The organism is Variovorax sp. KK3 (assembly GCF_001984055.1).
In the GTDB taxonomy this organism is placed as follows: domain Bacteria; phylum Pseudomonadota; class Gammaproteobacteria; order Burkholderiales; family Burkholderiaceae_C; genus Variovorax.
In genome coordinates, this window is record NZ_LYVO01000057.1 from 1 (window position 1) to 46,459 (window position 46,459).

Genomic DNA, 46,459 nt, shown 5'->3' on the forward strand with positions numbered 1-46,459 from the left:
CCGCCGGGGATCGAAAACGTTCCCCCGCTGCCACCTTTGGCCAGCAGGTTCTGCATCGTCAGCCCGTTGACCGTGGTCGTTCCCGCGCCGATGAACAGCCCTCTGAATGCCCCTGCACCGTCGAGCGCGTAGCCGTTTCCGTTGATGATCAGGTTGCGCTCGATCACCGCCAGATGTGCGTTCAATGTGATGTTGTTGGTGAGATTGATGACCGACTCGCTGCCAGCCATGCATGCCGCCAGCCCGGCACCGTCGCTTGCACTGCACGCGGCCATGGCGAGGGGCGAGCCCGCAGCAAGAAGAGCGACGGTCAGTGCCGCCTCCCTGATGCCGCCGCCGCACTTTCCTCGCGGACGTGCGTTCTCGGGCGCTGCCACCCATGCGCCCAAGGCGGCATTCCAAAGACTGCGATGTGTTTTGTTCATCAAGAGACGGGGGTTGGTTTCAAGGCCCGTGGGTGCAGAGGCGCTTTGCAGCAGCCCGGTGCCCAGGTCGGTGGTGCGCCGCCTTTTCTTGTAGGCTCAGTCAGTTGGCGGCGGCCGAATGCTAGGAAGATTCGGTCGCCTTGTTCGTCGAAAGCCAGAAAAAGCGACAAACTGCACAGTCAGCGTCGACCACCGCACGCATGCGAGGGATAGGCCGACCCGTTGGGCGATCCCTGTGCGATGCCGAAAGGCGAGTAAGCCGCGTGCTCGCGGGCGCTCGCAAGCGCCAGCAAGAGCCGGTCAGAAGCCGGTCAGAAGCCTGAGATCGGTCGCGCGTCGCTCGACAGAGAACTCAGAAACGGTATGCCGCCCCCAGCCCCGCAGTCCAGTTGCGCCCCAAGGCCGGTTCGAAGTAACGGGCGTTGCCCTCGTTGACGATGACCGAGCCCACGTAGCGGCGATCGAACAGGTTGTCGACACGCACGAAGGCGTTGAAGTCCCACCGGTCCCAACGCTTGACGTAACCGGCATAGAGCGAGGCCACCGCGTAACCCGGCGCGCGCGCGTTGTTGCGGTCGTTGGCCGCAATCTGGCTGAGGGCACGCAGCTCCGCCCCCGCGCGCCAGCCCTCCGGCGGCACCCAGCCGTACGAGGCATAGAACGCGTGCTCGGCGATGCCTGGAATGCGGCTGCCCGCAGGCACGGTGTTGCCCGCGCTGCAGGGCGAAGGCGAGCAGAAGGCATCGCGGTACCGCGCGTCCAGCCAGGTGTAGGCGAGCTGTGTGCGCCAATGGCCGGGCGTCTCGTGCTGCCAGGCGAGTTCGAAGCCGTCGCGCTTCGTGCGCCCGGCGTTCTGGAAGGTGGCGCGGCCGCCGACGTTGGTGTTGGTGACGATCTCGTCGCGCGTGCGGGTCTGGAACAGGGCTGCGGTCAGCAGGCCGCCGCCGAGCCGCGCCTTGGCGCCGACCTCGACACTCGTATTGACCGAAGGCTGCAGGCCGAAGTTGAGCCCGCCTGTGCCGTCGGCGCGGTAGGACAGCTCATTGAGGGTCGGCGTCTCGAAGCCACGGCCAGCGGAGGCGTAGAGTGCCAGGTCCTGGGTCGCCTGGAAGCGCAGGGAGGCCACGGGCAGGGTCTTGCGGTAGCGCGCGCTGCCGCTGTCGTCGCGGTTCGTGCCGACGATGTAGCGGTCGCGCGACGAGAAGCGCACGTCGCTCCGGCGCAGGCCGGCCTCCAGTGTCCAACGCTCGGCGAAACGCCAGCTGGCTTGGAGATAGGGGTCGAGGTTGCGCACCTCGTTGCGCTCGTCGCGGCGCAGTCGGCCCTGCACGCCCAGGGCGCGCGGCGCAGCGGCCGTGCCGTAGAAGTTCTCGTAGCCGCGCCGCTTCTCGCGCAGGCTGTCGTAGGCCAGGCCGGCGACAAGGTCGAAAGGCCGATCGGCCAGCGTCAGCTTCGAACTCCACCGCAGATCCATGCCGCCGTAGTCACGTGCCAGGTCGATCACGCCGCCGGACTGCAGGGGGTTGGCCTGCGCAGCGGTCGGGATGGCCTGGTATTGCACGGTGCTGCGCTGGCCGCCATACACCATCAGGCGCAAGGCGTTGCGCGCATCGATGTTGCGCTCGTAAGTCAGGCCCACCTGCTGCTGGTCTACGGTCTTGCGGGTGTCGAACTGGGACGCAAGGTCGGCGCCGCGCGGATTCAGGGCGTACTGCTCGGCCGACAACCCCAGCGGATCCTGCGCGAACAAGTGGACGCTGTTGAAGACCAACGTCAGCTTGCTGCCGTCGTCCAGCTTGAAACCCAGGCGACCGTTCTGAATCTCCCGGTCGGCCCCGCTGTGCTCGCGCCATCCGTCGGTATGGAAACGGCTGGCGCTCAGCGTGTAGTCGACGGCGCCACTGGAACCCATGAGCTTGCTGCTCGCGCGCCATGTGCCGAAACTGCCGCCGGCGCCCGATACGCTGAGCGTGGGCGGCCCCTCGCCCTGCTCCGTGAACACCTGGACCACGCCGCCCGACGAATTGCCATAGAGCGCGGAAAAAGGTCCACGCAGGATCTCGACGCGATCAGCCGAGCCGATGTCGATGTTGGAGGTCTGGCCCTGCCCGTCGGGCAGCGTGGCCGGGATTCCGTCGACGTACAGCCGCACGCCGCGCACGCCGAAGGTCGAGCGCGCGCCGAAGCCGCGGATCGAGAGTTGCAGGTCCTGCGCGTAGTTCTGCCGGTTCTGCACCTGCAGCCCCGGCACCGCACCCAGGCTTTCCGACAGGTTGACCTGCAGGCGCGCATCGCGCATCTCGCTGCCCTCCACCCTGTCGACCGAGCCAGGAACGTCGAAGGGCCGCGCCTCGCCACGGGGCGTGGTCACGGTGACCTCCCGCAGCGTGGAAGGGGCCGGCGCCTCTTGCGCTTGGAGGGAGCAGCAGGCGGCGGCAGCGAGTGCGCCGGCCATGGCGGAAGCAGGTTTCATCGCGGCGATTCTGCAGCCTGTGCCGCCAGGCCGCGGCGGGGCAAGACCCTATGGTGCAGAGGCGACACCAGACCTAGCCGGCACTGAACACCATCTCACACGCGCTCTAGAAGACATGTGCCGCGACACCAGCACAAGGGCTCGCAGTTGGTGACCGCCAAGCTAGAACTTCTGCGCAACCGCTTTGAGTGAATCGCCAAACTCTTTCACGATGGAGGAGTATGTCTGGATGGTCAGGCTCATGTTCGTGACGCGCATTTGCAAGCGCATCATGTCGGCGGCGTCCAGATCGCCCGTACCAACAGCAGCCAGCTGCGCCTCCAACTGTTCGTTGGACGCGGAAACCATCTCACTTCCGTCCTCGACAAGTCCATTCAGTGTGAGAGCCATAGCGGTACTCCTAGATGTTCAAAGGGTCTGGATGACTGACAAGACGCATGTGCCTGTCGACAGCGCTCGAAACGCGATGACGGGCGGTAGGCAATGGCTCAAGGCGGTCTGGCGTTCGCGCGCCCCAGCACCTCGATAGCGGCTTCGACCGCCTGCTGCGCACCGGCCAGCTGACGTTGGCGCAGCGGGGATGCAAGATTTCGGCGCTGCACGACGAGTCGCGCCTGGATCGACCTCAGTCTTTCCAAGAGCGTGGCACGCACGCTGCCATCTCTGTCTTCCAGCAATTGCCGTTCGAGCTCCATGAGCGGGGTGACGGTGTTCATGACTACCTCGGGATGACGTAACGTTGTTTGCCTTGAAAGACGATTTCGCTATCGCTGACCGACACCAGCGTCATGTCCGCGATGCGACCTCCAGGGGTCACCATTTCGCCCTTGCCCGTCACGACGTATGGCAACGGGCCTCCGACGACGACTTTGATGTCGATCGGGAGCTTGGGCGTGGCACGACCGATCAGGGAGCGCATGGGCAGCACATCGGCATGCTCCTTGCGAAACGCCGCCTCCAGCTGCAACCAGCGCGCCATCTGCGCGTCATCGAGCGTTCCACTCAGCACGACTTCAGGCTGCTCTTCGAGAATCGTGACGCTTTCGGCCAGGCCGGCCTGTGCAAGCTTGGCCTGCAGTTGCGCCGTCAGCGCTGGCGGCAGAAGCACTGCCGAATCGACACTTCGCACGCCGGCCACGTTCTTGACGAGGCTTGCACCCAGCCCTTCGACAAAAGATGCCTCGCGCGCGACTCCGACAAGGCGTACGGCGCCATCGCGCACAGATTCGACGCGCAGGCGTGCCGGCTGCCCTTCGACCTGTGACGCCACCCATTCGCGGGACGCCGACAGAAGTTCGTCGTCCGCATGAATAGCGAACTGAGGCGCCGTGTCGAGACGCTTCATCGCTTCCAGCACCGCTCGCTTCTCCTCGGCGTTCGCAAGATAGCCGCTCACCTGCCAGGCGCCATCGGTGAGCTGCGCCGCACTCAACCGGCCGGCGAGGTGGAGGTCGTCGAGCACTGTCGCGGGTGTCGGAGATGCGGGAACAGTCACCTGCTGGGATGACTCCCGGCGCGAAGCCGCCACGGGCTCATCGAAAGCGCCGCCCAGACCGACCAACAGACCGAGGGCGACAACGCCCAGTCCTGCGAAAAGCGCGACCCATGCCGCGCGCTTGGGATCGACAGGCATTCTGTCGAACCACTCGGCCGTCGGCGGGGTCAATGGTGGGGCACGATCGATGTCGTCTTCACCTTCTTGCTTGGAGGCTGCCAGCTTGCCCAACTCGGCGAGCGCCTTCGCATCCGGCCATGGGGATTCGCGCGCATCGACGGCGATCCACGCTCCTCCCACCTCGACCGGCTGAGCCAGCGAAAGCTCGCTGCCCTCGGTCAACTCGAGGCCTGCCCCGTCACGCAAAATGCCGTCGCGAGGGGAAACCTGCACACTGTCCTCATTGACGCTCAGCAAGGCGTGCTGGGACTGCATGTGCGCGCCACTGAGGATGATGGTGCACTCATCGGACGACCCGAGCAGATAGTCGCCCGGCGACAACGCAAGACGGCTGCCCGCCTGAGGCCCTGCAAGGACCCGCAACTCAAGCTGATGCTGTTCGATGTTCATGCGGAAAGCGTGTGCAGTTCGGTGCCGATCCACTACATCTCGATGCGCGCCAACGGCTGGATGTTGATCTCGGTGGTCAACTCCTGGTACGACAGCACCGCCAGTTCGTAGATGTCCTGTTCGACCATCTTTCGCATGTACCGTCGGATGTCCATCGACGTCAAAAGCACCGGCCGATGCAAGCTCGTCGACAGGTCACCGACCGTCTTCTTGACGCCGTCCACGAGCTTTTTCGACAGCTGAGGGTCCAGGGCCAGGTATGAGCCTGCGGAGGTCTGGCGAATGGCGCCGCGCACGGCGTCTTCAACTGCCGGCGCCAGAAGGTAGGCAGGCAAGGCATTCTGGCCACTCGAAAACTTGTGGCTGATGTGCCGTTTCAGTGCCATGCGAACGTATTCCGTCAGCAGCACCGAATCCTTCTCCTTCTGCCCCCATTCGATCAGCGCTTCGCACACCGTGCGCATGTTGCGAATCGAAATCTCCTCCGACACCAGCCGCTGGAATATCTCGGCGATTTTGTGAATGGGCATGACGCGCTGCACCTCCTTGGCGAGGTCGGGGAAACGCGCTTCCATGTCGGCCATCAGGGCGCGAGCCTCCTGGATGCCGACGAACTCGGCCGCATACTTCTTGAGCACCTGCGCGATGTGATAGCTCAACAGTTGTGTCGGCTCCAGAAAAGGCACGCCCGCACGCGTCAAAGGATCCTTCAGTTGCGCCGACGACCACACGGTCGGCAGGTTCGGCAGGAACTTCTTGTCGGTCTCGAAAGGAATCGACAGCGCAGTAAGGTTCTGCGTCGTTTCTCGCACCATGAGATGGTCGGGCCGCAGCCGTCCTTGAGACACCGGAATTTCTGCGATCAGGATGGTGTAGTTTTCCGCCGGCAGACGCTCGGAAAAGCGCAACTGGATGCTCGGGAAGACCACGCCCAAGTCGAAGTACAGCGCACGCCGAATCTTGATCAGTTCTTCATTGAGCAGATCGGCCGAGAACGCTCGCTCGAGCTGGGTATGCACTTCCAGGATCAACGGCACGGTCGGGTTGAAGCCGTCCTTGCCGGTGTCGGACGCGGGCCGCCCGCCGGCGGAGGAGCCGGTAGCCGCATCCATTGCTTGCACGGTGGTCACCTTACCCGTCTTGGCATCGACCACTTTTCGCTCGCCTCGCATGAGTGCGTAGCCCACGCCGCTCAGCGTCAGTGCCAGCGCGATAAAGGTTGCAGCAGGCATGCCGGGAATGATCCCGAAGCCCAGCATGACGGCTGCTCCGATCAGCAGAGCACGAGGCTGACTGAGCAGCTGCTTGGCGACGTCTTTGCCGACGTTCGACGGACCACCATCGTCGCTGGTCACGCGCGTGACGATGATGCCGGCGCAGATCGAGATGAACAGCGCCGGGATCTGCGCGATCAGTCCATCGCCGATCGTAAGAATGGAATACACCCGTACCGCGTCTCCAGCGGTCATGCCCTTCTGAACGGTGCCGATGATGATCCCGCCCAGGAGGTTGACCGCGACGATGATCAGTCCGGCAATGGCGTCTCCCTTGACGAACTTCATGGCGCCGTCCATCGACCCGTACAGCTGGCTTTCTTTCTCGACCAGCCCGCGACGGCGACGTGCCTCGTCCATGTCGATCACGCCTGCACGCATGTCTCCGTCGATCGACATCTGCTTGCCTGGCATCGCGTCCAGCGAGAAGCGGGCACCGACCTCCGCAACGCGTTCTGCACCTTTCGTGATCACCACGAACTGCACGATGGTCAGGATCAGGAAGACGACAAGGCCGACCACCAGGTTGCCACCCACCACGAAATTTCCGAAGGTGTGGATGATGTGCCCTGCATCGCCATTGAGGAGAATGAGCCGGGTCGTTGCGATCGAAATCGACAGACGAAAAAGCGTCGTGATCAGCAAGACGGATGGAAAAGAAGAGAACGCGAGAGGATTCGGCAAGTACATTGCCACCATGAGCAGCGTTGCCGAAATGCACATGTTCACCGCGATCAGCGCATCCACCAGCCAGATCGGCAGCGGAAGAATCATCACGAAGATGATGCAAACGATGAGGGCCGCAAGAACCAGGTCGATGCGATTGACAACGACCATCAAAAGGCGCTGCGCGCGCTGCAGGACGGCTTCCACGCTCAACCTTCTTTGGTGATGTTCGCGCGCGAACGAGCGGCCACGTAGAAGCGCATGGATCGGGCCGCCTCGGGCAAGCGACCGCACATGACCAGTGCCTGGCTGCGCAGGAGATGTGTGAGTGCCGACGCGTCTCCTGCATCCAGGAGACGATCGAGCAGGACAAGAGCCTGTTCGGGCCTTGCGCTGCGCAGCAGCGAATGCGAGAGCGACTTCGTCACGGTTGCATCGCCCGGCAGAAGTGCGTGCAATGCAGCCCACAACTCGGCCGCACGCGATGCGAATCCGTAGCGCTGATAGGCGTACGCGAGCAGGCGCAGCATGTCGACGTGCTCGCCACGCAGCGGCAGGATGTCGAGTGATGGAGCGGCGGTCATGTCGGTCACCCCTGCCTCAATGCGAACCTGTACATGCTTTCCTGCCCGCGAAGACTCACCTCGTTGTCCACTACGCGCGCTGCGCGCCCTAGCACTCTCGCTGCGGGAGGATGCCTTTCCGCCGCGATCGGGAGATACATCAACAACTCATCCAGCACTTGCCGAAAGTACGCGGGCGTGAGCATCAGCGCGGAGCCGATAGGCGGACGCAGTTCACCGTCGATGAAATCATCGAGGTTCGGCATCGCCAGCAAGGCATCGAGTTGGGAATGAAACGCCACCTCGGGTGGTGCGACCTCTTCGGCCGGCCGCAAAGTGCTCGGCACGTCACGATCGTGAAGGACGCGATCGATTCCCTTGTCGATCCGCAGCGGCGGAGCAGGAAGGACCTTGTTCATTGAAGGCTCGACTTAGCCGCGGCCATCGAGATCGGCATGCATGCGCTCCAGATCGACCAAGGCGCTCTCGAGCGCGTCGGGCGTGAAGTCACGCTGAGGCATTCGCAATGCAATCACCAACGCATCTGACAGCACGGCGACCTGGGCAGGCCATAAACGGATGCGCGCAGCATCGGCAAGCCGCAGCGCCCGGCGCAGCTTGCGCTCGGCCGAATAGCTCAGCAGTGCACTGCGATAGACAAGCACCAGCGGCGCTTCGGCGACATCCATCGCGATCAAGCCGATGACGCCACCGTCTTCGGTGGCGAGGCGCAGGCTTCCTTGGTCGTCCAACGCCAATTCGGGCAATCCGATGGATTGCCCGAAGACTCGAACGGTGTCGGCCACCCAACTCACTGGTGCACCGTCTCAGGAGGTATCAAGCGTGCAGCGCCGTCTTGCTCCGCGCCGTTCTTCAAATTGACCGCCTCTTCCGCATCGATGGCTGCGTCGAGCACTTCCCGTGCCGCAGCGATGAGCGCGAGGCGATCGTCGTCGCTGCTGTACACATGCATCGGCAAAGCGCGCATGAGGTTCAGCAGTCCTTGCAGACAGATGATCTGGGCGGCTCCCTCAGTGGCGCGCAATCGCTTGAGGAGCGATTCCACCTGCATTCGAGAAGGATATTCGCTGGCGATCATTTCCAGGACGAGGCGCAGCAATGCCGTCGTGTCGAATGGACCATCGTTCATGACAGCGAAGGCGCTTGGCCATGAACCCGCATCTGGCGATTCAGGGAGTCATGCAGTTTCTGCACGGCCTCCAGAACCGTGTTGAAGGCGGTGAAATTGCTGAACCGCCAGTTGAGAACCCGCAAATGCTCCTTGCTGCAGGAACTGACCGGCGCGCGGTAATCCGCGCCCAGGGCTTCGCCGAGTGTGCTCAATACGAAGCGCATCGAACCAATGGGAAACTTCTCTATCAGGCTCAGCAACTGCTTCGCGAAGCCAGGACTTTTGAAGCTCGACAGCGGGCTGCTCGGATCAGAACTGACGGGTTGTTGGATCAAGCCATCGTAGTAGTCCAGTATCTTGGCAGCGGTCGGCGCCCCCGCCACATCCGCGGCACGAAGAACGGAGTCACGGGTATTGAGCAGAGAGAAGACAGTGCCGTGATCGGCCGTCTTCAGATCCTGAACCGTGTCGTCGATCTGCTGGCGCAGACGGCGCATCGCTTCCTCGTTGCCACGTGGCGGGATGCCTTGAGCGCGACGCAAACGATCGGCCAATAGTTGCTTGCCGCCCCCTGCGCCAAAGCACGACCTCAACTCCGCGTAAAGTGCATCGGGATCTCTGGGCAACGGCTGGTGGTCGACGCCAAACCTCTCGGGGGGCTCCGGCGCAGCACCATGCGTGACGTCTATCAGCAACCGCGCAAGCTGGTCGCCGTCGGCTTCACTGAGCTCCTGATAAAGCTCCTCCATGCTCTTGGGCTGACCGCCTTCGCCTTGATCGCCGTAGTTCAGTGGCGTAAGAAGCGCCAAGGCATCTTCATCACCTTCGACGTAGGCCCCAACCGCGTAGGTTGCGAGCAGGCCTTGCCGCATACGCGCGGGCGAGTGTGCACGCGCCGATGGCAGCCGGCCGCCGCGAGCCAAGCCAAGTGCAGTAGCGCGGGCTTCTCTTCCGCCGACCACGTTCATCAATGGAGCAATCTGCGCGGTCGGCATCCATGGAACACGCCGCTCTGCAACGACCGAGACGCTTGATGAAGACCTGAACGCAGCACCCGGCGCAGCATGAGGAAGCCCGATGTGGCCCGACTGCACAGAGACCGAAATCGTGCCGGCGGGCATGGTGGCCGCGTGAGCCGGAACCAACGTCAACGGACTCCCCTTGCGCGTTCCATGCATCACCTCACCATGCCCGGACCCACCCGGCAGCACGGCGCGCGCGTGAGGCGAGATGACGGGGTGTTGAGGAGTGAATCCGTGCGCAGAGTTCATGGCAAGTTGAGACCTCTTGATCCGCTCCTGAGTAACCGGCTCCGCGAGAACGTTCCATGGACCGCAGCGGAGCCCGCCAATGGAACCGTTGGTTTGGCTTTGTTACTGAGAACACAATTCAACCAGCCGGCTCGCCCGCAACGCCACCATGAGCGCCGATCCACAACGTGCACACGCCCAGCGCGTGGTCGAGGAATCCAGACGCCTGATCAGCGAGATCGAGAAAACGTTGAAAGAAGGCGAGCGCATCCTCGCTGAGCGCGGCCTGCACAAGGCGGATGTAGAGCGGTACATCGCCATGCTTCCCCCTGCCGAACGGGAGCGCATTCACCAACACGTGGACGGCGAGCTGGCGAAACTGGCCGAGTCGCACAAGGTCGCGATGGCACACGCCAGCTACAAAAGTTTTGATGCCGACGCCCCTAAGGCGACACGCCTGTTTCGCAGACTCGTCTGAGCCCTCAGGAGCTTCAAGTGCCAGTCGCCCCCACCTCGTCCCCCATGCCGGCGATCAGCGGCATCTTCGATCAGTTCACCTTGGAAGCAGACGTGCAGGCTTTGCAGACACGGTTGATGGACGGGTACAGCAACGCGATCTCGTTGCAAGCCCAGTCCGCGCGCAGCCTGGCATCGCGGCTGCGCGACCTCGACACCCTTTCCAAGGTGCTGGCGCAGCGCCTTGCTGCGAACGGCAACTCTCCCCAGGTGGCGCTGGGAAAGGACAGCGCCGATGCAGCACAAGCACTGAGAGTAATGATCGACGCCGGGCTTGCAACGCCAGATGCACAACTAAAGTACCTGTACATCGTGCAAACGCGGCAGCTCAAGGCCGACGGGTCGACGACCGAATCCATGAGTGTGAGCTGGTCCGCCACCAAGCTCAGCGACGTATCCGACGAGGAAAAGGCCGCGACACTCCCTGCGTCTGTTTGGTCGAAAGCAGCGAGCCAAAGTCCGGATGCCTCCGCGCTCTTCGATGGCGGCACCGGTGCTTCCGCACCCTGCACGCGCGTCAGTCAGACGATCCCTGGCACGCCTGGCGATCAGGTGACCGAAACAACATTCGAGACCTATTGCCTGGAAGCGAACGCGAATCTCGTCGTCTCGAAATCGGACATCGGGCAATGGTGCTCGAGCCTGGACGCTCAAGCGCATCGCTGCTTGCAAGACTTGCGGACCATTTTGGACGAGGTGCGGGACGACCTGCAGGCCTTTGAAAGAAAGGCAAGCACTCAAGCCGATGCAAGCAAGGAAGGACGTCGAGCGGATGATCGACAGGTGGACCTGAAGCGACTGCAGCAGTTCAGCGACGACCTGCTGCGACTGCGACGTCGCACCGAGGACCTGGAAAGCATTCTCAAAAGCAGTTCCGCCACCACCGCGACAAATGAACGGCAACGCGTCGAATCGAACCTGGAGGACGCACCATGACTTACACACTGCCGCTTCAACCTGTCGACAGTTCTTCCGGCAAGCTTCTGAGCGACCTGAATCCAGACGACCCTACTTTCTCGAACGCGAAAGGGATGATGCTGACGCTGGGACGCGCGGCCATTGCGGCGGGTCAAACCGCAGACACCGTCAACGCGTACTTGGAAACGACGAGGATCAGCGCGGACCAGATAAATACGCTGCTGGGCCTCGAGAAGATCTGGGACATCCGCCAGCAGATCATGCAGAACAACTGGCCGACAGACCCCGCGGCCCAGGCGAAGTTGATCCAGGACCTTAGCGCGGACGCCGCCCTTCCACCGTTGCCGCTTCCGGCAGATCCGGAGAAAGCCGGCGATTCGCCTGGCTTGCTGACCGTGGACACGGCCGTGATCGAACGTGCGGCCGCCAGCGCGCAACAGATCCTTGACGACCTGCGCGCAGCACAGGCGGCCTCCGATGCCGACCCGACAAAGCTGAAGATGGCACCCATGCCTGCGCTGGACACCGCTGGCGACGACCGGTTGAGCGTCGCCGTCGACACCTGGATGCGCGCTTTGGGCTTCGACGTCAGAACAGACGCATGGACGACGGCAAACCTGCCCTCGTTGACGGACCCCTCCAAGCGCGAAGTCATAGCCAAAGACACCTTAATTGCGGGGACGGTGCAATGGCCTCCGGGAGAACAGAAGCGTCTGCTGACGACACCCAAAGCGGATTTCTACCTTGTCGCGGAGTCTGATGGAACGGTGACCTCTCTCAACTTCACCGGACTCAGCGACACGAGCAAGCCGATGCAGGCATTGGCGGACGAAGGTTATGACCTGAGCTTTATGCCTGCAAGTTGGCTCACGAGGCTTTATACGCAGACGGGTTACACGTACAAGATGCTTGAGAACGGTACGACGAAGTACCTTGTTCCCAACAGCGCGGCGCCCGACCTGCCCCCAGGTTACACCGAGCCGCCAGAGGCGGTGCTGCTTGCATTCGGCAGAACAGCTGCCTCTTACTGGAGCGACGGGTCCACCGTCTACAGCATTCCGCGGAGCGACGGGGTGACGTTCACCAACCCATGGAGAACACCACCCGAAGGTATCAAGCTCAGCACCGGCGGGAGCTTGAGCGCGGCACTCATTCCTCTCGTCGCCCAAACCGAGGATCGCGCGGTCACCTCGGAGGACGTCGCCAAGTTCACCAGCCAGGCGCTCGATACATCCATGTCGAGGACAAAGGGTGCGATGTCTCAATGGACTGCCTTAGCCCAATCTCAGCAGGTGATGCTGTCCGAAGCCATCAGCGACTACAGCAACGTCATGACCTTCATGACCAACTTGATTCAACGAATCGAACAAACGCTCAGCAGAGTGGCTCAAGCAATCTGACTACAGGAGGCAAAAATGGGTAACGTGAATGTGGCAGTTTCGATTGAAGAGTGGAGGAAATCCAAGCCGGACAACCCAATGCACGCCGTGGCCGCGATGTCGGTCGGCTTGGCCATGCAGATTGGAGATGTCATGAACCAGCAGAAGGACGAGCTCCAACGCAAGGCAGACAGGATCGAGGCCATCAACCAGTTGTGCGATGAGCTGAGAAGCAAGATGCCAAAAGAGACCGCTCTGGAAACGACGGTCAACTTCGGTCCGGACAAAGACCGGATCATTGCGGAAGTATTGTTGTATTGCCCCGAGCTGACGGAAATGATGGACAAAGCCCGCAACGGTACCCTCAAGCGCGGCGACCTTGAAAACACGGTGACATCCCTCGGTGGAGCCACGAACAATCTAACCAGCGACTCTCAAGCTGCACAGGCCGAATCCAGCACGTACAACAACCGCTATGTCGGCGCAATGGAGCAGGCGTCGAACGCCGTGCGTAAACAAGATCAGCTTGGCCAGAATATTGCCAGCGGCATGCGTGGCTGAGACACATGGCCCGTCGCTCCACTTCCTTGGCGGACTTCCGCCTGGACACATTGCCTCTCACCCCACTTGAACGGGCTTCTCTAATAACCGTCATGCGCGCTGGCGGCACGATTGCGAGCCTTCGCGGAATCTCGGCGGATCAGCTCGAAGAGTACTACGCCATGGGCTATCTCAGTGCGACCAATGGTCGACTCGAAGACGCGGAGCGCATCTTCAATTTTGTTGTCATGCACAACCATCTCGATGCGCGTACTCACAAGGCATTGGGGATGGTCCGACACCTGCTGGGCGCGCACGCCCTCGCAGCGAACTCATATGTCGCCGCTTCGGTATTGGACGTGATGGATCCGGAGCCTGTCGTTCATCTGGCCGAATGCATGCTCGCAATGGATCAGGTCGAGAGCGCGGCACCAACGATCGACCATGCAACACAAAGGCTCGCCAGGAGCCCCAATCAGCAACTGCAGCAGCGCATCGAACTCTTGAAGGAGTCGATTGCGAAAAAACGCGCTGCAAACAAAACCGAAACGCACCAAGGAGAAGCCTGAAATGAATGCCGTAGTCAATCCACGACCGGACCCGAATGCTCGCCTCGATCATGTTGCAGAGCCCCAGAACCCACGACAGCCGTCGCCGGAGCGTTGGCCAGACGGCATGGTCTATTTACTGCCGCACGACACGGGGGAAGGGAGTCAAGGCCATCCAAGACTTCGAGGGTTTACGCTCCCGAGGCCCAGCAGCTTCTTCAGCATTGAAGAATGGACCAGCAAGGTGGGCGGCGCCATTGCTCGCATCGAGATCGGCTCGCTTGAAAGCAACAAGCTCACGATCGAGCAACGCAGGGATGCGTACAACGCGCAGGCCTCCGAGCAGCGGAAATGCACCGATAAGCAGCGAGCGCAGGAAGCGCAGATTGCCAAGCAACAGTCTGAGGCGGACATGGTGGGGTGGTTGAAGACGATTGGACTCTTTTTTGCGGCAGGCGCGGCTTACGTATTCTCGGGCCCATTCGGGGGGGCCATCGGGATCGCCTTGACTGTTCTTGCGGTTGCAACGTGCGCCGCTATGTGCGCGGTCAGCTTCTCTGACAATGTCGCCAAATGCATCGACCCGAAGATCGACATCTCGATCAACGCTCTTATCGACTTCTCCATTCGGAACGATGCCATGTACGCATCGCTGAGCGACGATAAAAAGAAGCAAACCTCCGCCGACTTGAGCATGTTTGCTATGGCGATCTCATCAGCATTCATGGCGGCCGGGCCCATGTTCAGCGCGTTCGGCCCGATGGTCCTGTCGGCGCTCAGAGCAGTTGGGTTGCTCGCGAACGGCGCTCGCAGTGCAGCGGGCGCGCTGATGTCAACCGCAGCGAGGGAGGCGGCAAGGAACTTGACGTTAGCGCAAGGCATTTTCGGCACAGGCGCCACAGTGGTGAGTTCCACCGAAGCAATCACCCAGGCCAACCTAGACCTTCAAGTTCAGGACGCCCAGTTCATTGCCGATGGATTCAAGAACCACAGCGAGTACCTCGCCAAGGTTCTCAATACCATGACGGAAAGCATCAAATCAGCCGTGAGTGCCATGACGGACATGACCGTGGCCATGGATGACATGCGCGCAAAGCTGTCGTCGATTTTGGAAGCCAATGGACAACTCCAGCAAGTCTATGCGTGACCGCCATACCGCTTCCGACCATCCGTTCCTGATCATCACTCCACATCATTGAGGCACCCATGTCACTTACCGCACTCGAGCGAAACAGTATTCAAGCCGAGATCAGCTCACTGAATGCCGAAAAGGATCCAGCCAACTTTGCCGCGACCAAGACCGCCTTGTTCGGTGAAATCCAGAGCGAAATTCAGACTGCCGACAACTCGGCAGACCACGTGTGGCTGCAGTTCATGTTGGCCAGGGTCGACGCCTCGACGTTGGATGACGACGAAGTTGATCCACCGCCTCCGCCAAGCAAGGAAACCATGCAAAGCCTCAGCTCGGCGTTTGCATCCTCGGCGCCGGACTTCTACGAGCTGATGGCCGAACTCACCAAGATGCTCCAAGACAATGCAACGCTGCAACGTCAGTTGAAGTTGGCGGCACAAACCTGGATGCTCGACTTGGCCGGAGCTCAAGAAGCCACCGCCAACAAATCGGCCCAATCGCAGGACGATGCCACCAAGACCCAAAGCGGAGTCACGATTGCGATTGCCCTCGTCGGTCTTTTATTTTCTGGGTGGGGTATGGGCACGGCGGCAAAGACGGCCAGCCGGTTCGGTCCGAAGCAGGCCAAACAAGAAGTAGAGTTGAATGCGTTGCATGCGAAGAAAAACGGTGGGCAACGCGAAATCCAGGAAGCGACCGAGAACATTGCCAACCTCAGATCCCAGATCAAGACCCCCCCCGCCGACACTAATCGCAGCAATCTCAAAGACCAGCTTAAGAGCGAGATTTTAAAGCGGAGAAACGCACGGGAGCATGTCGATCACCAAGACGCCCTGATCAGGGCCGGAGAGCGCAAGGTGAAGGACGTAGAGGCCAAGTTGCGGAAGAAGACAGACCTCGTCAGTGGATTGAATACCGCAGGAATGAATGTCTCGCAAGTAGCAAACTCTGTCGGCCCCCTCTCTGCAGCCGAGAAAACTCAACAGGCCGCAGAAGAGACTGCCCTGACCAAATGGATAGAGACTTATGCGCAGATCGCAAGCTCCTCGGCGGAGACGTATAACGGATTCGTTGCCGATACGACGGGCGCTATCCACGACACGATCGATCAGTTTTCGCGATACGCGGGCGCGCAGGCGCAGTTGTCGCAGCAAACCGTCTGAGTTGTCGCAATGACGGCAATTGCACCGCTCGAAGCCACGGAGACGCTCGGCGATCGGATCAAGCGTGCCGTCGCAGACTGCGCAGCCACTCGCCGATTCACTGACGAAGAAGTCGAATCCATTCATGGCGTGGGACAGGCGCTGTTGCGAGGCGGGCAAGCCGATAAGGCGATGAGCATGCTCTTCGTCTGCGCGATGTACCGGCCCCATAGTTCGAAGTACCACGTGTCGCTGGGCAAGTGTCAACGCGCGCTGAACAGGGAGGAAGCAGCGCTGCAGTCATTCATGGCCGCGATCGCGCTCGACCCGATGAACTTCAAGGCCGTGCTCCAGTTCGGTGAGAGCTTGCTGAGAATGCGCCGCGTCGATGAAGCACGCCGCATCTTCACTAGACTCATCGAATGTACGGAGGACATCGAAGAGGCCGCTCCGTCAGCTGCACGCGCGAAGTCACTACTCGGCATCATGGAAATTTCATGATGTCCCCCAGCGCTCGCACCGACGAATCGTCCGAAGTACTGAGCCGCGCAGAACTCCGTCTTCTGGCGGAGATCGGCTTCATGGCCTGTACTACTCGTCATGCGCGGCAGGCCCATGCTATTTTTGAAGGGCTGAATCTACTGCGTCCTGGCCATGCGTCTGTCGTGATCGGCCTGGCCATGGTGAGCATGTGCAAAGGGCAGTTCGAAGATGCCGTGCGCGTGTTGCGTGAGGACGGTTTGCACAAGCATCCGCATGACGAAGACGTTCAGCTGATGCTGGGCATCGCCTTGCTGGAAGCGAAGCGCACGACAGAAGGGCAAAAAGTGCTGCAAGCCTTGGCGACGGCCCCTGGGCCGTCGACACCCCCACGGCGTGTTGCTACTGCCCTGGCGCAGCCGCAGGGCCAGACGCCACTGCAGACACTCCAACCGCAAAGCATCGCGACCGGCGGAATAGCTTCGCACGCCTTCCGACCGAATCGGATCTAGGACATCACCGCTCGCTGATTCGCGACGTCGATCGTTGCTTCGTCGGGACAGCCACAATAGCCGGCACGCCCTTTGGGTTCTTGGCTTCAACAAGACCGAGTACATCTTGCAGGCGAGCAGGTGCAGGTGCAGGCAGCGCACAAGCAACACCAAGTGCACATGCGATGCACAAAAGAAAAGAGAGTTAGCTCGCCTCAGCGAACTAACTCTCTAAATGATGGTGCGGCTGGCAGGAATTGAACCCACGACCCCTTGGTTCGTAGCCAAGTACTCTATCCAACTGAGCTACAGCCGCACAGCTTGCGAGTATAGCATGGCTTCAATCGCCATCCTCGCCCCGCAGCTGGAAGTGGTGGTAGGCCGTCCTGGGCTTGAACCAGGGACCAACGGATTATGAGTCCGCTGCTCTAACCAGCTGAGCTAACGGCCCACGCCGCTTGGATTCTAGTGGGCCGGGACGCTACTTTCGGTGGCTCAGCGCGTTGGAAACCAGCCTGGACGTGATATCCACGATTTGAATCATGCGGTCGTAATGCATGCGCGTCGGCCCGATGACGCCGAGCGTCCCGACCACCTCTCCGTCGACCTCGTAATTGGCGCTGACGATCGAAAGATCTTCGAATGGCACGACCTGGCTCTCACCGCCGATAAAGATGCGGACACCCTCGGCCTGGCTCGACACATCGAGCAGACGCAGCAACTGCGCCTTCTGCTCGAAGAGTTCGAAGGCACGGCGCAGGTGGCTCATGTCGCTGGAAAAGTCGGACACAGAGAGCAGGTTGCGCTCGCCGGCGATAACCACCTCGTCCTGAGCCTCGGTCAACACTTCGGAACTGACCTGCACAGCAGCCTGCATGAGCGCCGCGATCTCGCCGCGCAACTGCTCCATCTCAGACTGAAGTCGATCGCGCACCTGCTCGATCGACAGGCCCGCGAAATGCGTATTGATGTAGTTGGAGGCCTCGACCAGTTGAGACTGCGAATAGTCGACTTCCGGAAAGATGACCCGGTTCTGCACATCACCGTCCGGCGAGACGATGATCACCAACAGGCGCCGGTCAGAGAGACGCAGAAACTCGATCTGTCGAAAAGCCGAAGCACGACGTGGGGCCATCACGACCCCGACGAATTGCGAGAGGTTCGAAAGCAGGTTCGCCGCATTGGCGATGACCTTCTGAGGTTGATCCGCCGCAAGGCTGGGTGCAGTGAAGTTCTCGCGCTGCGCCGTCAGCATGGTGTCGACGAACAACCGGTAGCCACGCGCGGTGGGAACGCGACCTGCCGAGGTGTGTGGGCTGGCAATCAACCCAAGCGACTCGAGGTCGGACATCACATTCCGAATGGTCGCCGGCGACAGTTCCAGCCCTGAAGCGCGAGACAACGTGCGCGATCCCACCGGCTGCCCTTCGGCGATGTAGCGCTCGACCAATGTCTTGAGCAGCAACTTGGCGCGTTCGTCCAGCATTGAAAGATTTTAGTGTTGTAATTTGCGAATGACATCCAGCTTCCGGCGCGTGGCTTTGATCGGCAAGTACCAAGCCACGGGTGCGCGCGTGCAGGTCGGTGTGCCGGACGAGGTCATGGACGACATCGGCGCCTTCCTCGAATCGCAGGGCTGCGAGGTCTGTCTGGAGCAGTCCTCTGCCAGCGCGGCTCACCCCCGCTACGCAATCTTGTCCGTGGAAGAGATCGGCCGGCAATGTGACCTGGGGCTGGTCGTTGGTGGCGACGGCACGATGCTCGGCATCGGGCGACAGTTGGCGTGCTACGGCTTGCCGCTCATCGGAATCAACCGTGGCCGGCTCGGCTTCATCACCGACATCTCTCTCAATGACTACCGGACGGCGCTGACGGCCATGCTCGCCGGCGAGTTCGAAGAAGATCATCGCAGCCTGATGGAGGCCAAGGTCATGCGCAACGGCGCATCGGTCTTCAACGCATTGGCCATGAACGATGTGGTGGTCAACCGCGGCGCGACGTCGGGCATGGTCGAGCTACGCGTTTCCGTGGGTCATCATTTCGTTGCCAACCACCGTGCCGACGGCATCATCGTCGCGTCGCCTACCGGCTCAACCGCCTACGCGCTCTCGGCCGGCGGCCCGCTGATGCACCCCGCGGTGCCGGGCTGGGTCATGGTTCCGATCGCGCCGCATTCGCTGTCCAACCGACCGATCCTGCTCCCCGACGCCGACGAAATCTCGATCGAGCTCGTGAGCGGCCGAGACGCCAGCGCCAATTTCGACATGCAGTCGCTGGCCTCGCTGGCCATCGGCGACCAGGTGGTGGTCCGGCGATCCGAATTTCGCGTGCGCTTCCTCCATCCTCGTGGTTGGAGCTATTTCGACACGCTGCGAAAAAAACTGCACTGGAACGAAGGAGGTTCCTGATCCATGAGCCCGCACGCCCGACCTGTCCACCGCCCGCCCCAGGTGCGCTCGGAGCCACCGGCTCACTCCGGCGGGCATTGACATGGCATTGCGTCGCATCGCCTTGCGCGATTTCGTGATCGTGCGCGCGCTCGAACTCGACTTGGCTTCGGGCTTCACTGTGCTGACCGGTGAAACGGGCGCCGGCAAGTCGATTCTGATCGATGCCCTCCAACTCGCGCTGGGCAGCCGAGCGGACACCGGCGCCGTGCGCGAAGGCGCAGACCGCCTGGACGTCAGTGCCGAATTCGATGCCGATCCGGATCTGGCCGCCTGGCTGGACGATGGCGGCTTCGAGGCCGGCGATGCGCTGCTGCTGCGCCGCACGGTCGACCTGCAGGGACGCAGCCGCGGCTGGATCAACGGCAGCCCCGCCACCGCTGCGCAATTGCGCGAGCTGGGCGACCGGCTGCTGGACATCCATGGGCAGCATGCGTGGCAAAGCCTGACGCGTCCAGAGGCCGTTCGCGGACTGCTCGATGCATACGCCGGCACGGACGACGATGCACTCGGAGAGACCTGGCAGGCGTGGCGCCAAGCCATCGCCACGCTCGAAAGGGCTCGCTCGGCGCAAGACTCGTTGCAGCGAGAGCGCGAGCGCCTCCAATGGCAAGTCGGCGAGGTCATCAAGTTGGCCCCGGGCGCGGATGAATGGGAAGAACTGTCGGCCTCCCATACGCGAATCTCCAATGCCCAGGCATTGATCGATGCCGCGGAAGGCGCGTCCAGTGCGCTGGAGGACGACGAGGGCGGCGCGCTCGCGGCGCTGAGCCGCGCCGTCGCACTGTTGCAGAACTGCGAACACATCGAGCCTGCTTTCAAGGATCTCGGCGAGGTGCTGGCCTCGAGCGTGGCTCAGGCCTCCGACGCCGCACATTCGCTGCATGGCTACCTGCGCCAGGCCGACACCGACCCGCAGCGGCTTGCCGAACTCGACGAGCGCATGGGCCTCTGGATGTCGCTCGCGCGCCGCTACAAACGACAGCCTGCCGAGTTGCCTTCGTTGCTCGCCGGATGGCAGTCGGAATTGCAGGCACTGGACGCACAAAGCGACCTCGAGGCACTGGAGCGCAGCGAGCAGGCAGCCCGACAGGCCTACCTGAAGGAAGCGCGGGCGCTGGGCAAGGCTCGCAAGCAAGCCGCTCCGCGGCTGGCCCAGGCCGTGACCCAAGCGATGCAAGGGCTTGGCATGCAGGGAGGCCGCTTCGAGGTCACCCTGGAAGCCATGCCCGAGCCGGCCCGGCACGGATTGGAAGAAGTTGCCTTCCTGGTCGCAGGCCATCCCGGCAGCACGCCACGGCCGATCGGCAAGGTGGCTTCGGGCGGCGAGCTGTCGCGCATCGCACTGGCGATCGCCGTCACCACCAGCCAGCTGGGCACCGCGCAGACGCTGATCTTCGACGAAGTGGACGCAGGGGTCGGGGGCGCCGTGGCGGAGACGGTCGGGCGCCTGATGAATCAATTGGGGCGCGACCGCCAAGTGCTGGCCGTCACCCATCTGCCGCAGGTGGCGGCCTGCGCCGATCACCACTTGCTGGTCGCCAAGCATCAGACAGGCGCGAAAAATCGCGACGACATCCGCACCGAAAGCAAAGTGTCAGCGCTCGACGACGACAGCCGCGCAAGGGAAATCGCCCGCATGCTGGGCGGCGAGCGCGTCTCGCAGACGTCGCTGGCGCATGCGCGCGAGATGCTGGGCAAGAAGTCGGTGGAGGTGGTGCGATGAGCCTCGAACTCGTGCTGATCACCGGTATGTCCGGCTCCGGCAAGTCGGTCGCATTGCATGCACTCGAAGACGCGGGCTACTACTGCGTCGACAACTTGCCGCCCGAACTCTTGACACCCTTCATCGCGCTGCAACGGGAGCGGCAGGCAGAGCGGGTGGCCATCGCCATGGACGTTCGCAGCGGCGTATCACTGCCGCTGGTGCCGCAGCAGCTCGAATTGTTGCGCCGTGAAGGCGTGTCCCTGCGCTCGCTGTTTCTGGACTCGACCACCGACGCGCTCGTCCGCCGCTATTCGGAGACGAGGCGCCGCCATCCGCTGTCCCGCCATGATGGCCGCACCGACGCGCCCGAACAGCAGCGTGTTCTTGTGCAAGCTATCGAACTCGAACGCGAGCTGCTCGCCGAACTTCGCGACGGCGCCGACGTGATCGACACCAGCCTGATCAGGCCGGCGCAGTTGCAGAGTTACATCAAGGCATTGATCGCTGCGCCCGAGAGTTCGCTCACGCTGGTTTTCGAATCCTTCGCCTTCAAGCGCGGCGTGCCGCTCGATGCGGACTACGTGTTCGATGTGCGCATGCTGCCCAACCCGCACTACGTGCCCACTCTGCGACCTCTGACGGGCCGGGATGCGCCGGTGATCGAATGGCTGCGACAGCACGACGACGTCGCCCGCATGTATGGCGACATCGAGCAGTTCTTGCAGCGCTGGCTCGACGCGTTGGCGCGCGACCATCGCAGCTATGTCACGGTGGCGATCGGCTGCACCGGCGGGCAGCACCGTTCGGTGTTCCTGGTGGAGCAGCTTGCACGCGGCTTCGGCGCGCACTGGACTGCCCTCAAGCGCCACCGCGAACTCGACGCGCTGGGCTGATCAGCTTTCAACCGACAGCAGTTTGCGAACCGGGGCCGGCAGCCCGAGCGAAATCCAATCGGCTGCACGGTACCAGCCGCCCGTTTCGGTCGGCGACTGACAGCCTTCACACTCGACGGACACCGGATGCAGGTGCAGATCCTTATGGGTCAGCACGTGGACGAAAGCATGACCGTCGTGCGCCGTCAGGCGCGCTTCCGGCGCCAACTGGTCCAGCAGCAAGCTCCGGCTCTCGTAGACCGGCAGGCAATAGAGTCCGGCCCAGATGCCGCGCGAGGGACGCTTCTCGAGCCAGATTCGGCCCTCTCGGTCACGCGCCTTCAGCATCCAAAGCGACTGCGCGGTGCGCCGCAGCTTGCGTGACTTGACGGGATAACGCTCCGGTTCGCCTTTACGCCGCGCCTCGCACAGGTCGCTAACCGGGCAGATGATGCAACTGGGCTTGCGGGGAAGACAGACAGTAGCGCCGAGGTCCATCACACCTTGGGTGTAGGCCACCATGTCGGCGCTTTGCGCCTCGGCCGGCAGTAGTTCCGTGGCCAAGGCCCACAGCGCCTTCTCTTGCGACGCGACGGCCAGATCGCCATCGAAGCCCAGCACCCGCGTCAGCACGCGCTTGACGTTGCCATCGAGGATGGCGACACGCTGCTCGAAACAGAAAGCCGCGATGGCCGCGGCTGTGGAGCGCCCGATGCCTGGCAGCGTTTGCAGTTCTTCGGCGGTGTTGGGAAAGGCGCCGCCGAAACGCGCAACCACCTCTTGCGCGCATCGATGCATGTTGCGAGCCCTGCTGTAGTAGCCCAGACCGCTCCACAAGCCGAACACTTCATCCTCGCTGCCGGCCGCCAGCGCCCGGACCGTCGGGAAGCGCGCCAAGAAACGGGAGAAGTAGCCCAGCACGGTCGAAACCTGGGTCTGCTGGAGCATCACCTCCGACAGCCAGACGCGATAGGGGTCACGGGTGTTCTGCCAAGGCAATTCGCTGCGCCCATGGCTGCGCTGCCACGCGACGACGCGCATCGCAAAGTCGAGCGGCAACGGCCGCTCCAACGTCGCCGCCGCGTCAGGCCGCACTGAGTTCGTTACGCGCCGCGGCCGCGTTGGGCGCTTCATTGCTCGTGAGCAGCGCGGTGAATTCGCGAAGGCGCACGTGCAGTTCGGCCAAGCCGCTTTCTTGCGCGGCAAGCTCGGCAAGACGCTCGTCGAGGTTGCCCGCGGCGCTCTGAATGCGCTCGACCGCCTCGATCCGCTTGGTGAAGTTGCGACGGCGCTCCTTGAGTTGCGCATCGAGCTGCGCACCCGCGCCTTTGCTCCAGCGCTCGACCTCGGTCATCGCGGCTTCGTTGACCACGCGCAGTCGGCTGGCGAGCGCGCGCACGAGCTTGTCGCAGAAATCCGGCTGGGCGAGCTTGAGCATGTTGCCGATGCCCAAGTAGTGGATGTGACTGCGTTCGATCTGGCTCAGCTGCTCCTGAAAACCGGCCAGGTCGGGCTCGGCCGGCGCCTGCAGCGCGAAACCATGCTCGGCGTTGAGCTGCCGGAAGGTCGCATGCAGCATCGACTGAATTTCGCCCGTGGTCGCCTGCACTTCGCGCAGGTTGTTGCGCAGGGCGTCGAACGTTTCGCCGTACATCTTGCGCACGTTGAACTTGATGCCCGGCCGCTTGAGCGACGCCGACAGGCGCGCCATGTCGGCTTTCAGGGCCGTGCTGCCCAAGACCGCATACACCTCGCGCAGCAGCTTGCCCTGCACCGAGCGCAGCGCCAGGATACGCGTATTGCTGCCCTCGAACTCGCTCTGTTCCTGCTCGATGCGCGTGCGCATGTGCCGGATGACCGAGACATTCTTGCCGCGCAGGCCTTGCAGTTCCAGCGCCTGCTCCGACAGATCGCGTTGGCGCACCTTGAGGATGCGCGCGGCCTCAGCCTGCAACGACGCAATACCCGAATCGACAGCCAGGCGCAGCATGCGCTCGCGCTTGCCGAGAAGCCCTTCGCCTAGCACGGCTTCGAGTGCGGGCAAACGACTGGCCTGCAACAGCGGCACGTCGCGACGGATCTTGGCTTGAAGGCCCTTTTGGGCGGACACCGGCAGCACCTGCGTCAGTGGCACGCCCAGCAGTTCGGCGGCGCCCTTGCGCTGACGCTGGATCTGGGCATCGATCTGGGCGGGCGTGCTCAGCGTGTCCCACATGGTGTCGATCTTGTTCAGCACCACGATGCGCGTCTCGCCAGGGTCGCCCTCGGTGATGAGGTGCTCGCGCCAGATGGCCAGGTCGGAGCGGGTCACGCCCGTGTCGGCGCCCAGGATGAAGACCACGGCATGGGCCTGGGGGATCAGGCTCACGGTCAGTTCAGGCTCGGCGCCGATCGCGTTGAGGCCAGGCGTGTCGAGGATGACCAGCCCCTGCTCGAGCAGCGGGTGCGGCATGTTGAGCAGGGCATGGCGCCAGCGCGGAATCTCGACCTGCCCTTCGGCATCCTTCACCGGATTGTCTTCGGGCGATTCGTCGCTCCAGAAGCCCAGCGAGCGCGCTTCTTCCACCGAGACACGCCGGACCTCGGCGACCTTGTTCATGGTCTGCGAGAGCTGCTCGGCATCCTCGACATCGATCGGAATCTCGGTCCAGCGCTCAAACTCGTCGCGCCAGTGCGTCAGTGAATGCGGCTCCAGCCTTGTCTCGATGGGCAACAGGCGCAGGCTGGGCAGGTAAGCCGCGTCGAACCCCAGCTCGGTCGGGCACATGGTCGTGCGACCCGCACTGGCCGGCATGATGCGTCGGCCATACGCAGCAAAGAAGATCGCGTTGATCAGCTCAGACTTGCCGCGCGAGAACTCGGCCACGAAGGCCACCATGACCTTGCTGGTGCGCATCTGCGACTCCAGCTCGCGCAGCCGCTCGGCGACGCTTTGGTCCATGAGCTCGTTCTCGTCCAGCCAGCGCGACAGCCACTTGAGCCGGTGCGCGAAGTTACGTCGCCAGGCGCCATGCTGGTCGAACTGCTGATTGAAGGAGCGAGTCAAGGGGTGTGTAAGGGTTGCTTACAAAATATTAGCACCCGGGGGGCGCTGGCAAGACAGTAGTCTGCCGGGCTTTCAGTACTTTTGACAGATTGGGCAGAAATATGTGGAGCGTTGGCCTTGCCTGATCTGGCGCACCGGGGTGGCGCACACCCTGCACGGCTCACCGGTGCGGCCATAGACGCTTGCCTCGAGCTGGAAGTAGCCGCTTTGTCCGTCGACGTGGGCGAAGTCCCGCAGCGTGCTACCGCCACGCTCGACCGCACGCGCCAGGATTTCCTGCACCGCCGAATGCAGGCGCACTGCGCGCGGACGACTGATTCGGGCCGCCGACAGGCTGGGTCGAATGCCGGCGAGGAACAATGCCTCGGACGCGTAGATGTTGCCGACGCCGACCACCACGTCGCCTGCCAACAGCACCTGTTTGATAGGGGCCTTGCGGCGGCGCAAGCCCTGGTAGAAGCGTTCGACGTCGAATGACGCCTCGAGCGGCTCCATGCCGAGGCCTCCGAGCAACTTCACCGCCGGCGGCGAGATCTCGCTCTCTGCGTAGACCACTGCGCCGAAACGACGGGGATCGTTGAGCCGCAGGGTGCCGCGACTGGTGACCAGGTCGAAATGGTCGTGGGGGCCGGGCGCGGGCAAGTCGAGGTCGAAGCGCAGGCTGCCCGACATGCCCAGGTGCATCAGCAGCAGGCCGTCGTCCAGGTCGACCAACAGGTACTTGCCGCGCCGGCGCACGGCGCGCACCGTGCGGCCAATCAGTGCTGCAGGGTCTGCGGCCAGCGTCCACCGAAGCGGTTTGCCAAGACGCACCGATTCGATGCGCGCTCCGGCGATGCGGTCGGCCAAGCCCAACCGTGTCACTTCAACTTCGGGTAATTCAGGCATGGAGAAAGGCTGACAGCAAATCAAGGCAGGACCGAAGCCCCCTGCGGCCATCGCTCGAAAGCCTTGGATTATTATGGCTCGATGACCCCCTCGCTCCGCCGATCCCGCCTCGCGGCGGCTGCGCTCCTGGCCATGATGACCATGGCCGCGCAGGCACAGCCCCAGTTGCCTGCGCCCGCCGAACCGACCAGCCCCGCGCCCATCATCGAACCGGCGGCGCCGCCTGCCACCACGCTTGCCGCCGCCGCGCCGCGCGAAGAGCCGGTCCGCCCTTCGGCGATGACCGCCGAGCTTTTCTACGAAGTGTTGATGGGCGAGCTCACTGCGCGCTCGGGCGACCCAGGTTCCGGCTACGCGCTGGTGCTGGATGCGGCACGGCGATCGCGTGACCCAAAACTTTTCCAGCGCGCGGTCGAGATCGCGCTGCAGGCGCGATCGGGCGACGCCGCACTGGCAGCCGCGCGGGCCTGGAAAGACATGCTCCCCGATTCGCGCGACGCGCGGCGTTTCGAACTGCAGATCCTGATTGCGCTGAACCGCATCAGCGAAACGGTCGAGCCGCTGCGAGCCGAACTGGCGGCCACGCCGCCGATGGAACGGCCCTTCCTGATGGCCGTGATCGCCCGCAACTACGCCCGTGCCACCGACAAGAAGCTGGCGGTGTCGGTGGTGGAGCAGGCGCTCGTCGACGATCTCAAGAGCCCGGCGACCGGCGGCGCCGCCTGGGCGACCGTCGGCCGGCTTCGGCTCGCGGCCGGCGACGCACCCGGCGCGCTTGAGGCGGCGCGCAAGGGCTACGAAATCGACCCGTCTGCCGACGGTCCGGCTCTGCTGGCGCTCGAACTGGTCGACCCCGCCCAGCCCGAGGCCGAGGCGTTGGTCAAGCGCTATCTGTCCGGAGCCAAGGTTCTCCCCGAGCTGCGCATTGCCTACGCACGCGTGCTGGTGGAGGGACGCCGCTACACCGATGCCACCACCGAGTTGGCCTCGCTGACCCAGTCCCGCCCCGAACTGCCCGAGCCGTGGCTTCTGCTGGGCAGCCTGCAAACGCAGGCCCGCCAAGACGCCGCGGCCGAGGCTTCGCTCAAGCGCTACATCGCGATGGCCGACACGCAGGCCGACAACCCGGAGGCGCGAAGCCGCGGCCAGGCGCAAGCCTTCATCCTGCTGGCGCAACTGGCGGAGCGTCGCAAGGACTTCGTGGGCGCCGAGCACTGGCTGTCTCGCATCGACAGCACCGAGGACCTCGTGGCCGCACAGACCCGGCGCGCCGCTCTGCTGGCACGCCAGGGCAAATTGCCCCAGGCACGCGAATTGGTGCGGAGCCTGCCCGAGCGCACCGAAGAAGACAAGAAGCAGAAGTTCCTGGCAGAAGTCCAATTGCTGCGCGACGCCAAGCAATACCAGGCCGCCTACGACATGCTGGCGCAGGCCAGTTCGGCCAAGCCCGAGGACACCGACCTCATCTACGACAAGGCGATGGTCGCCGAGAAGCTCAACCGTCTCGACGAGATGGAGCGACTGCTTCGCCGCCTGATCGAGCTCAAGCCCGACAACCAGAACGCCTACAACGCCCTCGGCTATTCGCTCGCCGATCGCAAGATCCGGCTGGACGAAGCGCGAACGCTGATCAAGAAGGCCGTGCAACTCGCGCCCGAAGATCCTTTCATCGCCGACAGTCTCGGCTGGGTCGAGTTCAGGCTCGGCAACACCGACGAGGCGATGCGCATCCTCGAAGCCGCCTACAAGCGCCGGCCCGATCCAGAAATCGGGGCGCATTTGGGCGAGGTGTTGTGGGCCAAGGGCCAGCGCGATCGCGCCATGTCGGTCTGGAAAGAAGCCTACCTGGCCGATGCGGACAACGAGACGCTGCAGGAAACGCTCAAGCGCCTGCGCGTGAAGCTTTGAAGCGTCGCCTGGTTTTCTGTGCCGGAGCGGCCGGGCTGCTTCTTGCGGCGGGCTGCGCGGCCCCGAGCGGCGGCGCCAAAGGGCCCGGCGAACCGGGCCAGGCCTGGAGCGGCAGGCTCGCGTTGCGCGTCGACAGTGAACCGGTGCAGACCTTCTCCGCCCTGTTCGAGCTGCGCGGCGACCCGCAAGCCGGCGAACTGATCCTGACCAGCCCGATCGGCAACACCTTGGCCCAGTTGCATTGGGCGCCGGGCGAGGCTCTGCTGAAAAATGGCAGCGAGACGAGGCGCTTCGACTCGGTCGACGCGCTGATCCAGGCAGCGACCGGCGCCGTCATTCCTGTCGGCGCCTTGTTCGGATGGTTGGCTGGCCGTGAAGTGAACGTTCCCGGTTGGCGCCCCGACCTCTCCCAATTGGGTGCCGGGCGACTCCAGGCCACGCGCGAATCCCCGCGTCCTCGCGCGGATCTGCGTATCGCGTTCGAGCGCGCATGAAGGCGATCTACGACCTCCCGGCACCGGCCAAGCTCAATCTCTTTTTGCACATCACCGGTCGGCGGGCGGATGGCTTCCACCTCTTGCAGTCCGTCTTCATGTTGATCGACTGGTGCGATACGCTGCATGTCGAGACGCGCGACGACGGCCTGCTTAGCCGCGAAGACCTGACCAGCCCCCTGCCGCCCGAAGACCTGGTGCTGCGCGCCGCTCGCGCGCTGCGGGCTGCGACCGGAACGCCGCTCGGCGCGCACATCGGCATCGTCAAGCGCGTGCCTTCGCAAGCCGGCATGGGCGGCGGCTCCTCGGACGCCGCGACGTGCTTGCTGGCGCTGAATCGGTTGTGGGATTTGCGGCTCCCGCTATCGAAACTGGAGCAGATCGGATTGACGCTGGGTGCCGACGTCCCCTTCTTCCTGCGCGGACGCAATGCCTGGGTCGAAGGCATCGGCGAGCAGATCACGCCGATCGAAGTGCCTCCTGCGCAGCTTGCCGTGGTCAAGCCGACCGAGGGCCTCGACACCCACCTCATTTTTTCGGCGCCCGACCTTCAGCGCGACACACCTGCTGCTATACTCTCGGGCTTTGCTGCACACGTTGCCGGCAACGATGACAAGGCCTCAGGTCTTGGCTTCGGTCGCAACGACCTGCAGCCGGTCGCAGAGAGACTCTGTCCCGCGGTCACCGATGCCATTCGATGGCTAGGCACCCAAGGACTCCAGGCTCGCATGACCGGCTCAGGCAGTTCGGTTTTCGCGGTCATGCCGCAGAACGCAGAGCTGGAACAGCCGCCCTCGGGCTGGCAGGTTCGCAAGTGCAGCAATCTGGGCTCACATCCCCTGGTGGGATGGGCGGCCTAGAAGATCAGACCACTTTTGTGGTTTGATGCGACGTATATCGGTGGGTGGCTCCGGCTGCCAACCTGTGTAGGGGAGTCGCCAAGCTGGTTAAGGCACTGGATTTTGATTCCAGCATGCAAAGGTTCGAATCCTTTCTCCCCTGCCAAATCCTCATCGTTCACGAGAGTAGTGGCGGCCCCTGACGGGCCATTTTTCATTTTTGCCGGGACGCTCATGCAGGCTCACCATCCTGATTTCATGGTTTTCACCGGCAATGCCAACCCGGGCCTTGCCGCCGAGATCGCGCAGAACCTGGGCACCTCGCTCGGCGCCGCACGCGTCGGCCGCTTCTCAGATGGCGAAGTCACCGTCGAGATCAACCAGAACGTCCGTGCCCGCGACGTCTTCGTGGTTCAGTCCACCTGCGCGCCGACCAACGAAAACCTGATGGAACTGCTCATCATGGTCGACGCGCTCAAGCGCGCTTCGGCCGAGCGCATCAGTGCGGTGATCCCCTACTACGGCTATGCCCGGCAAGATCGCCGCCCCCGCTCCAGCCGGGTGCCGATCTCGGCGAAGGTGGTCGCCAACTTGCTCGAAACCGTCGGTGTCGCCCGCGTGCTGACGATGGACCTGCACGCCGACCAGATCCAGGGCTTCTTCGACATCCCCGTCGACAACATCTACGCCTCGCCGGTGCTCCTGGGCGACCTGCGCCAGAAAAACTACGAAGATCTGATCGTGGTGTCGCCCGACGTGGGTGGCGTGGTGCGTGCCCGCGCGCTGGCCAAGCAACTCAACTGCGACCTCGCCATCATCGACAAGCGCCGTCCGCGCGCCAACGTGAGCGAAGTCATGCACGTGATCGGCGAAATCGACGGCCGCAACTGCGTGATCATGGACGACATGATCGACACCGCCGGCACCCTGGTGAAGGCCGCCGAGGTGCTCAAGGAACGCGGCGCCAAGAAGGTCTACGCCTACTGCACGCACCCCATCTTCTCTGGCCCTGCCATCGAGCGCATCGCCAAGGGCACCGCGCTCGACGAAGTGGTCGTCACCAACACGATTCCCCTCAACGACGGCGCGGTGGGCTGCACCAAGATCCGCCAGTTGTCGGTGGCACCGCTGATCGCCGAGACGATCCAGCGCATCGCCAAGGGCGAGTCGGTCATGAGTTTGTTCTCGGACCAGGAAAACCTCTTCTAGAGCCCTGGCCTGAGCAAAAAGCCGGGCGCCCTTCGCGGCGCCCTTTTCGAAACCGGAGTCGCACTGGTCGCGGTCGGCTCCCATAGGAGTAGTCATGAAATTCGTCGCTTTTGAGCGCGCCAAGCAGGGCACGGGTGCGAGCCGCCGTCTCCGCATCTCGGGCAAGACGCCCGGCATCGTTTATGGGGGCGACGGCCAGCCCCAGCTGATCGAACTCGATCACAACGCGCTGTGGCATGCCCTGAAAAAGGAAGCCTTCCACTCGTCGATCCTCGAGATGGAACTGGGCGGCAACGTCGCCAAGGTGCTCCTGCGCGACGTGCAGTACCACCCCTTCCGCCCGCTCGTGCAGCACGTGGACTTCCAACGCGTCGATGCACGTACCCGCATGACCGTGAAGGTGCCGCTGCACTTCAAGGGTGAAGAAGAATCCACCGCCGTCAAGCTGGACCACAACCTCGTGAACCACGTGATGACCGAACTCGAAGTCAGCTGCCTGCCGGCCGACCTTCCCGAGTTCATCGAGGTCGACCTCTCCAACCTGACGAAGAACGCCACCCTGCACGTCAACGACATCAAGCTGCCGAAGGGCTTGAAGTACGTGAGCCACGGCAAGGGCAACCCGGTCGTCGTGTCGGCCGTGGCCCCGCTGGTCGCCGAAGAAGCGCCTGCCGAAGGCGCTGCCGGTGAAGCCGCTGCCCCGGCTGCCGCGAAGGACGCCAAGGCTGCGCCCGCCAAGAAGAAGTAAATCGCTTCCTGCCATCGCGCCGACGGCCCGCCCTGTGCGGGCCGTTTCTTTTGGTGCAACGCAAGCCCATCATTCGCCCCTCCATAAGCGCCCCATACGCCCTCCATAATCCCGCCCCATGATCAAGTTGTTCGTCGGCCTCGGCAACCCGGGCCCGGAGTACGAAGCCACGCGGCACAACGCCGGCTTCTGGTGGATCGACGCGCTCGCGCGCGATCGCAAGCTCACCCTGGCGCCGGAGCGCAGCTACCACGGGCTGGTCGCCCGCATGCAGATGGGCGGGCAGCCGGTGTGGCTGCTGGAGCCGCAGACCTTCATGAACCTGTCCGGGAAATCGGTGGCCGCCCTCGCGCGCTTCTTCAAGATCGAGCCGCACGAGATCCTGGTGGTGCACGACGAACTCGACGTCGTGCCCGGCCAGGCCAAGCTCAAGCGAGGCGGCAGCCATGCAGGCCACAACGGCCTGCGCGACATCCACGCGCAGCTCGGCACCGCCGACTACTGGCGTCTGCGCCTGGGCATCGGCCACCCGGGCGTCAAGTCCGAAGTGGTGAGCTGGGTGCTCAAGAAGCCGTTGAAAGAACAACGCGAGGCGATCGAGGACGCGATCGTCCGCACGCTGCATGCCTTCCCGGCCTTGGTCGCGGGCGAGATGGACAAGGCGACCTTGCTGATTCACACCAGCAAGCCGCCGCGCCCCAAACCGCCGCGTCGGGAGCCGGGTGAAGGCGCACCGCCCGCTCCGGACTGAGCGGATTCACCTGAAGGGAGAAGGAAGAATGAAGAACCAAGCCACTCGCATCGCCATCCTGCCCATCGCGGTCTGCGTCCTGTGGGCGTCCACGGCCGCGAACGGCACGACCGCATGGCGTTGCGGCAGCAACTACTCCGACCGGCCCTGCGAAGACGGCAAGCCGCTCGCCGTCGGCGACACCCGCGACCCGGCGCAGAAGCGCGAAGCCGATCGCGCGACGCGCGAGGCGCAGTCCGCTGCCGACCGTATGGAACGAGAGCGCCTCAAGCTCGAAAAGGCGCAGGCCAAGCGTCAGCCCGTGCTCATCGACAGCCGGCCTCCGGCACCGAGGCCCGAGCCTGTCGCCATCGCCGCGAACAAAAAGAAGAAGGGCCAAGCCGATCCGGGCTACTTCAGCGCCCACGACCCGGTGGCGACGGCCAAGAAGAAGGCTGAAAAAGCCGCGGACAAGTCCGCATCGCGCCGCGGCAGCGACAAGAGCTAGGCCTGCGCGGCCGCGGGCGGCTGGCCCTCTGCCGCTGCGGCCTTGGCCGCAGCCAGCCGCTCGAACTTCTGCCACAAGGTCTCGCGCGTCTCGACGTGTTCGGGATTCGTGGGAATGCAGGCCACCGGGCACACCTGCACGCACTGCGGTTCGTCGAAGTGGCCCACGCACTCGGTGCACTTGCGCGGGTCGATCTCGTAGATCTCCTCGCCCATGTAGATGGCGTCGTTGGGGCACTCCGGCTCGCAGACGTCGCAGTTGATGCATTCGTCGGTGATCATCAGGGCCATGCCGCGATTATCCGTTGCGGGCATGCTCATTGCGTCTGTCGGGTTATGCTGCGCCCCGCCCCATGAGCCTCTTTCTGTTCAAGCGCTTCGTCACGCTGATCGCGACCCTGATCGGCGCCTCGGTCATCGTCTTCCTCGTGCTCGAGATCCTGCCCGGCAACGCCGCGCAGATGCTCATGGGCCCCGACGCATCCCCCGACGCCGTCGCGGCCCTGGCGGCCAAGCTGGGCCTCGACCAGCCCGCATGGACTCGCTACTGGCATTGGATCGGCGGCCTGCTCACCGGCGACCTCGGCGACAGCTACGCCTACAGCTCGCCGGTGGTCGAACTGATCTTGGAGCGCCTGGCACTGACCGTTCCGCTGGCGCTGCTCGCGATGGCCTTCACCACGGTGCTGGCCCTGCTCGTGGGCGTGACGGCCGCGGCCCGCCACAACAAGCTCGGTGATGTCGGCCTCATGGGCCTGACGCAGGTCGGCATCGCGATCCCCAATTTCTGGTTCGCCATCCTGCTGATCCTGGTCTTTTCGGTGCAGCTTCAGTGGTTCTCGGCCGGCGGATTCGAGGGCTGGGGCGAAGGCATCCTGCCCGGCCTCAAGGCCCTGCTCCTGCCCGCGCTCTCCTTGGCGGTGGTGCAGGCCGCCATCCTCGCGCGCATCACGCGCTCGGCCGTGCTCGAAGTCATGCGCGAGGACTTCGTTCGCACCGCGCGCGCCAAGGGCGTCACCCAACGCGCCGTGCTCTGGACCCACGTGCTGCGCAACGCGATGATCCCCGTCATCACCGTGATGGGCATGCAGTTCTCCGAACTGCTGGCCGGCACCATCGTGGTGGAGAACGTCTTCTACCTGCCCGGCCTCGGCCGCCTGATCTTCCAGGCCATCAGCAACCGCGACCTGATCGTGGTGCGCAACTGCGTGATGCTGCTCGCGGCCATGGTGGTCATCGTCAATTTCGTCGTCGACGTGCTCTATGCCGTCATCGATCCGCGGATCAAGGCCTCCGACATATGAGACCCATCGGCTTTTCAGACCGGCGACCGCCATGAGCGCCGTGCCCGCACAAGTCCCGAGCGCCGCGGCCTTCAAGGTGCCCGGCTTCTGGCGCCGCGCGCTGCACCATCGCAGCTTCGTCATCGGCGCCGCGCTCACGCTTCTGCTGATCCTCGCCGCCGCCATCTCGCTGGTGTGGACCCCGTGGTCCCCCTACGAAATGAACATCGCCGGCAAGCTCAAGCCACCGACGGCCGCGCACTGGCTGGGCACCGACACCTTCGGGCGCGACGTGGCCTCGCTGCTGCTGGTGGGCGCACGCGCGTCCATCCTGGTGGGGCTCATCGCCGTCGGCATCGGCCTGCTCGTGGGCACGGCGCTGGGCCTGCTGGCGGCCGCCAAGCGCGGCTGGGTCGAAGAAGCCATCATGCGATTCGCCGACTTCTCGATGGCCTTTCCCGCGATCCTGTCGGCCATCATGCTCACCGCGGTATTCGGCGCCGGCATCGTCAACGCGATCATCGCGATCGGCATCTACAACATCCCGACCTTCGCGCGCATCACGCGGGCCTCGGCCAATGCGATCTGGTCGCGCGAGTACGTGGCCGCAGCACGGGCCTGCGGCAAGGGCGCCTTCGCGATCACGATGCAGCACGTGCTGCCCAACATCTCGGCCGTGCTGATCGTGCAGTCGACCATCCGCTTCGCGATCGCCATCCTGGCCGAGGCCGCCCTGTCCTACCTGGGCCTCGGCACACAGCCGCCGCAACCGTCGTGGGGCCGCATGCTGAGCGAGGCGCAGACCATGATGTTCCAGGCGCCGCTGCTGGCCGTGTTCCCCGGCATGGCCATCGCATTGGCCGTGCTCGGCCTCAACCTGCTGGGCGACGGCCTGCGCGACCTGCTCGATCCGCGCCTCGCCCGCGCCCGCTGACCCATTCCCGCCCCGCCCATGCCCCTGCTCGAAGTCGACGACCTCCACGTGCAACTGCAGACGCAGCGCGGGCCCGCCGAGGCGGTGCGCGGCATCGGCTTCACGCTCGAGCGCGGGGAAACGCTGGGCATCGTCGGCGAATCCGGCTGCGGCAAGTCGATCACCGTGCAGTCGCTGATGGGCCTGCTGCCGGCCACCGCCAAGGTGACGGGCAGCATCCGTTTCGACGGCACCGAGCTCGTCGGCCTGCCCGAGCGCGCGATGTGCGCGCTGCGCGGCGACCGCATCGGCATGATCTTCCAGGAGCCGATGACGGCACTGAACCCGGTCCACACCATCGCACGCCAGGTCGGCGAGCCGCTGCGGCTGCACCGCGGGCTGTCGCGCGCCCAGGCACGCAAGGAAGCGCTCGCCCTGCTCGATCGCGTCGGCATTCCGGACGCAGCGACGCGCCTCGACGCCTATCCCCACCAGTTTTCGGGCGGCCAGCGCCAGCGCATCGGCATCGCCATGGCGCTCGCCTGCGGGCCCGACCTGCTGATCGCCGACGAGCCCACCACCGCGCTCGACGTCACCATCCAGAAGCAGATCCTCGAGCTGATCCAGGGCCTGGTGGCCGAACGCGGCATGGCACTGATATTGATCTCGCACGACCTGGGCGTGATCGCCCAGAACGTGTCGAAGATGCTGGTGATGTACGGCGGCAGCGTGGTCGAAAGCGGCCCGACCACAGCCGTGTTCGCGGAGCGCGCCCACCCGTACACCCAGGGCCTTTTCGCCGCGCGGCCCGCGCTGGGTGCCGCCAAGGGCGCGAAACTCGCCACCATCCGCGGCAGCGTGCCCGAACTGGTCGACCTGCCTGCCGGCTGCCCCTTCGCCGGTCGGTGCAGCCTTACCATCGACGGCTGCCACACCACGCGGCCCCCAGCCACGCCGATGCCGCACGGCCACGAGGTGCGCTGCATCCGCCTGGGCGAAGCGATCGCGCAGGAGGTCGCGGCATGAGCGTCCTGCTCGAAGTCGACGGCCTGGTGCGCCACTACCAGCTGCCACGCGAGCGCCTGTTCGGGCCGCCGCCGACGGTGAAGGCGCTCAACGGTGTCAGCTTCGCCCTCGAGGCCGGCCGCAGCCTGGGCATCGTCGGCGAATCGGGTTCGGGCAAGTCGACCATCGCGCGCCTGGTCATGGCGCTCGACACGCCGACCGCCGGCACCGTGAAGCTGCTCGGCCGCGATCTTCATGCCCTGCCCCGGGACGAACTGCGCGCTGCGCGCCGCGACCTGCAGATGGTGTTCCAGGACCCGTACGGCTCCCTCGATCCGCGCCAGACCGTCGCCCGCATCGTCGCCGAGCCGCTGGAAGCACTGGCCCAAAGCAGCCGCGCCGAGCAGCGCGAGCGTGCCGGCGAATCGCTCGCCGCCGTGGGCCTGCGCACCAGCGATCTCGACAAATACCCGCACGAGTTCTCCGGCGGCCAGCGCCAGCGCATCGCGATCGCCCGCGCCCTCATCACCCGGCCCAAGCTGATCGTGGCCGACGAGCCGGTGAGCGCGCTCGATGTCTCGGTGCAGGCCCAGGTGCTCAACCTGATGCAGGAGCTGCAGCAGAAGTTCGGCATCAGCTACCTGCTGATCAGCCACGACCTGGCGGTGGTCAACCACCTGTGCGACGAAGTCTGCGTGCTGCACCGCGGCCTGGTGGTCGAGCGCGGCGCGCCGCAACAGCTCTTCGCACATGCCGAGCATCCCTACACCCAGGCATTGCTGGCGGCCGTGCCGCGTGCGGAGCCCGCGGGTGCCGAATGAGCCGCCGACCTGCTTCTGCGGGCGATGCCGCGGCCGTTGGCGTAACCCTGTGCAATGCCCAAGTGCTTGTCCCGAGCCAGCCGGCCCGCGGATGATGTAACGTCATATGTCGTCATTTGTCTTCCTTCCAACAGTCCCAGCCCGGAGTTCCGACCATGTTTAGACGTCGCACCCTTCTGACCACTGCCGCGCTCGCCACCGTGCCGCTCGCCCTGCCACAGGCGGCCCTGGCCCAGAGCCGCAAAGACGCCCTGGTGATCGGCATGACGCTCGAGCCGCCGGGCCTGGACCCGACTACCGGTGCGGCATCGGCCATCGCGGAAATCACGCACTACAACATCTACGAGACGCTGACCAAGATCAATTCCGACGGCAAGGTCACGCCGCTGCTGGCCGAGAGCTGGGAGGTCTCGCCCGACCTCAAGACCTACACCTTCAAGCTGCGCCGCGGCGTGAAGTTCCAGAACGGCGAGCCCTTCAATGCGCAGGCCGTCAAGTTCTCCTTCGACCGCGCCGGCGCCGAGAAGAGCACCAACAAGGACAAACGTACCTTCGCGAACCTCAGCACGCAGGTGGTCGACGAGAACACCGTGGTGCTGATCAACAAGGAGATCGACCCCGACCTGCCCTTCCTGCTCGGCCAGGCGACCGCGATCATCGTCGAGCCCAAGAGCGCCGACAGCAACGCCACCAAGCCGGTGGGCACCGGCCCGTACAAGCTCGACAACTGGTCCAAGGGCTCCTCGGTGGTCGTGAGCAAGTGGGACGGCTACCGCAACCCGGCCGAAGCCAAGCTGCGCCGCGTCACCTTCCGCTTCATCTCCGACACCGCCGCGCAGGCCGCCGCGCTGATGGCCGGCGACGTCGACGTGTTCAAGCCGATCGGCACGCGCGCCGTGGCGCAGTTCAAGAACAACCCGCAGTTCCAGGTCATCCAGGGCGGCTCGCGCGCCAAGACCATCCTGGCGATCAACAGCAAGAAGAAGCCGCTCAGCGACGTGCGCGTGCGCCGCGCCATCCTCGCCGCGATCGACCGCAAGGCCGTGATCGAAGGCGCCGCCGACGGCTTCGGCACGCCCATCGGCAGCCACTACGTGCCCGGCGCGCCCGGCTACGTCGACACGACCGCCATCAACCCCTACGACGTCGAGAAGGCCAAGAAGCTGCTGGCCGAAGCCGGCGTGAAGACGCCGCTCGAACTCACGATGACCCTGCCGCCGCCGCCCTACGCGCGCCAGGGCGGCGAGGTGATCGCGGCCGAGCTGGCCAAGATCGGCATCACCGTGAAGATCCAGAACGTCGAGTGGGCGCAGTGGCTCAGCAACACCTATGGCGGCTCGCACGACTACGACCTCAGCATCGTGTCGCACGTGGAGCCCTTCGACCTGGGCAACTACGCCAAGCCCGACTACTACTGGGGCTACGACTCCAAGGAGTTCACGGCGCTCTACGACAAGATCAAGACCACCGCCAACGCGGCCGAGCGCAACAAGCTGCTGGGCGATGCCCAGAAGCTGCTGGCCACCGACGCGGCCAACGGATTCCTGTATCAACCCCAGTTCCCCAGCGTCGCCAAGAAGGGCGTCAAGGGGCTCTGGAAGGAAAGCCCGATCTTCGTCAACGACCTCGCGGCGCTGTCCTGGTTGTGAGCACGCCGCTGCACGACCTCTCCGCACAGGCGCTCGTCGGCGCCTACCGCGACGGGAACCTGTCCCCGGTCGAGGTCACGCAGGCGGTGCTCGACCACATCGCGCGCTGGGAACCGCAGCTGCAGGCCACCTGGCTGCTGCGGCCCGAGGCGGCGATCGAGCAGGCGCGCGCCTCCGAGGCGCGCTGGCGCCGCGGCGAGCCGCTGGGGCCCATCGACGGCGTGCCGACCACCATCAAGGAGAACATCGCCACGCAAGGCGACCCGATGCCGGCCGGCACGGCTGCCGTCGAGTTGCGGCCGGCCACGGCCGACGCACCGCCGGCGGCGCGCCTGAAGGAAGCCGGCGCGGTGGTCGTCTCCAAGACCACCATGCCCGACTACGGCATGTTGTCCTCGGGACTCTCGAGCTTTCACCGGCTCGCACGCAACCCCTGGGACCTTTCGAAGACGCCGGGCGGTTCCAGCGCGGGCGCGGGCGCGGCAGCAGCCGCCGGCTACGGGCCGCTGCACGTGGGCACCGACATCGGCGGTTCGCTGCGGCTTCCAGCGGCCTGGTGCGGCATCTTCACGCTCAAGCCCAGCCTAGGCCGGATACCGATCGACCCGCCCTACATGGGCCGCGCCGCCGGGCCGATGACGCGCAGCGTCGCCGACGCCGCGCTCATGATGCAGGTGCTGGCCCGGCCCGACGCGCGCGACAGCATGAGCCTGCCGGCCGAGGCGATCGACTGGACGGCCTTCGATGCCGGCACCGAGCGCCTGCGCGGCCTGCGCATCGGCCTGCTGCTCGATGCGGGCTGCGGCCTGCCCGTCGAGCCCGAGATCCGCTCGGCGGTCGAACTGGCCGCCAGGCTGTTCGAGCGCGCCGGCGCCGTCGTCGAGCCGCTGCGGCCCTTCATGACGCAGGCCATGCTCGACGGCATGGATCACTTCTGGCGCATGCGGTCCATGGTGGACATCAACGCGCTGCCGGCCGAGCGACGTGCCAAGGTGCTGCCGTACATCCGCGAATGGGCCGAGAGCGCGGCGGGCTTCGGCGGCGAACACGTTTTCCGCGGCTTCAGCCAGTTCCACGCGACGCGCCTGGCGGCCGTCGCGGCCTGCGCGCCCTTCGACTACGTGATCTCCCCGGTGTCGCCAAACATGCCGGTGGACGCCGAGTTGCCCTCGCCGACCAACGACCCGTTGCGACCCCTGGAACACATCGGTTTCACCGTGCCGTTCAACATGTCGGAGCAGCCGGCGGCGTCCATCAACTGCGGCTACAGCAGTGGCGGCCTGCCGATCGGGCTGCAGGTCGCGGGGCATCGCTTCGATGACCTGGGCGTGTTGCAGGTCGCGCGCGCCTTCGAGTTGATCCGCGAAGCGCAGCGGCCCTGGCCGCAACCGCCGAGCGCCTGAGGCCTGGTTCGGTCATCCGACCATTTCGCCGTTCTACGGCTGGGTGCGGCCTCAGGCGAATTGCGAGGCCAAGACCTCGCGCGCCCGCGTGACGAACGCGGTTTCGCCGCGGCGCGGCGGCAGCAAGTGAAAGGCCACCCGCAGCAGTGCGGGCAGCCCGTGCGGCGGCGCCAGACGTGACACACCCTCGCTCAGCGCCGATTCGTTGAGGCAAGCCACGCCGAGGCCGGCCGCCAACGCGGATTGCAACCCGGCCACCCCCGAGGCCACATGGGCCACGGTGTGAGGCACCTGCCGCCGGCGCAGCAGGTCCACAGTGAATTGATGCAGCGAGCAGGTGTCGGGCAACACCAGCAAGCGCAAGGGCTGGCCGCGCACCACCTGCACGCCGTCCGCTGCCATCCAGGCCAGCGACTCGCGGCGCAGCACGGGCGACTTCGCCTGTGCCTTGTCGCCCTGCCCCAGCAGGCGCATCGACAGGCCGACGTCGAACTGGCCTTGCGCATAGCCCGCTTCGATCTGGCCGCTCTTCAGCACGCTCACGTGCAAGCGCACGTGAGGGTAGCGCTCGCCCAGCCGCGCGAGCAGGCGTGCCAGTTCGCCGGGCCGGAAGTAGTCGGTGACGGCCAGCCGCAGCTCGCCTTCGAGGCTCTCGCCACGCAGGTCGCGAAGGGCCTCGTCGACCAGGGCCAGCAGGCGCTGCGCATGCGCCAGCAGCCGTGCGCCGGCAACCGTCGGCACCACGCCGGCCTTGCTGCGGCTCAGCAGCGACTGGCCGGTGCGTTCTTCGAGCTTGCGCATCTGTTCGCTGACGGCCGATTGCGAGAGAAAGACCTGCGGCGCGGCGGCGGTGAGGCTACCGGCTTCGATCACCGCAACGAAGGTCCGGAGCTGCTCCATGTCGAGCGTGTTCGTGGCCATACCTGTTCCATCCATTCGATCAATCGATGACATCCATCATATCTTCCCGCTTTTCGGATGGATACGCGGCGCCCAGAATGAAGCCCTCAACCTTCGAAAAGGAACGCACCATGCCTCACATCGTCATCCACCTCTCGGGCCAGCCCGACGCGCAACTCACCCGCCGCGTCGTCGACACCGTGGCCGAACTTACCCAGAGCGTGCTGGGCAAGAAGCTGCCGGTCATCGCCACCACCGTGCAGTACGTCGCCGACGACGCCTGGTTCATCGGAGGCCGCACGCTGGCCGAGCTCGGCCAGTCGGCCTTCCACCTGGACATCAGCATCACCGACGAAACCAACACCAAGGCCGAGAAGGCGCGCTACCTGCGCGAGATCTACTCGGCGATGGCGGCGCTGCGGAAGAACCTTCACGAGGTGTCCTACGTGTACCTGATCGACGCCCGCGCCGCGGCCTACGGCTACGGCGGGCTCACGCAGGAATACCGCCACCAGCAGGCCGGCGTGTGAGCAGCGGCCCGAAACCGGTCTTGGCGGCAGAATAGGCCGGATGCAAGACAGCCTGGGCAACCCCGTCACGCTGGACGATCCTTCGAGCCTGCGGGCCGTCGACGCCTTCGTCGAGGGATTCATCTCCTGCGAGGCGAGGGCCGTCGACGTACTGTCGGCGGCGCAGGATCCGAGCCCCCTGGTGCAGGCCTACTGCGCCACGCTGCATCTCTTCGCCGAGTCGCGTGACGCCGTGCAGAACGCGCGGCCCTTTCTCGAACGCGCGCAGGCCGGTGCCGACCGCGCCACCGGGCGCGAGCGGCGCTACATCGAGGCCGTCGCCGCCTGGGCCGCCGGCGACATCACGCGCGCGATCGCCCTGCACCAAGAGCAAGCCCGCGAGCACCCGCGCGACCTGGCGTCGCTCAAGCTCGGCCAGTACCACTGCTTCAACGTCGGCGATTGCCCCGGCATGCTGCGGCTCGCGCTGGTGGCGCTGCCGGCCGCGGCCGACGTGCCCCATCTGCACGGCATGGCCGCCTTCGGCCACGAGCAATGCCACCTGATGCGCGAAGCCGAAGCCAGCGCGCGCCGTGCGATCGCAATGAAACGCAAGGAGCCCTGGGCCCACCACGCGCTGGGCCACGTGATGTTGACCGAAGGGCGCCTGGCCGAAGGCCTGGACTTCCTGCGCAGCGTCAGCGACACCTGGGTCGGGCTCAACTCCTTCATGGTCACCCACAACTGGTGGCACGTGGCCCTGTTCCTGATCGACCTGGGCCGCGACGCGGAGGCATTGGCGGTGTACGACGAGCGGGTGTGGGGCGTGGTCAAGGACTACTCGCAGGACCAGATCGGGGCCGTCTCGCTGCTGGCTCGCCTGGAACTGGCCGGCATCGACGTCGGCGGGCGCTGGGAAGACCTGGCCGTCTACCTGTCGCAGCGGCTCGACGACCACGTGCTGCCCTTCCTCGACCTGCAATACGTGTACGGCCTGGCGCGCGCCGGGCGGCCCGAGGCCGAGCGCCTGCTCCACAACATCGAGGCCTTCGCGCCGAACGCACCCGCGTCGACACGCGCGGCCTGGCAGCGCGTCTGCGTGCCGGCGGCACGCGGCCTGCTGGCCCATGCGCGCGGCGACGCGGCCGGCGCAATCGAGGGCCTGGGCGTGGCGTTGCCGCGCCTGGTGGAGATCGGCGGCAGCCATGCGCAGCGCGACCTGTTCGAACAGGTGTATCTCGATGCCCTGGTCGCCCGCGGGACCGAAAGCACGCTGGCCAGCGCGCAGGGTTTGCTGCAGCAGCAGGTCAACGGGCAACCGCAGTCGCAGCGGCTCCGGCGGCAGGCCGGCCGGGTGTACGCCGCGCTCGGGCTGCCGCAGTTGATGTCCAATCGGTCGAACCACCCCGCATAGGAGCATCGCCTTGCCCATCGAAACCTGGCTCGCCTTCGTCGCCGCTTCCGCGGTGCTGCTCATCATTCCCGGACCGACCATCCTGACGGTCATCAGCTATTCCATGACGCATGGCCGCCGCGCCAACATACCCCTGGTGGCGGCCGTCGCCCTGGGTGACTCGACGGCGCTGGCGGTGTCGCTGCTCGGCCTGGGTGCGCTGCTCGCGGCCTCGGCCTTCTGGTTCACGGTGGTCAAGTGGGCCGGCGGCCTGTACCTGATCTACCTGGGCCTCAAGCTGCTGCGCGCCGGCGCTTCGTCGGCCACCGTGGCGGCCCCGGCGGCGCCGGGCTCGCGCTGGCGCCTGTTCGCCAACACCTGGCTCGTGACGGCGTTGAACCCCAAGGGCATCGTGTTCTTCGTGGCCTTCCTGCCGCAGTTCCTGCGGCCGGGCGAGGACGTGAGCCGACAGCTGTGGATACTGGCGCTGACCTTCGTGGTAATGGCGACGCTGAACGCGACGCTCTATGCGGTGTTCGCTGCCTCGGCGCGCAAGCTGCTGAGCTCGCCGCGCGCGCAACGGCGCTTTCATCTGGCGGGCGGCTCGCTGCTCACGGCTGCGGGCATCTGGGCGCTCCTCGCAAAACGCCCGGCCTAGCTGCGCAGCGGGCTCGAACCCGCCGGCGCCATCGACCTCGGCTCAGGACTTCTTCAGATGCCGGCTCTGGTCGTAGGTCGGCTGCGCCGGCAGGCCGTCGAGGTGCGCCGTGTCCGCCCAGTCGAGGATCTCGATCTGCGTCGGCCGTGCGGCGTCGGCGATGCGAATGCGGTTGAAGCCCGCGTTGGGAATCTCGCTCTGGCGCGGCCCGTTGAGCCCCAGCCCGCGCACCGTGCGCCACACCATGTCGAGCACCCCGCCGTGCGTCACGACGATCACCGTCCGCCCGTCGTATTCGGCGGCGAGCTTCCCCAGCGTTTCCATGGTGCGCGCATGAAACTGGCGCGGCGTTTCGCCCTCGGGCATGGCGTGGTCCTCGCTGAACTTCAGCCAGTCCTCCCAGGCACGCGGATGCTGCGCCTGGATCTCCTCGGCACGCATGCCCTCGACGATGCCGAAATGCTGCTCGCGCAACGCGACCGAGGTGAGGATGTCGAGGCCCAGTTGCTGCGCCGTCGGCGTGGCGGTCTGCTGCGCGCGCATCAGGTCGCTGCTGACCAGGTGCGTCGCCCTCGTCTCGCTCGCCATGCGCAGGCCCAGCCTGCGTGCCTGCTCGTGGCCGGTGTCGTTGAGGGGTACGTCGATGTGGCCCTGGAAGCGCAGCTCGCGGTTCCAGTCGGTTTCGCCGTGGCGAATCAGGATGAGTTCGATGGACATGGAGTACGGCTATTGTCATCGCATCCGATGTCGGCTCGACGACGATGCCGGACGCGGAGAACGGATCACGGAGAATGCGCCGATGCCCCGACTAGTCCTGCTGCCCGGCCTCGCCTGCGACGAGCGCCTCTGGGAAGCCCAGATACCCGCCCTGACCGCCCTGCCCGCCTCGCTCGACGTGCGCGTGAGCGACGTCCACATGCGGCACGACCGCATCGAGACCATGGCCGCGGCGGTGCTGCGCGAACACCCGGGTCCACTGGTGCTGTGCGGCGCCTCGATGGGCGGCATGATCGCGATGGAGGCCGCACGCCAGGCGCCCGAGCGCATCGCCGGACTGGCTTTGCTCGGCACCAACCCGCGCCCCGAGACACCCGAGATGGTCGAGCTGCGCACGTCGGCCATCGAGCTTTTCGAGCAAGGCGAAGCAGCCGACGTGATCCAGTTCAATGCCGGCTTCGCCTTTCATCCCGCGCAGGCGGCCGATGCAGCCCTGGTCAAGCGTTACGTGACGCTCGTGCTCGATGCCGGCGCGGACCAGCTCATTCGCCAGAACCGCGCCTTGATGGTGCGTCCCGACCAGCGGCCGCATCTGCCCTCGCTGCGCTGCCCGGTGCTCATCATGTGCGGCGACAGCGACAAGCTCACCGCGCCCGAATGCTCGCGCGAAATGGCCGACCTGATGCCGCACGCCGAACTGGTGTGGGTCGAGGCCTGCGGCCACATGTTGACCATGGAGAAGCCGGCGTTCGTCAATGCCACGCTGGTGCGCTGGCTGCAGCGCGTGGTGGCGTAGCGCCTAGCTGATCTGCCCGCCGGTCTCGCGCAGGTCTGCGCGCACCGCGAGCGCGGTCGCGACCGAGATGCGCAGTGCGGCGACGATCGTGTCCAGCGCCATGCTCGGCGCGCCCGGATACCGCGCAGCCTGCTCCGGCAAGTAGGGAATGTGGATGAAGCCGCCGCGCAGTCCCGGCGCCGGGCGCGTCGCGATGCGGTGCATCAGGCCGAAGAACAGGTGATTGCAGACGAAGGTGCCGGCACTGTTCGACACCGAAGCCGGAATGCCGGCAGTGCGCAGCTCACGCACCATGGCCTTGATCGGCAAGGTCGAAAAGTAGGCGGCAGGCGCGCCCGGCACCACGGGCTCGTCGATCGGCTGGCAGCCCGCGTTGTCGCAGATGCGGCCATCGTCGACGTTGATCGCGACGCGCTCGGGCGTGATCTCGCTTCGGCCGCCGGCCTGGCCCACGCCGATCGCAAGCACCGGCTGCAATTCGTCGATGGCCGCATCGAGTTCGCGCAGCGCGGCGCCGAAGACGCAGGAGATGCGGCGCGCGTGCACCACGGCACCCTCGCAGCGCCATCCGTCGAGCGCGCGCACGGCCTCCCACGACGGGTTGATCGCGTCCTTGTCGAACGGTTCGAAGCCGGTCAGCAGGATGTTCACGCGCTCGAGCCCCGAAGCTCAGGCACTGGCCGAAATGGCGATGCCTTCGCCGGTCAGGCGCTCGCGGATACGGCGCGCGAAGGCGAGCGCATGGGCGCCGTCGCCGTGCAGGCAGACGGTCTGGGCATTGACCTGGACCTCCGTGCCGTCGATCGCCCGCACCCGGTGATCGCGCACGAGCGACAGCGTCTGCGCCAGCGACTGCTCTTCGTCGTCGATCAGCGCACCGGGCTGGCTGCGCGGCACCAGACTGCCGTCGGGCATGTAGCCCCGGTCGGCGAACACCTCTTCCACGGGCGTCAGCCCGGCGCGCCGGGCTGCATCGATCATGCCGCTGCCCGCCAGCCCGAAGAAGCGCAGGCCGGGGTCGAAGCGGCGCACCGCCTCGCACAAGGCCTCGGCCAGCGCGGGCTCCTTCACGGCCTGGTTGTAGAGCGCGCCGTGGGCCTTGACGTGTGCCAGCGTGCCGCCTTCTGCCTTGGCGATGGCCGCCAGCGCACCGATCTGGTAGAGCATGCCGGCGATGATTTCTTCGTGGGGCAGCTGCATTTCGCGGCGCCCGAAGTTCTCGCGGTCGGGGAAGCTCGGGTGCGCGCCGATCGCCACGCCGTTGCTCAATGCCCAGCGCACGCATTGGCGCATGGTGTTCGCGTTGCCGGCATGCCAGCCGCAGGCGATGTTGGCCGAACTCACGAGCTGTAGCAGGGCCTCGTCGGTGTCGCAGCCTTCGCCGAGGTCGGCATTGAGGTCAATCCGCATGGTGGGGTTCTCCTTGCGTCGGATTGTGCGCCGGCACCATCCACCCCGCAGCGGCCAGGCCCTGGCCGACGTGGGCGAGGTACCGCTGCTGCGCCGACCAGGCGTCGAGCGCCGCCGGCGCATCGACCTCGACCAGGCGCAGGCGACCATTGAGCGGCGCACGCGCGAGCTTCCACAGATCGGCACGGATCACCACGCCGATGCGCGGATAGCCGCCAGTAGTCTGCGAGTCGCCCATCAGGATGATCGGCTGGCCCGAGGGCGGCACTTGGATCGTGCCCGGGATCACGGCCGAGGACAGCATGTCGACGTTGCGCTTGCGCTTGAGCTCGGGCCCTTCGAGCCGGTTGCCCATGCGGTTGCTTTGCGGCGTGATGCGCCAGGGCTCGCCCCACAGCAACTCGCGCGACGCGACGTTGAACTGCTCGAACTCCGGGCCGGGCATGACGCGCAGGACGGTGGCGCCATCGTCGTCCGGCCCCCACTCGGGCGGGCGCAGGCCGAAGGCGCGCTTCGCCAGTCGCGCAGCGTCGATGCCGGCCGGTCCCAAAGCCAGGCGGTCGCCCTTCTTCAAGGCGCGGCCCTGGTGCCCGCCGAAGCCCGCCTTGAGGT

General features: G+C 65.1%; 49 protein-coding genes, 3 tRNA genes and 1 pseudogene. 30 read left to right on the forward strand and 23 right to left on the reverse strand.

Features of this window, described 5'->3' with window-relative positions; all coding sequences use genetic code 11:
• The 11 genes from B0W80_RS35120 to B0W80_RS23445 form a co-directional block, all read right to left on the reverse strand.
• Positions 1 to 425, reverse strand: a 425-nt coding sequence (locus B0W80_RS35120) for an ESPR domain-containing protein (protein ID WP_218668938.1), incomplete at its 3' end; no start/stop codon positions are given.
• A 352-nt stretch (positions 426 to 777) separates the two neighbouring features.
• Entirely contained in the window at positions 778 to 2,898 is a 2,121-nt protein-coding gene (locus B0W80_RS23400; RefSeq protein ID WP_077001566.1) for a TonB-dependent receptor, read from the reverse strand.
• A 162-nt stretch (positions 2,899 to 3,060) separates the two neighbouring features.
• On the reverse strand, positions 3,061 to 3,288 hold the full coding sequence (locus tag B0W80_RS23405) for an EscF/YscF/HrpA family type III secretion system needle major subunit (protein WP_077001567.1): 228 nt from the start codon (positions 3,286 to 3,288) through the stop codon (positions 3,061 to 3,063).
• 98 nt (positions 3,289 to 3,386) lie between these two features.
• The gene (locus B0W80_RS23410) at positions 3,387 to 3,614 is read right to left on the reverse strand and encodes a hypothetical protein (protein ID WP_077001568.1); all 228 of its coding nucleotides are present in this window, start codon (positions 3,612 to 3,614) and stop codon (positions 3,387 to 3,389) included.
• 2 nt (positions 3,615 to 3,616) lie between these two features.
• Positions 3,617 to 4,963 (reverse strand): type III secretion system inner membrane ring subunit SctD, encoded by a 1,347-nt coding sequence (gene sctD, locus B0W80_RS23415; protein WP_077001569.1) that lies wholly within the window; start codon positions 4,961 to 4,963, stop codon positions 3,617 to 3,619.
• Positions 4,964 to 4,995: 32 nt separating this feature from the next.
• On the reverse strand, positions 4,996 to 7,116 hold the full coding sequence (sctV, locus tag B0W80_RS23420) for a type III secretion system export apparatus subunit SctV (protein ID WP_306171870.1): 2,121 nt from the start codon (positions 7,114 to 7,116) through the stop codon (positions 4,996 to 4,998).
• Positions 7,113 to 7,496: a hypothetical protein gene (locus B0W80_RS23425; RefSeq protein WP_077001570.1), complete on the reverse strand. Its 384-nt coding sequence runs from the start codon at positions 7,494 to 7,496 to the stop codon at positions 7,113 to 7,115. The genes sctV and B0W80_RS23425 overlap by 4 nt, the downstream gene beginning before the upstream one ends.
• On the reverse strand, positions 7,493 to 7,885 hold the full coding sequence (locus B0W80_RS23430; protein WP_077001571.1) for a hypothetical protein: 393 nt from the start codon (positions 7,883 to 7,885) through the stop codon (positions 7,493 to 7,495). The genes B0W80_RS23425 and B0W80_RS23430 overlap by 4 nt, the downstream gene beginning before the upstream one ends.
• 12 nt (positions 7,886 to 7,897) lie before the next feature.
• A complete protein-coding gene (locus B0W80_RS23435; protein ID WP_143684753.1) occupies positions 7,898 to 8,272 on the reverse strand; it encodes a hypothetical protein in 375 nt (124 codons plus the stop codon).
• A gap of 5 nt (positions 8,273 to 8,277) precedes the next feature.
• A complete protein-coding gene (locus B0W80_RS23440) occupies positions 8,278 to 8,616 on the reverse strand; it encodes a TyeA family type III secretion system gatekeeper subunit (RefSeq protein ID WP_077001573.1) in 339 nt (112 codons plus the stop codon).
• Positions 8,613 to 9,719: a hypothetical protein gene (locus B0W80_RS23445; RefSeq protein WP_218668939.1), complete on the reverse strand. Its 1,107-nt coding sequence runs from the start codon at positions 9,717 to 9,719 to the stop codon at positions 8,613 to 8,615. The genes B0W80_RS23440 and B0W80_RS23445 overlap by 4 nt, the downstream gene beginning before the upstream one ends.
• A gap of 298 nt (positions 9,720 to 10,017) precedes the next feature.
• Between B0W80_RS23445 and B0W80_RS23450 the strand changes: the two genes are divergently transcribed.
• Genes B0W80_RS23450 through B0W80_RS23490 form a run of 9 tightly spaced genes read left to right on the forward strand, consistent with a single transcriptional unit; the run spans position 10,018 to position 17,015 of the window.
• Complete coding sequence (locus B0W80_RS23450) at positions 10,018 to 10,326, forward strand: hypothetical protein (protein WP_143684755.1); 309 nt, start codon at positions 10,018 to 10,020, stop codon at positions 10,324 to 10,326.
• 44 nt (positions 10,327 to 10,370) lie between these two features.
• Complete coding sequence (locus tag B0W80_RS23455; RefSeq protein ID WP_077001576.1) at positions 10,371 to 11,300, forward strand: hypothetical protein; 930 nt, start codon at positions 10,371 to 10,373, stop codon at positions 11,298 to 11,300.
• On the forward strand, positions 11,297 to 12,682 hold the full coding sequence (locus tag B0W80_RS23460) for a hypothetical protein (RefSeq protein WP_143684756.1): 1,386 nt from the start codon (positions 11,297 to 11,299) through the stop codon (positions 12,680 to 12,682). Before B0W80_RS23455 ends, B0W80_RS23460 begins: the two co-directional genes overlap by 4 nt.
• A gap of 15 nt (positions 12,683 to 12,697) precedes the next feature.
• Complete coding sequence (locus tag B0W80_RS23465) at positions 12,698 to 13,222, forward strand: hypothetical protein (protein WP_143684757.1); 525 nt, start codon at positions 12,698 to 12,700, stop codon at positions 13,220 to 13,222.
• A 5-nt stretch (positions 13,223 to 13,227) separates the two neighbouring features.
• Complete coding sequence (locus B0W80_RS23470) at positions 13,228 to 13,770, forward strand: SycD/LcrH family type III secretion system chaperone (RefSeq protein WP_077001579.1); 543 nt, start codon at positions 13,228 to 13,230, stop codon at positions 13,768 to 13,770.
• Between the two features lies 1 nt (position 13,771).
• Entirely contained in the window at positions 13,772 to 14,896 is a 1,125-nt protein-coding gene (locus B0W80_RS23475; RefSeq protein ID WP_143684758.1) for a hypothetical protein, read from the forward strand.
• 59 nt (positions 14,897 to 14,955) lie between these two features.
• Positions 14,956 to 16,044 (forward strand): hypothetical protein, encoded by a 1,089-nt coding sequence (locus B0W80_RS23480; protein ID WP_077001581.1) that lies wholly within the window; start codon positions 14,956 to 14,958, stop codon positions 16,042 to 16,044.
• 9 nt (positions 16,045 to 16,053) lie between these two features.
• Positions 16,054 to 16,524 (forward strand): tetratricopeptide repeat protein, encoded by a 471-nt coding sequence (locus B0W80_RS23485; RefSeq protein WP_077001582.1) that lies wholly within the window; start codon positions 16,054 to 16,056, stop codon positions 16,522 to 16,524.
• A complete protein-coding gene (locus B0W80_RS23490) occupies positions 16,521 to 17,015 on the forward strand; it encodes a M48 family metallopeptidase (RefSeq protein WP_077001583.1) in 495 nt (164 codons plus the stop codon). The genes B0W80_RS23485 and B0W80_RS23490 overlap by 4 nt, the downstream gene beginning before the upstream one ends.
• A 218-nt stretch (positions 17,016 to 17,233) precedes the next feature.
• Here the strand turns inward: B0W80_RS23490 and B0W80_RS23495 are convergent.
• The 3 genes from B0W80_RS23495 to hrcA form a co-directional block, all read right to left on the reverse strand.
• A tRNA-Arg gene (locus tag B0W80_RS23495) sits at positions 17,234 to 17,310 on the reverse strand.
• Between the two features lie 58 nt (positions 17,311 to 17,368).
• Positions 17,369 to 17,445: transfer RNA gene (locus tag B0W80_RS23500), tRNA-Ile, on the reverse strand.
• Between the two features lie 30 nt (positions 17,446 to 17,475).
• Positions 17,476 to 18,480, reverse strand: coding sequence for a heat-inducible transcriptional repressor HrcA (gene hrcA / locus B0W80_RS23505; RefSeq protein ID WP_077001584.1), 1,005 nt, complete (start codon positions 18,478 to 18,480; stop codon positions 17,476 to 17,478).
• Positions 18,481 to 18,508: 28 nt separating this feature from the next.
• Between hrcA and B0W80_RS23510 the strand changes: the two genes are divergently transcribed.
• From B0W80_RS23510 to rapZ, 3 genes are all read left to right on the forward strand, one after another.
• Complete coding sequence (locus B0W80_RS23510) at positions 18,509 to 19,402, forward strand: NAD kinase (RefSeq protein WP_077001585.1); 894 nt, start codon at positions 18,509 to 18,511, stop codon at positions 19,400 to 19,402.
• An 82-nt stretch (positions 19,403 to 19,484) separates the two neighbouring features.
• Positions 19,485 to 21,167, forward strand: a complete 1,683-nt coding sequence (gene recN, locus B0W80_RS23515; RefSeq protein ID WP_077001586.1) for a DNA repair protein RecN — start codon at positions 19,485 to 19,487, stop codon at positions 21,165 to 21,167.
• Complete coding sequence (gene rapZ / locus B0W80_RS23520) at positions 21,164 to 22,042, forward strand: RNase adapter RapZ (RefSeq protein WP_077001587.1); 879 nt, start codon at positions 21,164 to 21,166, stop codon at positions 22,040 to 22,042. The genes recN and rapZ overlap by 4 nt, the downstream gene beginning before the upstream one ends.
• Here the strand turns inward: rapZ and mutY are convergent, their stop codons facing one another.
• The 3 genes from mutY to mutM form a co-directional block, all read right to left on the reverse strand.
• Positions 22,043 to 23,080 carry an A/G-specific adenine glycosylase gene (gene mutY / locus B0W80_RS23525; RefSeq protein WP_373038998.1) on the reverse strand — a complete coding sequence of 346 codons (1,038 nt, stop codon included), beginning with the start codon at positions 23,078 to 23,080 and terminating at the stop codon, positions 22,043 to 22,045.
• A 25-nt stretch (positions 23,081 to 23,105) separates the two neighbouring features.
• Positions 23,106 to 25,067, reverse strand: a complete 1,962-nt coding sequence (locus tag B0W80_RS23530; RefSeq protein WP_077001588.1) for a dynamin family protein — start codon at positions 25,065 to 25,067, stop codon at positions 23,106 to 23,108.
• Positions 25,068 to 25,139: 72 nt separating this feature from the next.
• The gene (gene mutM, locus B0W80_RS23535) at positions 25,140 to 25,955 is read right to left on the reverse strand and encodes a bifunctional DNA-formamidopyrimidine glycosylase/DNA-(apurinic or apyrimidinic site) lyase (protein WP_077001589.1); all 816 of its coding nucleotides are present in this window, start codon (positions 25,953 to 25,955) and stop codon (positions 25,140 to 25,142) included.
• 81 nt (positions 25,956 to 26,036) lie between these two features.
• On the opposite strand from mutM, the gene B0W80_RS23540 reads away from it, so the two are divergent.
• From B0W80_RS23540 to B0W80_RS23575, 8 genes are all read left to right on the forward strand, one after another.
• Positions 26,037 to 27,863 carry a tetratricopeptide repeat protein gene (locus B0W80_RS23540; RefSeq protein WP_077001590.1) on the forward strand — a complete coding sequence of 609 codons (1,827 nt, stop codon included), beginning with the start codon at positions 26,037 to 26,039 and terminating at the stop codon, positions 27,861 to 27,863.
• Positions 27,860 to 28,357, forward strand: a complete 498-nt coding sequence (locus tag B0W80_RS23545; protein WP_077001591.1) for a lipoprotein insertase outer membrane protein LolB — start codon at positions 27,860 to 27,862, stop codon at positions 28,355 to 28,357. The genes B0W80_RS23540 and B0W80_RS23545 overlap by 4 nt, the downstream gene beginning before the upstream one ends.
• Complete coding sequence (gene ispE, locus B0W80_RS23550) at positions 28,354 to 29,217, forward strand: 4-(cytidine 5'-diphospho)-2-C-methyl-D-erythritol kinase (protein WP_077001592.1); 864 nt, start codon at positions 28,354 to 28,356, stop codon at positions 29,215 to 29,217. The genes B0W80_RS23545 and ispE overlap by 4 nt, the downstream gene beginning before the upstream one ends.
• A 68-nt stretch (positions 29,218 to 29,285) precedes the next feature.
• Positions 29,286 to 29,362: transfer RNA gene (locus B0W80_RS23555), tRNA-Gln, on the forward strand.
• Positions 29,363 to 29,430: 68 nt separating this feature from the next.
• The gene (locus tag B0W80_RS23560) at positions 29,431 to 30,405 is read left to right on the forward strand and encodes a ribose-phosphate pyrophosphokinase (RefSeq protein ID WP_077001593.1); all 975 of its coding nucleotides are present in this window, start codon (positions 29,431 to 29,433) and stop codon (positions 30,403 to 30,405) included.
• Positions 30,406 to 30,499: 94 nt separating this feature from the next.
• Positions 30,500 to 31,153 carry a 50S ribosomal protein L25/general stress protein Ctc gene (locus B0W80_RS23565; protein WP_077001594.1) on the forward strand — a complete coding sequence of 218 codons (654 nt, stop codon included), beginning with the start codon at positions 30,500 to 30,502 and terminating at the stop codon, positions 31,151 to 31,153.
• 118 nt (positions 31,154 to 31,271) lie between these two features.
• Positions 31,272 to 31,904 (forward strand): aminoacyl-tRNA hydrolase, encoded by a 633-nt coding sequence (pth, locus tag B0W80_RS23570; RefSeq protein ID WP_077001595.1) that lies wholly within the window; start codon positions 31,272 to 31,274, stop codon positions 31,902 to 31,904.
• Positions 31,905 to 31,932: 28 nt separating this feature from the next.
• The gene (locus B0W80_RS23575; protein WP_077001596.1) at positions 31,933 to 32,391 is read left to right on the forward strand and encodes a hypothetical protein; all 459 of its coding nucleotides are present in this window, start codon (positions 31,933 to 31,935) and stop codon (positions 32,389 to 32,391) included.
• Here the strand turns inward: B0W80_RS23575 and B0W80_RS23580 are convergent.
• A complete protein-coding gene (locus B0W80_RS23580) occupies positions 32,388 to 32,681 on the reverse strand; it encodes a YfhL family 4Fe-4S dicluster ferredoxin (protein WP_077001597.1) in 294 nt (97 codons plus the stop codon). The two genes, B0W80_RS23575 and B0W80_RS23580, sit on opposite strands and share 4 nt — an antisense overlap.
• A 62-nt stretch (positions 32,682 to 32,743) precedes the next feature.
• Between B0W80_RS23580 and B0W80_RS23585 the strand changes: the two genes are divergently transcribed.
• The 6 genes from B0W80_RS23585 to B0W80_RS23610 all read left to right on the forward strand — a co-directional run bounded on the left by B0W80_RS23585 (position 32,744) and on the right by B0W80_RS23610 (position 39,464).
• Positions 32,744 to 33,694, forward strand: a complete 951-nt coding sequence (locus B0W80_RS23585; RefSeq protein ID WP_077001598.1) for an ABC transporter permease — start codon at positions 32,744 to 32,746, stop codon at positions 33,692 to 33,694.
• A 31-nt stretch (positions 33,695 to 33,725) separates the two neighbouring features.
• A complete protein-coding gene (locus tag B0W80_RS23590; protein WP_077001599.1) occupies positions 33,726 to 34,607 on the forward strand; it encodes an ABC transporter permease in 882 nt (293 codons plus the stop codon).
• 18 nt (positions 34,608 to 34,625) lie between these two features.
• Positions 34,626 to 35,612, forward strand: a complete 987-nt coding sequence (locus B0W80_RS23595; RefSeq protein ID WP_077001600.1) for an ABC transporter ATP-binding protein — start codon at positions 34,626 to 34,628, stop codon at positions 35,610 to 35,612.
• The gene (locus B0W80_RS23600; RefSeq protein WP_077001601.1) at positions 35,609 to 36,412 is read left to right on the forward strand and encodes an ATP-binding cassette domain-containing protein; all 804 of its coding nucleotides are present in this window, start codon (positions 35,609 to 35,611) and stop codon (positions 36,410 to 36,412) included. Before B0W80_RS23595 ends, B0W80_RS23600 begins: the two co-directional genes overlap by 4 nt.
• A 155-nt stretch (positions 36,413 to 36,567) precedes the next feature.
• Complete coding sequence (locus B0W80_RS23605; RefSeq protein ID WP_077001602.1) at positions 36,568 to 38,061, forward strand: ABC transporter substrate-binding protein; 1,494 nt, start codon at positions 36,568 to 36,570, stop codon at positions 38,059 to 38,061.
• Entirely contained in the window at positions 38,058 to 39,464 is a 1,407-nt protein-coding gene (locus B0W80_RS23610) for an amidase (protein ID WP_373039005.1), read from the forward strand. The genes B0W80_RS23605 and B0W80_RS23610 overlap by 4 nt, the downstream gene beginning before the upstream one ends.
• A gap of 51 nt (positions 39,465 to 39,515) precedes the next feature.
• Here the strand turns inward: B0W80_RS23610 and B0W80_RS23615 are convergent, their stop codons facing one another.
• The gene (locus B0W80_RS23615) at positions 39,516 to 40,385 is read right to left on the reverse strand and encodes a LysR family transcriptional regulator (protein ID WP_077001603.1); all 870 of its coding nucleotides are present in this window, start codon (positions 40,383 to 40,385) and stop codon (positions 39,516 to 39,518) included.
• Between the two features lie 110 nt (positions 40,386 to 40,495).
• Between B0W80_RS23615 and B0W80_RS23620 the strand changes: the two genes are divergently transcribed.
• From B0W80_RS23620 to B0W80_RS23630, 3 genes are read left to right on the forward strand one after another with little or no spacing between them, the layout of a single operon-like run.
• A complete protein-coding gene (locus tag B0W80_RS23620; protein WP_077001612.1) occupies positions 40,496 to 40,894 on the forward strand; it encodes a tautomerase family protein in 399 nt (132 codons plus the stop codon).
• Between the two features lie 40 nt (positions 40,895 to 40,934).
• Positions 40,935 to 42,287 (forward strand): tetratricopeptide repeat protein, encoded by a 1,353-nt coding sequence (locus tag B0W80_RS23625; RefSeq protein WP_077001604.1) that lies wholly within the window; start codon positions 40,935 to 40,937, stop codon positions 42,285 to 42,287.
• A 10-nt stretch (positions 42,288 to 42,297) separates the two neighbouring features.
• The gene (locus B0W80_RS23630) at positions 42,298 to 42,924 is read left to right on the forward strand and encodes a LysE family translocator (RefSeq protein ID WP_077001605.1); all 627 of its coding nucleotides are present in this window, start codon (positions 42,298 to 42,300) and stop codon (positions 42,922 to 42,924) included.
• Positions 42,925 to 42,966: 42 nt separating this feature from the next.
• Here the strand turns inward: B0W80_RS23630 and B0W80_RS23635 are convergent, their stop codons facing one another.
• The gene (locus tag B0W80_RS23635) at positions 42,967 to 43,641 is read right to left on the reverse strand and encodes a histidine phosphatase family protein (RefSeq protein WP_077001606.1); all 675 of its coding nucleotides are present in this window, start codon (positions 43,639 to 43,641) and stop codon (positions 42,967 to 42,969) included.
• 82 nt (positions 43,642 to 43,723) lie between these two features.
• On the opposite strand from B0W80_RS23635, the gene B0W80_RS23640 reads away from it, so the two are divergent.
• Positions 43,724 to 44,437 carry an alpha/beta fold hydrolase gene (locus B0W80_RS23640; RefSeq protein WP_179107006.1) on the forward strand — a complete coding sequence of 238 codons (714 nt, stop codon included), beginning with the start codon at positions 43,724 to 43,726 and terminating at the stop codon, positions 44,435 to 44,437.
• A gap of 3 nt (positions 44,438 to 44,440) precedes the next feature.
• Here the strand turns inward: B0W80_RS23640 and pcp are convergent, their stop codons facing one another.
• From pcp to B0W80_RS23655, 3 genes and pseudogenes are all read right to left on the reverse strand, one after another.
• The gene (gene pcp, locus B0W80_RS23645) at positions 44,441 to 45,082 is read right to left on the reverse strand and encodes a pyroglutamyl-peptidase I (RefSeq protein WP_083745574.1); all 642 of its coding nucleotides are present in this window, start codon (positions 45,080 to 45,082) and stop codon (positions 44,441 to 44,443) included.
• 24 nt (positions 45,083 to 45,106) lie between these two features.
• The gene (gene pxpA / locus B0W80_RS23650) at positions 45,107 to 45,847 is read right to left on the reverse strand and encodes a 5-oxoprolinase subunit PxpA (RefSeq protein ID WP_077001608.1); all 741 of its coding nucleotides are present in this window, start codon (positions 45,845 to 45,847) and stop codon (positions 45,107 to 45,109) included.
• Positions 45,837 to 46,459, reverse strand: a pseudogene (locus B0W80_RS23655) (allophanate hydrolase); the annotation flags it as partial. The pseudogene B0W80_RS23655 and the gene pxpA, both read right to left, overlap by 11 nt.

What these genes read in the sequence shown, in the direction of transcription:
- B0W80_RS23400 (WP_077001566.1), bottom strand. Translation starts at nt 2,898, where the DNA reads ATGAAACCTGCTTCCGCCATGGCCGGCGCACTCGCTGCCGCCGCCTGC.
- B0W80_RS23405 (WP_077001567.1), bottom strand. Translation starts at nt 3,288, where the DNA reads ATGGCTCTCACACTGAATGGACTTGTCGAGGACGGAAGTGAGATGGTT.
- B0W80_RS23410 (WP_077001568.1), bottom strand. Translation starts at nt 3,614, where the DNA reads ATGAACACCGTCACCCCGCTCATGGAGCTCGAACGGCAATTGCTGGAA.
- sctD (WP_077001569.1), bottom strand. Translation starts at nt 4,963, where the DNA reads ATGAACATCGAACAGCATCAGCTTGAGTTGCGGGTCCTTGCAGGGCCT.
- B0W80_RS23430 (WP_077001571.1), bottom strand. Translation starts at nt 7,885, where the DNA reads ATGAACAAGGTCCTTCCTGCTCCGCCGCTGCGGATCGACAAGGGAATC.
- B0W80_RS23440 (WP_077001573.1), bottom strand. Translation starts at nt 8,616, where the DNA reads ATGAACGATGGTCCATTCGACACGACGGCATTGCTGCGCCTCGTCCTG.
- B0W80_RS23445 (WP_218668939.1), bottom strand. Translation starts at nt 9,719, where the DNA reads ATGCCCGCCGGCACGATTTCGGTCTCTGTGCAGTCGGGCCACATCGGG.
- B0W80_RS23450 (WP_143684755.1), top strand. Translation starts at nt 10,018, where the DNA reads ATGAGCGCCGATCCACAACGTGCACACGCCCAGCGCGTGGTCGAGGAA.
- B0W80_RS23455 (WP_077001576.1), top strand. Translation starts at nt 10,371, where the DNA reads ATGCCGGCGATCAGCGGCATCTTCGATCAGTTCACCTTGGAAGCAGAC.
- B0W80_RS23460 (WP_143684756.1), top strand. Translation starts at nt 11,297, where the DNA reads ATGACTTACACACTGCCGCTTCAACCTGTCGACAGTTCTTCCGGCAAG.
- B0W80_RS23465 (WP_143684757.1), top strand. Translation starts at nt 12,698, where the DNA reads ATGGGTAACGTGAATGTGGCAGTTTCGATTGAAGAGTGGAGGAAATCC.
- B0W80_RS23470 (WP_077001579.1), top strand. Translation starts at nt 13,228, where the DNA reads ATGGCCCGTCGCTCCACTTCCTTGGCGGACTTCCGCCTGGACACATTG.
- B0W80_RS23475 (WP_143684758.1), top strand. Translation starts at nt 13,772, where the DNA reads ATGAATGCCGTAGTCAATCCACGACCGGACCCGAATGCTCGCCTCGAT.
- B0W80_RS23480 (WP_077001581.1), top strand. Translation starts at nt 14,956, where the DNA reads ATGTCACTTACCGCACTCGAGCGAAACAGTATTCAAGCCGAGATCAGC.
- B0W80_RS23485 (WP_077001582.1), top strand. Translation starts at nt 16,054, where the DNA reads ATGACGGCAATTGCACCGCTCGAAGCCACGGAGACGCTCGGCGATCGG.
- B0W80_RS23490 (WP_077001583.1), top strand. Translation starts at nt 16,521, where the DNA reads ATGATGTCCCCCAGCGCTCGCACCGACGAATCGTCCGAAGTACTGAGC.
- hrcA (WP_077001584.1), bottom strand. Translation starts at nt 18,480, where the DNA reads ATGCTGGACGAACGCGCCAAGTTGCTGCTCAAGACATTGGTCGAGCGC.
- B0W80_RS23510 (WP_077001585.1), top strand. Translation starts at nt 18,509, where the DNA reads ATGACATCCAGCTTCCGGCGCGTGGCTTTGATCGGCAAGTACCAAGCC.
- recN (WP_077001586.1), top strand. Translation starts at nt 19,485, where the DNA reads ATGGCATTGCGTCGCATCGCCTTGCGCGATTTCGTGATCGTGCGCGCG.
- rapZ (WP_077001587.1), top strand. Translation starts at nt 21,164, where the DNA reads ATGAGCCTCGAACTCGTGCTGATCACCGGTATGTCCGGCTCCGGCAAG.
- mutM (WP_077001589.1), bottom strand. Translation starts at nt 25,955, where the DNA reads ATGCCTGAATTACCCGAAGTTGAAGTGACACGGTTGGGCTTGGCCGAC.
- B0W80_RS23540 (WP_077001590.1), top strand. Translation starts at nt 26,037, where the DNA reads ATGACCCCCTCGCTCCGCCGATCCCGCCTCGCGGCGGCTGCGCTCCTG.
- ispE (WP_077001592.1), top strand. Translation starts at nt 28,354, where the DNA reads ATGAAGGCGATCTACGACCTCCCGGCACCGGCCAAGCTCAATCTCTTT.
- B0W80_RS23560 (WP_077001593.1), top strand. Translation starts at nt 29,431, where the DNA reads ATGCAGGCTCACCATCCTGATTTCATGGTTTTCACCGGCAATGCCAAC.
- B0W80_RS23565 (WP_077001594.1), top strand. Translation starts at nt 30,500, where the DNA reads ATGAAATTCGTCGCTTTTGAGCGCGCCAAGCAGGGCACGGGTGCGAGC.
- pth (WP_077001595.1), top strand. Translation starts at nt 31,272, where the DNA reads ATGATCAAGTTGTTCGTCGGCCTCGGCAACCCGGGCCCGGAGTACGAA.
- B0W80_RS23575 (WP_077001596.1), top strand. Translation starts at nt 31,933, where the DNA reads ATGAAGAACCAAGCCACTCGCATCGCCATCCTGCCCATCGCGGTCTGC.
- B0W80_RS23580 (WP_077001597.1), bottom strand. Translation starts at nt 32,681, where the DNA reads ATGGCCCTGATGATCACCGACGAATGCATCAACTGCGACGTCTGCGAG.
- B0W80_RS23585 (WP_077001598.1), top strand. Translation starts at nt 32,744, where the DNA reads ATGAGCCTCTTTCTGTTCAAGCGCTTCGTCACGCTGATCGCGACCCTG.
- B0W80_RS23590 (WP_077001599.1), top strand. Translation starts at nt 33,726, where the DNA reads ATGAGCGCCGTGCCCGCACAAGTCCCGAGCGCCGCGGCCTTCAAGGTG.
- B0W80_RS23595 (WP_077001600.1), top strand. Translation starts at nt 34,626, where the DNA reads ATGCCCCTGCTCGAAGTCGACGACCTCCACGTGCAACTGCAGACGCAG.
- B0W80_RS23600 (WP_077001601.1), top strand. Translation starts at nt 35,609, where the DNA reads ATGAGCGTCCTGCTCGAAGTCGACGGCCTGGTGCGCCACTACCAGCTG.
- B0W80_RS23605 (WP_077001602.1), top strand. Translation starts at nt 36,568, where the DNA reads ATGTTTAGACGTCGCACCCTTCTGACCACTGCCGCGCTCGCCACCGTG.
- B0W80_RS23615 (WP_077001603.1), bottom strand. Translation starts at nt 40,385, where the DNA reads ATGGCCACGAACACGCTCGACATGGAGCAGCTCCGGACCTTCGTTGCG.
- B0W80_RS23620 (WP_077001612.1), top strand. Translation starts at nt 40,496, where the DNA reads ATGCCTCACATCGTCATCCACCTCTCGGGCCAGCCCGACGCGCAACTC.
- B0W80_RS23625 (WP_077001604.1), top strand. Translation starts at nt 40,935, where the DNA reads ATGCAAGACAGCCTGGGCAACCCCGTCACGCTGGACGATCCTTCGAGC.
- B0W80_RS23635 (WP_077001606.1), bottom strand. Translation starts at nt 43,641, where the DNA reads ATGTCCATCGAACTCATCCTGATTCGCCACGGCGAAACCGACTGGAAC.
- B0W80_RS23640 (WP_179107006.1), top strand. Translation starts at nt 43,724, where the DNA reads ATGCCCCGACTAGTCCTGCTGCCCGGCCTCGCCTGCGACGAGCGCCTC.
- pxpA (WP_077001608.1), bottom strand. Translation starts at nt 45,847, where the DNA reads ATGCGGATTGACCTCAATGCCGACCTCGGCGAAGGCTGCGACACCGAC.